This is a genomic window from Selenomonas sp. ND2010 (assembly GCF_000702005.1).
In the GTDB taxonomy this organism is placed as follows: domain Bacteria; phylum Bacillota; class Negativicutes; order Selenomonadales; family Selenomonadaceae; genus Selenomonas_A.
The window spans coordinates 57,672-102,744 of the sequence record NZ_JNKI01000009.1 but is presented as its reverse complement, the minus strand read 5'-3'; the positions used below and the strand labels follow the sequence as shown (position 1 = coordinate 102,744).

Below are 45,073 nucleotides of genomic sequence, written 5' to 3'. Positions count from 1 at the left end.
TTGCGGCAGGTTGTCTACGCGTTACTCACCCGTTTGCCACTCGGTTCTCAAAAGCAAGCTTTCAATCACCTCGTTCGACTTGCATGTGTTAAGCACGCCGCCAGCGTTCGTCCTGAGCCAGGATCAAACTCTCCAATAAATTATATTGAAGAACTCAATCAAGCTCTCAATTATCTTTAAAAGAAATTGCCGATTGCTATGTTGTTCATACCAATCGATGTTTATTTATGAAACCGAAGTTTCATCTTAACATCTGGCTTAAATCATGTTGCATGATTTCATTTTACATTGTTTAGTTTTCAGAGAACAATCTCTGTCGCTCATTTCAGCGACTCATTTATTGTATCGCATCGATTTGTTTTTGTCAAGAACTTTTTTTAATTCTTTTTTGAAGCATTTTCGTGAAAACAGCCACAACCACTTGCCAGTCAAGGCTTGGTTTTGTTTTTGTTTCCGCCGTATCTCTCAGCGACTTGTATTATGATACACGCTTTTTTATATATTGTCAACACTATTTTTTAAAAAAGCATAAATTTTATTTTTTATAAGAACAAAAAAGCGCACCACACAAATGGTACGCTTACAATTACTAATGGTGGCGGCGAAGAGATTTGAACTCCTGACACTGCGGGTATGAACCGCATGCTCTAGCCAACTGAGCTACGCCGCCATGATGGTGGGCAGGGATGGATTCGAACCATCGTAATCCGAAGATGACAGATTTACAGTCTGTTCCCTTTAACCACTCGGGCACCTACCCATATGCAATTAACAAGTGTTAAGAACAAGATATATTATATCTGCTCTTAACATCTTTGTCAACTGTTTTTTTATATTATTTCCGACGCATCCAAACGGGAATGTCAATAAAGTCTGGAGCTGGCGCAGCTGGCTGTGCTTCTGCCGTTTTATCTGTCGTGTCAGCAACACCAGAAACGGTGCCTGCAGCTGGCTGTACCGGGGTCTGTACTCCAATTTCTTCCGGTGCATCGAAACCAGTAGCGATAACCGTAACACGTACAGTATCGCCCATAGTATTATCCACTGCAGCACCCCAGATAATATTTGCCTGGCTGTCAGCAGCTTCCTCAATAGAATTCGATGCTTCCGTAACCTCAAACATGCTGAGATTTTCCTCTGCACCCGTGACATTGAGCAAGATTCCACGGGCACCATCGATACTGGTCTCCAAGAGCGGTGACGCAATAGCCGCTTTAGCTGCCTCTACCGCTGCATTTTCGCCCGATGCTTCACCAATACCCATCAATGCAGAACCAGCATTGCTCATGATGTTCTTCACATCGGCAAAATCAAGATTAATAAGACCTGGCAACGCGATGAGATCTGCAATACCTTTTACGCCCTGGCGTAACACATCATCCGCAATGCTAAAGGCCTGCGTAATCGGTGTCTTTTTATCCACCACCTGCATCAGACGGTCATTGGGAATCGTAATAATCGTATCAACATGTTTCTTGAGATTGGCAATACCAAACTCTGCATTGCGGCGGCGCTTCATTCCTTCAAACGAGAAGGGACGCGTAACAACGCCTACTGTCAAAGCACCAATTTCACGCGCACATTCCGCTACTACTGGAGCAGCACCAGTACCCGTTCCACCACCCATACCTGCGGTTACGAATACCATATCAGCCCCACGAAGTGCCTCCAGAATATCGTCGCGGCTTTCTTCCGCAGCTTTCTGCCCAATTTCCGGCTGAGCACCTGCACCAAGGCCACGCGTGAGTTTTTCACCAATCTGCATCCGCTTGGGAGCCAAAGATTTCATTAAAGCCTGCGCATCCGTATTCACGGCAATAAATTCTACGCCCTGAAGGCCGAGATTAATCATGCGGTTGACCGCATTGCTACCGCCACCGCCAACACCTATTACTTTAATTGTAGCCAATTGATCCAGGCCATTATCATCCAATTCAAACACTGCATTAACCCCCATGACGATTATATTCTATAATGTGGTTTTCTTACCACATTTGCCAATCTGCACAATTATACTGTTTTATTTTATCATCATTTTGCATTGAATTCCATAGCTTTTCCGAAAAAACTTCCAGAATTCCCGTGAAACAAGTTTTATTTATTGTGCATTCGCATTGACGACCGTCTCTTTTTCCCTTGGCATGTGCTTCAGCCGAATAAAGGGGGCAGTGTAACTGAAATCAACATATTCGATCGAATGCCGGCTATTGGGAAGATTATCGAGAAAATCCTGCGTGAGTTTTGCCTTTTCATCCATTCGCTCCATATTCCCCAAGCGTATCTGAACCGAGTTCGTCGTATAGGCTGTTATCTGTTCCGGGTTAGTCATATTAATTTCTGAGATCTGATTGAGCGCATCAGTATTTAATTTTTGCAAAAACATAAGAATTTGCGCAATCCGTTCATCTTTATTGTCATCACCAATATATAGATCATGCAGGGTCGTTCCTGTTATCAAAGGAATTGGCATTTTATGCAGCGAACGGTAACTATGAATAACTTTGCCCTGACGGTCAAAATCAACATAGCCATAATCACATATCGCGGTTGCTACTGGCACCCGTTCGGTAATATCAATTTCTATTGTATCCGGCAGGCGTCTGCGAACCACGGCTGATTCAATACGCAAATCATGCATGAGATTTTGCGTAATTTCATCCGTCTTTAACTGAAAGAGCGGATTTCCCTTTTGGATTCTGCCAATCTCCATAACATCATCACTATTCAAATAGGTATTGCCATTGAGCAACAAACGCTGAAACGTAAACAAAGGCGAATAGACAATAATGCCCATAATGCTTCCACATATCAGCAGGAATAAAAAACCTTTGATGATACGCCGAGGACTACGGCGCACCTTTCGATTAAGTTTCACGGGCTGATTTTCCCGTTGTTCTTGTTCCTTTTCTTCCACGACATTCACTTCCTTCCCCTATTAGTAATAAACCGGACAGGTAACATCCTGTCCGGCATTTTCCCGCAAGCGGCTTATTTTTCGAAACCGGCCATTTCCAAAATACGTTCACAAAGCTCTGGGAATTCCACCCCCATTGCTCGTGCTGCATCCGGGACCAGCGAAAGTTCCGTCATGCCCGGAACGGAATTGACTTCGATTACATACGGTTTCTCATCACTCCCCAGCATCATGTCGACACGTGCTACGCCTCGGCATCCACAGGCCGTAAAGGTCTTGATGGCCAATTCCTGAATCTCTTTGGTCTTGGCATCCGATACCGGCATGGGAATAATATGCGTCGATGCGCCCTTGGTGTATTTGCTTGCATAATCATAGCGGCCCGAAGTAGTTGTAATCTCAATGATAGGGAATGCTTCTTTTGCTTCATCATTCCCCCAAACAGCTACCGTCAATTCACGCCCCTTGATAAATTCCTCTACCAATACTTCATCGTTGTAGGTGAATGCTTCCTGCAGTGATTTTTCTAGCTCTTCATGATTCTGGACGATATAAACGCCAATGCTCGATCCCTGAGAAGCGGCCTTAACCACTACCGGCCATGAAAAGTTTTTCTCGATTTTTTCTACTAGACTGTGCTTCATCTCGAAAGCATGAAACGTCTGCGAACGTGGCGTCGATATGCCTTCCGCCAAAAATACGCGCTTTGACGCCGCCTTATCCATGGTTACTGCCGAAGCCAAAACGCCAGATCCCGTGTAAGGAATTCCCAGCATATCCAACGTCCCCTGAATCATGCCATCTTCGCCGTACTTACCATGGATTGCATTGAATACCATGGCACACCCACTCTTGCGGATATCTTCCGCAAAAGTCGTCGGATTGAGTTCCATGCCTTCAGCATTATATCCTTTCGACTGAAGTGCTTTCAAGATAGCCGTACCTGTCTGACGGGAAATCTCTGCCTCCGTGGAAGTACCACCCATAACAACAACAATTTTATCCTGATTCATTTGAATGTATTCTCCTTTATCCGCGATTACTTTTCCAGCATCTCCACGAGTTCTTCTCCGGTTTTGTAAATGTCGCCCGCTCCCATCGTGATGACCAAATCACCGTCTCTTACTTCCTCTTTGAGATGAGCCGCCACTTTTTCGCGCTGGGGCAGATAGATTACATCCTGGCCTGACTGCCGGCGTACTTCCTTCAGAATCGTCTCGCCATCCACACCTTCAATCGGACTCTCTCCAGCGGCATAGATATCTGTGAGAATCAAAAGATCGGCTGAAACAAACGCCTTACCAAACTCTTCATGTAAAAGTTGCGTGCGGGAATAGCGATGCGGCTGAAAAGCACAAATCAGACGCCCCGGCTTCGTTTCCTTGGCAGCCTTGAGCGTTGCCGCAATTTCCGTTGGATGATGCGCATAATCATCCACGACCCAAACACCATTGACGCGGCCCTTCGTTTGGAAGCGGCGCTTGGCACCATGGAAAGCCGCCAACCCTGCTGCCATCTGCTCAAAGGGAACCCCCATCGTAAGACCGGTTACAATGCAGGCCATCGCATCCAACACATTATGTCGTCCTGGAATATTGAGAGAAACATGGCCCAATTCCTTTTCCCCATGAACGACATCAAAACATATTCCCTTTCCACCGGTTTTAATATTGACCGCACGATAATCCGCTTCATGATCGATCGCGTAGGTATAAAACTTGCGATCTACCGTCTTGGCGATATTGCGCAAATTTTCATTATCAAAGCAGAGTACTGCATACCCTGTCTCTTTGTCTACGTTCTGAATAAACTGCCGGAATGCCTTGATGATGTTTTCCATCGTACCATAGTGGTCCATATGGTCATCTTCTACATTGGTTACCACAGCAATATGCGGATGAAGTTTCAAGAAGGATCCATCACTTTCATCAGCCTCTGACGCCAGATATTCGCTCGCACCGAGTTTTGCATTCGTACCCAAATCAGGGACCTCACCACCAACAATAACCGTTGGCGAAACACCTGCATGCGTAAGCGCTACGCCTAACATCGAAGTTGTAGTAGTCTTGCCATGTGCACCAGCGACAGCAATGCCCTTGTATTCATTTACCAAGGCTGCATTGATATCCGAACGATGAAGCTTCGTGATGCCTAAATCACGAGCTGCCAACACCTCTGGATTGTCATAAGGAATAGCCGTCGATACCACAATCGCATCAGCCCCTCTGACATTTTCCCCTTTCTGGCCGCCCAGCATGATTTTGACGCCAAGTTTACGCAGATTCTCAATCACCTGAGAGTCTTCCCGATCAGAACCTGACACCTCGTAGCCAAGTTCTGCCATAATCTTTGCCAAGGGGCTCATACCAGCCCCACCGATACCAACAAAATGAATCTTCTTGATATCTTTAAGCTCTTTCAGCTGTTTCATCAATCTTTCTCCCCTCATGAACGATTCGCAAGTTCCAGTACAAGATCGGCAATATCCGCTGCCGCCTGGGGACGCCCCATTTGTCGGCTTGCTTCAGCCATCGCTGTTAATTTATCCTCTTCACTCAATAGCTCTGCTAAAACGGAGCTCAGCCGTTCGCTGGTTAAATCTTTATTGAGAATCATCCTTGCTGCCCCAGCTTCTTCCAATGCTCTCGCGTTGTGCTCCTGATGGTTCTCAGCCGCATAAGGATAAGGCACTAGGATTGATGGGATGCCTCGAGCAGTGAGCTCAGCTAAACCAGTAGCACCAGCTCGGAATACTGCCAGATCTGCCATCGCCATAGCCTTTGGCATGTCATAAAGATATGGCCGAACCTTGATATGTTTCACGGTTGCAAGTTCAAGGCCTGCCTGCTTCAAACGCTGAACCATATCTTCATACTCATTCTTTCCCGTGACATGTAAGTACTGTACCTCGGGATGCGCGGCAGCCTGCACCAATACATCAATCATAGCGCGATTGATTGCCCGTGCACCACGGCTGCCACCAGATACCAATACCGTCTTGCGCTTTGGATCGAAACCAAATTCCGCTGCCCCTTCTTCGCGCAGTGCTGTCATGACCTCTCTACGAATGGGATTGCCCGTACAAAGAACCTTATCCGCAGGGAAATGTTTCATCGCTTCCTCTGTTCCCGCTGCAATCTTCGAAACGAATTTCGATAGAATCTTATTGGTAATTCCTGGAACGACATTCTGCTCCTGAATCAGCGTTGGTACATGCATAAGGCTCGCCGCCAGCAAGATGGGACCACAAACATATCCACCAGTCCCCACTACCACATCTGGGCGGAAATCACGAACAATTTTCGCTGCTTTTGCCACCCCTGCTATGGCTTTGCCGGCACGAATCAGATTCGCTGGCGTTAAATGACGCTCAAATCCCTGAATATCCACCGTTGCAAAAGGCAAACCTTCCTTCGGAATGATATCTGCCTCTAACCCACGGGTCGTTCCTACATAGAGGAAATTCGCCTCCGGATATTTCTGCTGTATCGTGCGGATGATTGTGATAGCCGGATAGATATGTCCCCCCGTTCCGCCACCAGATACAATAATATTCAAACTAAGAACCCCTTTTATAAATTATTTACTAAGCGCTTGAAATCGCGGCCACGCTGTGCCATTCCATCATACATATCAAAGCTTGCACACGCTGGCGATAACAATACCACCTGCGGTGCCTTCGCCAAGGCATGTGCTTTTTCCACTGCCTTTTCCATCGAGAAGCCTACCCGATGAATGTGTTCCGCGGGATAACCATTTTTAAGCGCTTCCTGTTCAAAGCGCTCAGCTGCCGCACCGAGCAGCACCAAATCGGAGACACGCTTTTTGCAAAGCTGCATGAAATCGGTAAGATCTGTAAGTTTATCATCGCCGCCAGCCAAAAGAACAATACCATTTTCAAAAGTCTCCAAGGCCTTGATCGCAGAATCTGTATTGGTTGCCTTGGAATCATTATAATATGCCACACCATCAAGATCGCGAACATATTCGATGCGGTGTTCAACCCCCCGGAATTCCCGGAGGACATGAATCATCTTCTCCGGTTCACACCCAGCCAAGAATGCCGAAGCCACTGCAGCCAAAGCATTCTCAACATTATGACCACCCTTGATGCCCAATTCCTTGACGGAGCAAAGCTGATGTTCCTGCCCAGCCCAGCGGATTACCAACCGATCCTCCCGGACAAAAGCACCTTCCTCCAACTCCTCCCGGCGACTGAAATAGCAAACTTTTGCCTTAGCTCTTGCCTTCATGCCACGAGTCTGTTCATCATCGTAATTGAGCACCAAAAAATCTTCTTCCGTCTGCTCTGCGAACATTTTCTCTTTCATCTGCTGGTATACTTCCATGGAGCCATGGCGCACAATATGGTCCGGTGTAACATTTAGCACTGCTGCTACATGCGGATGAAACTTTTTCGTAATTTCCATCTGATAGCTCGATATCTCAGCAGCAATGCAGCCGCCTCTACCGACACGAAGCACTTCCTCGGAAAGCGGTACTCCGATATTGCCACCAACTCCCACTGGATTGTAATGCGTTGCCAGCAGCAATCCCAAAAGCGTAACCGTGGTAGTCTTGCCATTTGTTCCCGTTACCGCACAAATGGGGGACTCGGCCAATTCATAGGCCAACTCTACTTCCGTGAGTACACGGATTTTACGGGCATAAGCTGCCTGAATGAGTGGGATTCGCTCTGGAACGGCTGGTGATACCATCACCCAATCAACATCATCCAGCAAACTCTCCTGTTGCGGACCAAATACCAGCTCAATCCCTTTATCCCGAAGCTCCTGGAAATCGTATTGAATATCTTTTTCTGCTTTGGCATCGCTTAACACGACCTCAGCGCCAAAAGACTTAACCAATTTTGCTGAAGCAAAACCGCTGATACCAGCACCGATGACCAGTATTTTCTTTCCCGAAAGATCCATAACCACGAAGAAATCCCCCTCAATGAATTCTTATGAACTCGAATGAAAAATTATAGCATGCAAAGGCCAGCAATACCTGCTAAGAGCCCTACCGCCCAAAATACGAATACCACTTTCCACTCAGACCATCCGCCCAGTTCGAAGTGATGATGAATCGGACTCATGCGGAATACACGCTTGCCCGTAGACTTGAAGGAGATAACCTGGATGATTACCGAAAGTGCCTCACAAACAAAAATCAAACCGACAACAGCCAGCAAAACTTCCGTATGCGTAAGAATGCCGACAGCAGCCAAAGCGCCACCTAATGCCAGCGATCCCGTATCGCCCATGAACACCTTTGCCGGATGTGCATTGAACCGCAAAAACGCCAAGCAAGCTGCTACGACAGCTGCGCAGAAAATTGCCAGATCCGTATGTCCCATGTTCAAACAGATAACCGCATAAACACTAGCCGCGATAGCCATCGTACCAGAAGCCAAGCCATCGAGTCCATCGGTAAGATTGACAGCGTTCGACGTCCCAACCATAACGAAGAGCAACAGGAAGTAGTACCCTGCCCCAATGTTGATGGAAGTATTCGCAATCGGAAGCCACACACTCGTATCAATTCCGAGCATACGAGTGCCGATAATCATCGTAACCACCGCAATAACAATCTGCCCCAGCATCTTTTGCTTAGCCTTGAGCCCTAAATTGCGTTTTTTTACCACCTTGATATAATCATCGAGGAATCCAAGTACGAAATGCCCCAAAGTAATGAAAAGTGCCAGCAGGATTTCCGTAGAAAGCGGCGCTGCTACAGCCGTACCAATCGTAATGCCCAGGATAATCATGATTCCGCCCATAGTCGGCGTACCACTTTTTGCTTGATGGCTTTTCGGGCCTTCCTCACGAATGCTCTGGCCAAATTTCAATTTATGAAGTTCCGGGATAAAAAAAGGTCCCGTCACCAATACAAAACCGGCAGCTACCACTGCCGCAATGAGTAAACTCGTTTCCACTTTGTGATTCCTCTTTCTATTTCATTTTTCTTAAAGCAGGTCAATTATTTTTTCCATCTGCATTCCGCGGGAGCCTTTGAACAAAATCGTATCTTCTGGCTGCAAAATCTCATGAAGGCGTGCTGCCGCTTCTTCATGAGAATCGCAGCGGCATACGATCTCAACTCCGCCTTCTTCTGCCCCATCGGCAATGTGATTTCCCATCTCACCGCGGGTGATGACGGCAGCAAAATGATGCTCTGCCAATTCCTTCCCCACATGACGATGTGCTTCCACCGACACACTGCCCAATTCCAACATATCGCCCATTACCGCAATCTTACGCCCTTTCGTCAATTCCGAAAGCGTATTGATGGCCGCCGTCATCGACATGGGGCTGGCATTGTAGGCATCATTTACCACATTCCAGGATTTAACTTTCTTGCACTCAAAACGCATTTTCGTCGCTTCAAGATTCTGCAATCCCTGACTGATTTCTGCCGCTGTGAGCCCCAGCGCAAATCCTGCGGCAATAGCCGCCAACGCATTATAGACATTATGACGTCCCACCATCGCAATAGTATATTCATGGCGTTCCTTTTGATAGGTTACCGCAAATCTCGTCGTCTGCCCTTCTGTCTCAATCGAATCGCCACGCACATCGGCATCCTGTTCAAGACCAAAGGTCAGGACACGAACCCCGGGTTGGGCTTTATCCCGCATACCGGCAACATATTTATTATCCGCATTGAGGATAACCGTCCCCCCAGCAGGAATCGCTTCTACCAGCTCAGCCTTTGCCTTGGCGATATTCTCCAAAGATCCCAAAAGCTCCATATGGGTCTCCCCAACATTAGTCACAATGCCAATCTGCGGTTCTGCAATGGGCGCCATAGCCTCAATCTGATGGAATCCTCTCATTCCGATTTCCACCACAGCCGCCGTATGCTCCTCCCGAATTCCCAGCAGCGTCATCGGCAAACCAATTTCATTGTTAAAGTTTGCCTGAGTTTTCAACACGGAACCGCGAGCGGAAAGGACCGCTGCCGTAAGGTCCTTGGTTGTCGTCTTTCCATTGGAACCTGTGATGGCAATCACAGGAAGGCTTGAAAAACGCATACGCCAATTATGAGCCAGCTGCTGATAAGCGGCCAACGTATCCTCAACCTGTAAAACCGTCCCCTTGCACGCCGCCAAAATCTCCGGCGCACAGGTGCGGCTTACCATCACACCAGCCGCACCTTTTTGCAGAGCCTCAGCCGCAAAATCCTCTCCATTAAATCGCTCTCCTTTGAAAGCCAGGAAAAGGACCCCTTCTGAAATCTTGCGGGTATCACTAACCAAGTCCCCGAAGGTTTCTTTCTTTTTGGCATATACGGTAGCATTGGTAATCGCCCGTACTTCTTCAAGATTAAATGCTGGCATCAGTTCTCCTCCTTGCGGGCAGCGACTGCTTCTTTCGCTACTTCCTTGTCGTCGAAGTGAATGGTTTCATCCTTCAAAATCTGATAGTTTTCGTGCCCCTTGCCCAAGATGATGACGATATCGTCTGTCTCTGCAAGTTCCACCGCCCGGAAAATTGCCTCACGGCGGTCCGTAATCTTTTCATGATGCTTGCTGCCAATTGCTTCTTTCACCCCGGCTTCTACTTCGCTGAGGATAAACTCTGGATCTTCTGAGCGAGGATTATCCGAAGTAGCAATGACCACGTCTGCCAGCTGCGCTGCCAGCCGTCCCATAATCGGGCGCTTGGTTCGATCACGATCGCCACCGCAGCCAAAGACGGCAATGATTTTCTTCTTGGCAATTTCCCGAGCCGTACGCAGCACATTTTCCACACCATCCGGCGTGTGGGCATAATCAACAATAATCGAGAAATCCTGGCCAGCCTTTACCAATTCAAAACGTCCTGGTACACTAGTAAATCCCTGCAAAACTTTTGCAATGACTTCCGGTTTGATATTTTCGGCTAAAGCAGCTCCTACAGCCGACATGACATTGTAGACATTAAAAATACCCGTGATATGCAGCTTGAGGGCCATTTGACCAAACGACTCATGATTCAGCGTAAAATTGGCGCCACTTGCCAAGACATCGACATCCGTAGCCCGCAAATCCGCCTCGCTATTGATCGCATAGGTCAAATGACGGCAAGAGGCATGCTCCAGCATCGTCTTGCCGGCTTCATCATCGATATTGACAACTGCTGTCTTTCCCTGCTTAACTCCCTCTCGGGATACCAACTCGAATAATTTGGCCTTTGCCAACATATAGTTTTCCAACGTTTTGTGATAATCCAGATGATCCTGGGTAAGATTTGTAAATACCGCCGTATCAAATTCAATCCCCGCCACCCGGTTTTGATCCAATGCATGGGAAGACACTTCCATAACGACATAGTCCATGCCCTTGTCACGCATGATGGCCAACGTATGCTGAAGTTCCACTACATCCGGCGTCGTATTGTGGATGGGGAATACTTCATCCTCCATCATAATCTGTATGGTTCCAATGAGCCCTACCTTATATCCAGCTTCACGCAAAATAGCTCTGGTGATATAGCTGGTTGTCGTCTTGCCGTTGGTGCCCGTTATGCCGATCACACGCATGCTGCGAGCTGGATAATCGTGGAAAAACGGTACCATCGCATCCAGTGCAGCCGTAAGGTCCTTAACTAAAAGCACGGCTATCCCTTCTGGCACTTCTACCTCGGCCCGTGTCGTAAGGATGGCCGCAGCTCCAGCAGCAACTGCCTGGGGAATGAATTTATGTCCATCTACATGGATACCGGGAATGCAAACGAAAAGTGTTCCCTTTTCCACCTTGCGGGAATCATGTTCAATCCCCGTAATAACCGTTTCTTTATTGCCAATAACTTCAGCGCCCTTAACGAGTTCTGCCAGCTGATTGATAGTTTTCATCGATTTTCCTCCTCAGATTCCGCCATTCATAATTGCGGACCGTACACTATTATAAACCGTCTGGAAAAAAAATAGTAGTATTTTTTATTTCTGTATAAATGCGAAAGAAGCTGTTCACGTTGCATGACAGCCTCTTTTCTTGCCAGCCGCCTGTTATGCGGCCATGTATTTACTTTTCCTGACTGAAATACGTATGCTTGGGAACTTCCATCCCCAGCTGATCTTTTGCAATATTCTTAATGCGTTCCGGCGATTTGAGTTTTGCGATATCAATCTTCAGGCGCTCATTCTCCTGTTCCAACGCATCCGCCTTCTGCTGCACAGCCACCAGTGCATACCCACGGCTTGCACTTACTCCACTGCCGACTGTAACCAGCATCGCCAAAACTGCCATTGTCAAAAAAAGGATCTGGCAGTGGGATCGGGTACTCGTATCCAAAACCGTCTTAAAAAGCGGCTCTTTCGGTGCTTGTCTTAACCGTCTGTTTTCTTCCTCCACCGAAAGAATTTCTTCCACATGTTCTTCTTCCTGTCTTGCGAGCATCAGCAATCCCCTCCTTCCTCTTGTTGCGGTAATTTCTCTGCGATTCTTAGCTTGGCGCTCTTAGAGCGGGAATTGTTGGCCAATTCTTCACTCGTTGCCTGTATTGGTTTGCCAATCATGCGAATTTCCGGCTTATGGTTACACATACAAACCGGAAGCTCTGGTGGGCAAATACAGCCACGGGCCATTTCCTTCAGCGTCATCTTGGCAATGCGGTCTTCCAAGGAATGGAAGGTAATGATGGCAATACGACCACCTGGTTTTAAATGTCGGACCGCCGTGCGAAAAGCATTCTCCAATATACCCAATTCGTCGTTGACTTCAATGCGAATTGCCTGGAAAATACGCTTAGCTGGATGACCGTTGGCTGCTTGACGAACCGCTTTGGGCACAGCCTTGCAGATGATATCCACCAACTCGCCAGTCGTCTCAATCGGTTTTATCATCCGTTCTTTGACGATAAACTGCGCGATGCGGCGTCCCCAGCGTTCCTCGCCATAATCATGGAAAATACGGTCAAGGTCTTTCTCACTATAGGTATTGACCACATCGTAGGCGGAAAAATCCGCCTCTGAGTCCATCCGCATATCGAGCGGCGCATCCTGCATATACGAAAAACCACGTTCTGCCGTATCAATCTGATGTGACGAAACGCCAAGATCGAAGACCACGCCATCCACCAGAGGAGCATTCTCTTCCTCGAGAATCGACTCCAGGTTGCGGAAGTTGCTATGAACAATATCCACCCGACAGGCTGCATCCTTCAAACGTTCCGTTGCCGCTGCGATTGCCTCTTCATCCTGGTCAATGCCAATGAGCCGGCCTTCCGGCTCCAACATTTCGGTAATCCGATGGGAATGACCAGCTCCACCCAGGGTACAATCCACATAGGTTCCCTTTTTATTTGTCACGAGACCCCTTACTGTCTCTTCCAGCATTACACTGATATGATGAAACTCCATGTTTCCTGCTCCTGACTCATGTTTTTTGCTTCAAAAAGTGGGTTATATTCCCAATTCTGAAAGGGAATCGGCAATTGCCGTCACATCCGGCTCCACTTCTTTATTATATTTCTCCCATTGCTCCTGGCTCCATACTTCGATGCGGTTATCGACACCTGTAAGCACTACATCCTGTTTCAAGGCAATCCCTGCATGGGAACGAAGATTAGCCGGAACCAGAAAACGGCCCTGCTTATCACATTCCAAGGTTCTGGCACCAGCAAAGAAGAATCGATTGAGGGCACGAGCAGCCGGCTTCGCCATTGGCAGTGCACGAAGTTTTGCCGCCCACTCTTCCCAAGCCTGCTGTCCATATAAGAATAAGCAATTATCAAGGCCACGGGTGATCACAAAGGTAACGCCAAGTTCCTGACGGAAATCAGCGGGCAGAATGATACGTCCTTTGGCATCGATGGAATGTACATATTCCCCCATAAACATTCTGCCTCACCACCTTTCTGGCTTTTTAAACCACTTTCCCCCACAATTCACCACTTTTACTCCTCTCTTTTATATCAAAAATCGGCTGCTTTTGCAAGCCCTAGTTAGCTGTCCCCATTATTTTTCCACATTTTTTTCCACAATTATGCAAAAAAACCTGTGAGTAACCACTTTTTCCTTGTTTACTCACAGGTTTTTCGCGAATCCGGCAGCTCTGTGCCAATCCCTATTAATTTTTCGTCCAGCCAAAGCGTTCAAATATCGGAGTATAACGAATTCTCTCCAAAAAATCCTTGCGCGTATCTTCCGTGTGGAAAATCGGCACCCGCTCTAACGCATAGATATTGCTGGCTTTATCCACATTGCCATACTTGATGGTAAATGCCGCTTTATACCCTGCCTCTTTCACCATCTCAGCAATGTGTAGATTATAAGTTCCCGTCGGATACGCCATATAATCTACCGAATGACCCAGCTCCTTTTCGGCTTTTTTCTTCGAATCCACCAATTCCATCCGTAGCTGCTCATCCGTAAGATCTGTCATCGATTTGTGGTCAACGGTATGTGATTCAATGCTAATGCCATGGGCATCCATTTCCCTCGCCTGATCCCAGGTCAGATAGTTCTTATCCTTTCCCAGAAAACTTGTAATAACAAAAATCGTTGCCTTGAACCCGTATTTTTTCAAAATAGGATATGCATTGGTATAATTATCTTCATAGCCATCGTCAAAGGTGATCAGCACGGGATTGTCTGGAAGTTCACCATTTCCCGCAATGCTGTCATACAGCTCATCCGGAGAAATCGTATGATAGCCATTATCCCGAAGGTAACGCATCTGATCCTCAAAGTCATCCGGGCGAACAGCCAATGAGATAAACGTGTTGTCGATTTTATGATAATTAAGCACCATCACCTTGGTGCCAGTCTCACTATCTGCCACCATAGTTGCCGTCATCGGCTTCTGCCCAGATATCAACACGGGAACTAGTAATAGCAATAAGATCGCCACAGCCCGCAACCACCATTTTCCAGCAACTTTTCTTCTATATTTTAACGACATCTTTCGATTCCTCACTTTCACAATCCTATTCATTTTACCCCGATTCCGAAGAAAATTCCAGTCCCGTTTCTTTTTTTGATGAATGTGGTTCATTATTCCTTGTATCTAAGAACCCTTCTGTGCTATAATTCGGGTAATGGAAATTTCCCATCCTTAATGGGTTTTTACTAGGCTATATATAGGAGGTTATATATTATGGCAATTACTAAAGACATGAGCATTCTCGAAGTCGTTCAGAAGTATCCGGACACGGTTGATGTATTCGTCAACGCCGGCATGGGCTGCCTTGGCTGCGCTGCCGCTCATTTTGAAAATATCGAGCAGGGTGCTATGGCTCACGGCATTGATGTCGACACTCTGATCGAAGGCCTCAACGAAGCAGTAGGCTCCGCTGAGTAATCCACGATAACAAAAAAAGCTCCATCAAACGATGGAGCTTTTTTTTATGCCCATATTAAACTCAAAGCGTCTGTAAAAGTTCTTGAACTTTTGCCAGGTACTCCTCACGGCTAAAGGTAAAGACCTCTCCCGTCTTGCGGACCTTGACTTCAATCAAGCCTTCTTCCAAAGCTTTCGGACCGACGACGACACGAACCGGATAACCGATCAAATCGCAGTCTTTGAATTTGACGCCAGCGCGCTCTTTGCGATCATCGAGCAGCGTATCCATGCCAGCTTTACGGCATTCCGCATAAATTTCCTCGGCATAAGCCAACTGATCCTCTTTTTTCGCATTGACAGCAACGACAACCACCTCAAAGGGGGCAATTGCTCTCGGCCAGATGATTCCCTGTTCATCGTTATTCTGCTCAATTGCCGCAGCCATCGTACGACCGACGCCAATACCATAACACCCCATGTAAAGCGGCTGGGATTTTCCCTGCTCATCGAGGAACGTTGCTCCCATTGCCTGCGAATACTTCGTTCCCAGCGTAAACACCTGACCAGCTTCGATGCCACGAGTCATGGTCATGGGAGCACCACAGCGCGGACACAAATCCCCTTCTTTGACCATGCGCAAATCCGTAATGACAATGCTCTGCTGGTTAAAATCCCGCTTCGGATTAACATTTTTATAATGGTAATCCACTTCATTAGCTCCAGCCACTGCATTGTGCATGTTCATAACCGTGGGATCTACCAAAATCAGCGTACCTTCTTTGATGCCAATCGGGCTCATGAATCCAGGACAGCCACCTACAGCCTTAATGGCTTCATCTTCCGCCATGCGGAGTTCCAGCGCACCTTCCACCTGATTGATTACCTTGACCTCGTTGACTTCATGATCCCCACGAACGAATGCCAAAACAAGCTGATCCGTGTCCGTCTGATAGGCTACGGCTTTGATGGTTTTCTCCACCGGAACATTCAGATACTCTGCGACACGCTCAATCGTAGCAGCTGCCGGCGTCTCAACTTTTTCAAGTTCCAGCGCCTCCTCAGCCTCTGCTTCAATCGGAGCCAATTCGGCCTTTTCATCACTGGCTGCATAGTCACATTTCGTGCAATAGGCAATGTTGGACTCACCAGCCTCAGCCAATACCGTAAATTCATGCGAGTGACCGCCACCGATGGCACCGTTATCCGCTTCAACCGGACGGAATTTGAGCCCCATGCGGTTATAAATATTCGTATAGGCATCATACATCTTCTGATATGACACATTCATGCCCTCTACGTCCTTATCAAAGGAATACAAATCCTTCATGATAAATTCGCGGCTGCGCATCAGTCCAAAACGCGGACGGCGTTCATCGCGGAATTTATCCTGAATCTGATAGAGCAGAAGCGGCAGCTGTTTATAACTGCTCACCTCGTCACGGACGAGGTCGGTAATCATTTCCTCGTGCGTCGGTCCGAGACAGAAATTACGGCCATGACGGTCTTTGATGCGCATCATCTCATCGCCATACGCTGCCCAGCGACCACTTTCTTCCCAAAGCTCCGAAGGCTGCAAAATCGGCATAGCCACTTCCTGACCGCCAGCTTCATCCATCTCCTCGCGGATAATTTCCTCTATCTTGCGGATAACCCGCCACCCCAGTGGCAGGAAAGTGTACATACCGCCGGCAACCTTGCGGATCATTCCCGCACGGTACATCAACTGATGACTGACGATTTCAGCCTCGGCTGGTGTATTGCGAAGTGTTGGTGCATATAAATTACTTGCTCTCATTTTTGTTTACGTTCCTCCAATATTGCATCGATTTCCTTGAACAGTTCCTCGACCAGTATTTCCTCTGGTACTTTGCGAATGATTTCCCCCTTACGGAAAATCAAACCTTCTCCATTGCCTCCGGCAATCCCCACGTCAGCCCCACGGGCTTCTCCAGGACCATTGACTACGCATCCCATAACGGCTACATCAATCGGGTCCTTAATCGTTTCCAACTTCTTTTCCACCTGAGCTGCAATAGCCGGCAAATCGATGCTGGTCCGCCCGCAAGTCGGGCAGGCTACCAAGGTGGGGCCGTATTCTTTTAGCCCAAGGGATTTCAAAATCTCGTTAGCGACCTTCACCTCGACCACTGGATCGCCTGTCAACGAAATCCGGAAAGTATCTCCGATGCCTTCGGCCAACAACGCACCAATTCCTACCGCCGACTTGATGATGCCCGTATTGACGGTTCCTGCTTCCGTAATACCAAGATGCAACGGATAATCAACCGTCTCACTCATCAAACGGTATGCCGCAAGGGTAAGTGGAACATCATGCGCCTTGAGGGATATTTTCATATCGTGAAAATCCAGCTCCTCAAGGATGCGGATATGCTGCATCGCGGATTCTACCAGGGCTTCTGGTGTAATGGCACCATACTTAGCCAGGATTTTCTTATCCAGAGACCCCGCGTTAACGCCAATGCGAATAGGAATTTGCTTTGCCTTAGCCGCCTGCACCACGGCTTTTACCTTCTCTTCTCCGCCAATGTTGCCTGGATTCAGGCGCAAAGCCGAAATGCCCTGATTGATGGCCTCCAATGCCAGTTTGTAATCAAAATGGATATCGGCTACCAGTGGCACATCGACCTGGGCAATAATATTTCCCAGGTTCTTAGCCGCTTCCATATCTGGAACTGCCAGCCGAACAATATCACAACCGGCAGCCTGCAGTGCTTTAATCTGCGCAACCGTTGCCTCTGTATCGGTAGTCTTCGTATTGCACATAGATTGCACCGAAATCGGTGCCCCCCCGCCAATGGCTACCGGGCCAATATGAATCTGACGGGTCTTTTTTCGTTTTATCATTTTTTAGCCTCCTGTAAAGACGCGTACGATGTCGTTCTTCGTCGCTAACACCATGAGCAGAATCAACAGGAAGATGCCAATCTTCTGCGTGTATTCGAGCGCCTTGGGACTCATTGGTTTTCCCCGCACTGCCTCGACGACAAGGCCGGCAAAATGACCGCCATCGAGCGCCGGAATCGGGAATAAATTTACGATACCAAGATTGAGACTCAAAAAAGCAGCAAAATTCAGCAGCGGAACAAATCCCATCTGCGCGACTTCACCAGCCATCTGAGCTACCCCAATTGGCCCAGCAAGCTCTGCGCCGGAAAGTTCCAGGATAATCTTATAAAGGGCATCAAGCATCATCAGAATAATCGCCACCGTCTTATTTACAGCCAGCTGAGCTGCTTCAAAGATCCCCGGATGATGCGTCTTTACCGAACTCATTACGCCAACTACTGCTTTTTTCGCCTGGTTGTCATAAACCGGCGTCATGACCGTACGAATCGTCTCATCGCCTCGTTGAACCACAACCGTAATCGGCTCTCCTGAATTGTCTTTCACCCCATTGACAAAATCGGTCCACGTTTTCGTCTCGACCCCATCCAGACTGATAACACGGTCGCCATTTCGAAGACCTGCTTCAGCTGCTGGTTTTCCTTCCATAACGGTACCAAGTATGGGATCCGGATTAGGCGTGCTGACACCAGCAAAGAAAAAGATTCCAAAGAACAAGATTACTGGCAGGATAAAATTCATGATTGAACCTGCTAGAATGACTACCATCCGGGAAAGGACCGGTTTGGCACAATAACCGCGCTCACCAGCATCATTATCACCAGGGTCCATACCGGCAATGTCATTAAACCCGCCTAGCGGTATAGCACGAATCGAATAAACGGTTTCGCCCCACCGATGACTTATAAGCTTGGGTCCAAAGCCAATGGCAAATTCATCCACGCGCATTCCCGTGAGTTTTGCGGTGATAAAATGTCCCAATTCATGGACCAGCACCAAAAGACCAAAAACAAAAATAGCCGCTGCTATCGTCAAAACCATAAAAACACCTGCCTGTTATTTTGTCAGCAGGGACGCCGCAAAGTCGCGGGCCCAGCGATCCTCCTCAAACAATTCTTCCAGCGTCGGTTCCATGATACATTCACGTTTTAGCATCGTCTGCTCGATGATGTCATAAATATCAAGGAACTTGATGCCTCCCTTCAAGAACGCTCCCACAGCAATCTCATTGGCCGCATTGAATATGCAAGGCATACTGCCTCCCATCTCACCAGCTTCATAGGCAAATTTGAGTCCTTTGAATGTATCTGTATCTGGCTTATCAAAGGTCAAGTTCTTCATGTTCCAGAAGTCCAATCGCTCAAACTCTGAGTCCGTACGATCCGGATAGGTAAGCGCATACTGAATGGGCAGTTTCATATCCGTAGACCCCAATTGTGCAATAACAGCACCATCATGGAACTGCACCATGGAATGAACAATGCTCTGTGGATGAACCACAACCTGAATCTGATCATAGCGAACGCCATAAAGCCATTTGGCTTCGATAACTTCCAGTCCCTTATTGACCAGTGACGCCGAATCCACAGTAATCTTTTTCCCCATGTTCCAAGTGGGATGGGCCAATACCTGCTCTACCGTCGCATCTTTTAACTCGTCACGTTTCTTTCCACGGAAAGGGCCTCCCGAACAAGTCAACAGGAGCTTTTCAATGCTGGCCAGCTTTTCTCCCTGCAGACACTGAAAAAAAGCACAATGCTCACTATCGACTGGTAAAATCGATACGCCCTGTTCCTTGGCACGCTGCGTAACGAGCTCACCAGCGACCACCAAGGTTTCCTTATTCGCCAACGCAATGTCTTTTTTGGCCTCCAAAGCCTTCATGGTAGGCTCCAATCCAGCGAAGCCCATCATGGAAGTGACCACGGTATCGACATCACTCACCGCTGCTGCATCAATAAAAGCCTGGCGCCCTCCCGCAAGTTTTGTGGGGCCACTATACCGGCTTTTCAGTCGGTTATAAGCAGCCTCATCCGAAAGGACTGCCAATTCCGGTTCAAACTCGCGAATCTGCTGTTCCAAAAGTTCATCACTGGCATTGGCTGCCAACACCGAAATATGAAAGAGTTCCGGATGACTGCGTACTACCGCTAAAGTCTGCGTTCCGATTGACCCTGTCGAGCCCAATACCGCTATGTTTTTCATCGCCGCCTCACCTTACTTCCTTTTACATCGTCAATCCGACGAATTTCACAAAATAATACACCAAGGGTGCTGTAAACAGGACACTGTCAAAACGATCCCAAATGCCACCATGACCCGGAATAATATTTCCCGAATCTTTGATACCAGTATAACGCTTTGCCACCGACTCAACCAAATCCCCCAGCGTTGCCAGAATGGATATTGCCAAGCCCAGCAAGGCCAGCTCTTTAACCGGCAGCGAAAAGAAAACACCCAGACCTGCGACCGATGCTGTCGTTCCCACCACCGACCCCAAGAAGCCCTCTACGGTCTTATTGGGACTTATACTGGGGCAAAGTTTATGCCGGCCAAAAGCCGAACCCGTAAAATACGCGAACGTATCACTTGCCCAAGTACCGATAAACATAATCCAAATCAAAGCGGCGCCAAACGGTAAGTCCCCTAGTGACGTGGAAAGCATCACTTCTGGCTGCATGTCTCGCAACATTGCCATATAGGCAAACGGAAAGCCAAAATAAAGAACTCCAGCAATCGATGTCACCGCATCCATAATGCTTGTCGTGCTATGGAAAAGTACCGTCTCCAACAGGATTACCAATACGATAAGCGTGCTGAAAGCGATCATCCATTCTGCATTACCCACTTGGCCTGCATACCATAGCAGCGCAATGCCAGCCAATCCCGTAACAAAGGTCAACCCCATGCCACGCTCCGAAAAGGCTCGCACATACTCAAACCAAGCCAGTAGCGCCAGCACCAAGGCAAAACCAGCAAACAACATACCGCCAGTCTGGATCACCCAGGCAGCCAAGGCAATACCGATAATCCCTGTAATAATTCTTGTAATCAATGAAAACGCCCCTATTATTTTTTTTCGTCCTTCGTGAGTCCGCCAAAGCGGCGATCACGGCCGGCATAATCTATCATTGCATCGACAAAACACTCTGGCGTAAAATCCGGCCAGTTCGTGTCCGTAAACCAAAATTCCGCATAAGCTGACTGCCAGAGCAAGAAATTTGACAGACGCTGATCGCCACTTGTACGAATCACCAAATCAACCGGCAGATTCCCTTTCGTGTCCAAGGCATCCTCAATGACGGCAGAATCAATGTCCGACACCGACATTTCCCCAGCATGTACCCGTCCAGCCACTTGTTGCACGGCACGAATCAATTCATCCTGTCCCCCATAGTTTGCCGCCACATTGAACTTAACTCCAGTATTATCCTTCATAAGTTCTTCGGCATCATGAATCTGGTTTTGCAACGATTCCGGCAAGCCATCAATTCGCCCAATGAAGTGAATTTGCACATTGTCCTCATGCATCTCTTGCACTTCTTTTTTTAGATATTCGGAAAAAAGGTTCATCAGGAAATCCACTTCTGCATGCGGACGCTTCCAGTTCTCCGTTGAAAACGCATAAACCGTAAGCGCATCAAGTTTTAAACCAATTGCAGTCTTTAAAATATTCTTAAGCGTCTTGACGCCAGCAGTATGTCCAGCCGTGCGGATCATTCCCTGGCCCTTCGCCCAACGCCCATTGCCATCCATAATGATTGCTACATGCCGCGGCAGTTTCTCCCAATCAATTTTGGCGAAAAGTGGCGAATCATGTTCCGGAATCTCAAAATTCCCACCCGACACCATCGATTTGCCAATGCTGCCTAAAATCTTCTTAATCATATCGAAATCCCTCGTTTACAGGATATTGTATGCTTCAATAATACAAGAACAAGCCCCTCTTCCGTCAAGCCGTAAGAGGGGCCTGTTCCCAAAGGAATCTTAAGATTCCCTCATGCGTCAGGGAGCCTCGATAGCGGATACCGGGCAGCCAGCAGCGCAAGCGCCGCACTCTACGCATTTGTCTGCATCAATCTCATAATGCTCAGCACCTTCGCTGATTGCCTCAACCGGGCAAGTAGCAGCACAGGAACCGCAGGAAATGCAGTCATTATTGATTTTATAAGCCATGTCAGAACACCTCCTTCTCGAGTTTCTTCTGCTTTGCAACAAGCGTAATCAGCAGAGTGTCGTCGGCGATGCTACGCTCGCGAACGACATAAAGACAGTTCTTATCTGTCTTGAAAAAATCACGCGAAGGGCGCGATATTTCCGTCTGAAATCCAATCCCTGCCGATTCCAGCATAATCTTTGCTTCCTCCCAGGGACGGCCGACTAAATCATGAGCCATATCAGACTTCCATGACTTCTTTCTCTTTGGCTTCTTTCGTCGTGTCAACCAGCTTGATATACTTATCTACCAGTTTCTGAACGCTTTCCTGACCGCGTTTGGACTCGTCCTCCGTGATCTCCTTAGCCTTTTCCAATTTCTTTACCGCATCATTGCCATCACGGCGAACGTTGCGGATTGCCACCTTTGCCTCTTCCGCCTTCTTATTGACCTGTTTTACGATTTCCTGGCGACGCTCCTGCGTCAGTGCCGGAATAGCCAGGCGAATTGCCGTACCATCTGAGTTCGGAGAAAGTCCAAGATCCGATTTCATGATGGCAACTTCAATCTCATGAAGCATGGTCTTCTCATAGGGCTGAATCAAAATCATGCGCGGTTCTGGAACGGCAACTTTGGCAATCTGGTTAACCGGTGTCGGCGAACCATAGTAATCAACCATCACCTTGTCCAGCAGAGCCGGCGTAGCACGTCCGGCACGCAGAGATGCGAACTCACGCTTCAGTGCCTCAATGGATTTTTGCATGCGTTCCTCATGGGAAGCAAGGATGTCTTTAATCATTATTCTTTACCTCCTACCGTCGTACCAATCTCTTCACCGAGAGCAGCCTTGACGATGTTTTTGTGATCATCGATATTGAATACCACCAAGGGAATCTTGTTGTCCATGCAAAGGCTCGTTGCCGTAGTATCCATGACCTGCAAGCCCTTGTTGAGGATTTCAATATACGTCAGCGTATCGAACTTCTTAGCATCCGGATTTTTATTCGGGTCCGAATCATAGATGCCATCCGTTCCCTTCTTGGCCATGAGAATAACATCGGCTTCCGTCTCAGCGGCGCGAAGTGCTGCCGTCGTATCCGTCGAGAAATAAGGATTGCCCGTACCAGCACCAAAGATGACGACACGACCTTTTTCCATATGACGAATGGCCTTGCGGCGGATGTAAGGTTCAGCAACCTGGCGCATTTCGATAGCCGTCTGTACGCGAGTATCCACATCGAGCTTTTCCAGTGCGTCCTGAAGAGCCAACGCATTCATAACCGTAGCCATCATGCCCATGTAGTCCGCAGTAGCCCGCTCCATGCCCTTTGCCGACCCCGAAAGTCCACGCCAGATATTGCCACCGCCAACAACAACGGCAACATCAACGCCATGCTCACGGACTTTTTTAATCTGAGCAGCAATATCCTCGACAACGGCTGGGTTAATACCAAATCCCTGGTCACCAGCCAGCGACTCACCGCTAAGTTTAAGGACTACACGTTTATACTTTGCTGTTTCCAAAACTATTACCCTCCATCCAGGCATCACTGTACCCGATTCAAACTCATACTTAGTATATTATACCTTAAAACGCAACGCGAAACAACGTTTCTACGCTATTTCCTCGTTTCCTTGGTAAGTTCGTAAAATATGCGTAAAAAAGGTCCGTTAACTCAAAATGAGTCAACGGACCTTTTGGCTGCCTGCGTTCTGTCATTTCAGATCCGCTAGCGTATACTTCCCGTAGGAAAATCTTATTTCATCTGGGCAGCAACTTCAGCAGCGAAGTTTTCTTCTTTCTTCTCGATACCTTCGCCGAGCTGGAAGCGCGTGAATGCCGTAACCTTGACATCGCCGAGAACGTCAGCAACCGTCTTTTCGGAATCCTTAACAAAGATCTGCTCGTTGAGGCAAACTTCCTTGTAGAATTTGTTGATACGGCCTTCTACCATGCGCTCGATAATGTTAGCCGGTTTACCCTCTTCCTCAGCCTGCTTGCGAAGAACTTCCTTCTCATGCTCGAGATCAGCAGCATCAACGCCAGCACGATCAATAGCCGTCGGAGCAGCAGCAGCAATCTGCATAGCAACGTCCTTGCCCAGAGCTTCATCACCAGCCGTCATGTCAACGAGGACACCGATTTTGCCGCCCATGTGGATGTAGGTAGCAACGCGGCCAGCAGACTCATAGCAAGCAAAACGGCGCAGGGAGATTTTCTCACCGATCGTAGCCGTAGCTTCCGTAATGAGTTCGGAAACTTTTTTGCCATCGATAACGCTGTCGTTCAGAGCATCGAGATCAGCCGGTTTCGTGTCCGCAATATGCTTAGCGATTTTAGCCGTCAGCTCTTTGAACTGGTCATTGCCAGCAGCGAAGTCGGTCTCACAGTTAATCTCAACAACGACACCAACTTTTGCATCGTCACTAACGTAAGCAGCAACTGCACCCTCAGCAGCAACACGGCCAGCTTTTTTCTCAGCCTTAGCAATGCCCTTCTCACGCAGGAAGTCGATTGCCTTTTCCATATCGCCATCGACAGCCGTAAGTGCTTTTTTGCAGTCCATCATGCCTGCGCCCGTTTTTTCGCGCAGCTCTTTTACCAGTGCAGCAGTAATTGCCATTTACTTCTTCCTCCTAAAAATCGTTTTTAGATTTTCATAATAAATAACGGGGTAAGGGATAATTATTCCCTTACCCCGTCATGACTTCATGTGTGAGTACTATTACTCAGCAGCTTTCGTATCAGCTGCTTCGCCATCCTGGCCCTGACGGCCTTCGAGGACAGCATCAGCCATACGGCCCGTCAGCAGTTTGACGGCACGGATAGCATCGTCGTTGCCTGGGATGACATAATCGATCTCATCCGGATCGCAGTTCGTGTCAACAATAGCAACGATAGGAATGTTGAGTTTACGTGCCTCAGCAACAGCAATGCGCTCTTTGCGCGGATCAACAATGAACAGTGCGCCCGGAAGCTTGTTCATTTCTTTGATACCGCCGAGGTACTTCTCGAGTTTCTCCATCTCATGACGGAGCCCCTGAACCTCTTTCTTCGTGAGGACTTCGAACGTGCCATCAGCTTCCATAGCCTCGAGCTCTTTCAGGCGAGCAACGCGCTTCTGGATCGTCTGGAAGTTCGTCATCATACCACCGAGCCAACGCTCGTTGATGTAGAACATGTTAGCACGCAGAGCTTCTTCTTTGATAGCTTCCTGTGCCTGTTTCTTCGTACCAACGAAGAGAATGTTCTTGCCTTCTTCAGCAACGCTGCGAAGGAATGCATAAGCCTCGTCAACTTTCTTGACGGTCTTCTGCAGATCGATGATGTAGATACCATTGCGCTCCGTGAAGATGTACTTAGCCATCTTCGGGTTCCAACGGCGGGTCTGATGTCCGAAGTGGACACCTGCTTCAAGTAACTGTTTCATGGAAATAACTGCCATGTTGGTGCACCTCCTGTTTTTTCTTCTGAGCTCCTCATCTTCTGCACCACCCCATACCAGGGCACAGGGCAGATATCGGATACTCATGCTTTTTATTACACCGTCAAGTATTATAGCATAGAAATACCGGGAAACGCAATCCATAAATTGCAATTTCCCGGTAAATTTTTTCGTTAAGATTCAGCCTTTAGGCTGCCGCATGTTTTTTCTCTTCCTGATCCATCACAATGGTCACAGCACCATCACCGGTGATATTCAAGCAGGTACGGAACATATCGAGGACACGGTCGATACCAGCTACCAGTGCGAGGCCCTCAATCGGAAGCCCGACAGCCTGGAGTACCATAGCCAACATAATAAGGCCCGCGCCCGGTACACCTGCTGTACCGATCGATGCCAGCGTACCGGTCAGGATGACCATCATCATCTGTCCCATGGTCAAATCGACGCCAAATACATTGGCGATAAACAACGTGCAAACGCCCATGTAAAGTGCCGTGCCATCCATGTTGATCGTCGCACCAAGCGGCAGAACGAAGGAGGAAACCTCACGGGATACGCCGAGTTTCTCCTGACAGTTCTTCATGTTGACCGGCAGGGAAGCTGCACTCGAGCAAGTCGTGAAAGCGATGAGCATCTGCTCACTCATGCCGCGGAAGAACTGCATCGGCGTATGCCCGCCCCACAGTTTTGCCAGCGTCGAATAAACGGCCACCGCATGGATCGCACAGCCAACCGCAACGCAGGCAATAACCGACATCAGCGGCAGCAGCACTTTCGGACCGTTCTTAGCAACGACCGGCAGCAGGAGTGCAAATACGCCATAGGGTGCAAAGCTCATGACAATGCCGATAATTTTATAGGATACTTCCGCAGCAGCATCAAAGAATTTGACCAGCAGTTCCGCCCGCTCGCCACCTACCTGAAGGATGCCGACACCTACAAATAACGAAAAAATGATGACCGGTAAAATCTGTGCCTTAGCCATGGCTTCAATCGGATTAGCCGGAACCATTGCTACAAATACCTGCATGATGGAAGGTGCTTCTTTTACTTTCACCGCTGCATCACTAGCGATCTGCAACCCAACACCCGGATGGATAAGGCCAGCAATGCCAAAGCCGATAACGATAGCAATTGCCGTGGTAAAGAGATACAAAACGATGGTTTTTAAACCAATACGGCCCAGTTTCTTCGTATCGCCAAGACTTGTCATACCAACTACGAGGGAGAAAAATACTACTGGTACGATCATCATCTTGATGAGATTGATGAATATGGTGCCAATCGGGGCAATCCACCAGTTGATGAACGGCAGAGCCGGTTCACCAGCGATAAGCCCAACAACCACCGAGAGAATGAGTGCAATAAAGATCTTGATTGAGAGGTTCACAACAATCACTCCTTTTGGATAAATATAGATAATAATTACGGTATCCCTCGTTTACACATATTATACTTTAAATTTTCAGACATGTCTACAATCTGTATACAAGACTCCGCAATGTGTACTGTATACATAAATAAAGCGCCCTCATGACAGACATTTGTCCTCATGAAGACGCTTTATTCCCTATCCACCCATTAGTTTTGCTGCAAAATAGAATAATTCTCCGGATGCATTCCCGGCTTCACCGTCACTTTGATATCCGTACCAAATTCAGCAGCCAAATTCATCATGAGCTGGTTCTGCCGCAGCTCCTCAGCTACCGTTTCATGGACCTCTATCTCATAGCCTTCACTGGCATGGGATGAATGTTCCATCCGGCGTATCGCTGTAGCGATGCGAATGCTGACGGTTTCTGGAGATTCTACCCGTCCGCGTCCATGACAGACTGGACACTCACTGTAGATAATACTGTCGAGATTCTGACGGGATTTTTTACGGGTGATTTCCACCAACCCCAAACTGGTAATGTCTACGATATTCGTCTTGGTGCGGTCGTGTTTAACATTTTCCCGCATGAAGGTCAAAAGGTGTTCCTTCTGTTCCTCCTTTTCCATATCGATGAAATCGACGACAATTATCCCGCCGATATCACGCAGACGTATCTGGCGCAGGATTTCCTTGGCCGCCTCCAGATTGGTCTGATACACGGTATCGCCAAGATTTGATTTGCCAACATATTTTCCCGTATTGACATCAATGACGGTCAAAGCCTCGGTCTTATCGATGACGAGGAACCCGCCGGATTTTAAGTCGACCTGCCGGGCACCTAGCTTTTCCAATTCTTCTTCAATCCCGTATTTGCGGAATAACGGCTCGCGACCCTCATAGAATTTCACACGATCCACCAACTGTGGCGATAGGAACTGCACCAGTTCCCTAACCCGCTGCCAAACCTCATGATTATCGATGACCATCTCATCGATTTCGTCAGTCAGCGAATCCCGGACCATTCGGATAATGAGATCGGCATCGCGGAACAAGAGATTTGTCCCCTTGCTCTTGAGCTTGAAGCGCGCCATGATGGACTGCCAGAGCTTTACCAGGTAATCCACATCAGCCTTGAGCGTCTCTTCGCTCTGTCCGGCAGCTGCCGTCCGGATAATAAGCCCCATTTCCTCTGGGCATATCCGACTGGCAATCTCGTGAAGACGATTCCGTTCGTCCTCATCTTCAATCCGTCTGGACATGCCGATATAGGCGGCAGTAGGCATCAAAACCACATTGCGTCCCGGCAAGGAGATATGGGTAGTAGCCCTCGGTCCCTTCGTACCAATCGCATCTTTTATGATTTGCACCGGCAGACGCTGGCCAATATGGATATGCTGCGCTTTTGGCAAAGCCTTTACCATATCCTGAGGCATACCATCGCCAATATAGAGGAACGCGTTTTTGTCCGTTCCAATATCGACAAAAGCTGCCTGCATTCCCGGCAGGACGTTTTGTATCTGTCCCTTGTAGATATTGCCCACCAGATGTGAGTGGGATGAGCGCTCCATCTCTATGGTCTCAAGCACACCATCCTCTATCATCGCCACACGATTTTCTTCGGGCGTACTGGTTACCAATATGGATTTCATAAGCTCCCCCCTTCCCTATCTTAATTCTAATAGCTATTATACCAGTTCAATCAGACGCTTGCCATGCCCGAAAAGCCCGTTGCGGGTGATCAAAGCCTGTCCAGCATCTACTGGCAGCTCAAACTGCTCGGCGATTGCCCGCAGTACTTCCACCGGCTTAACACTGCCCGACTGAGTAATGACAATATCCATAACCAATTTTAAGCCATCCGCTGTCAGTTCCGCCGTTACGGGCTGCTTCATGTACTGCTTCGTTTCGATTTCTCGTTTTTTCTTTGGCGTAACCCGATGGAAGATAACCTCTGACGCATCATTATAGGCCTTCACCGCTTGCTTGGCCACCGCCTCGTCTCCGTCATAAGGAACGAAAAGCGTATATCGCGCTTCATCTGCCTGCGCCATCAATGCCGGCTGCTTGCCCCTAACTTCACGCAGCTCTTTGATCTTTGCTCCTGGTGGCAGCTGCGCATTCACACGATCGAAAACTTCCGGCTGACAAACTGGCTTTACAAGTTCAAAATCCATATACTCCGCATCGCTGGTAACGCCTAAGGATAGCGCCGAGGCAAATGCGACTTTCATATGCGGATTGAACCCTTCGGAGTAGGCCATCGGCAGCTTTGCCCGGTCAAAAGCTCGCAAGAACAGATTCGCATAATCCAGATGGGATACATAGCGAAGTTCCTCTCCCTTGGTAATTTCGGCACGATATTTATACAGCGTACGCGGTTTCCCTGGCCCCTTCGGATCTCTTTCGGGATTTTTCGGAGCAGAAACCTTGGCGATTTGCTCCGCGACTGTCGGGTTTTCCTTGGCATAATCAATGACATGAACCCCAAGGTTCGGACAAATTCCGCAAGCACTGCATTTGTCGCGCCGACAATCTTCCGTCAGGGCTCCTTCCATGGCTTTTTTCCACTCGCGAAGCAAGAACTCTTTATTTACGCCTGGAGATGTGATATCCCAAGGAAGCGGCTCATTGAAATCACGCTGGCGCTCGTTGTAAGCCTTCATATCAACGCCGCACGTTTCAAAAGCCTTGAGCCAGGTATCGTGCTGATAAAGGTCGGACCACCCATCAAATTTCGCACCATCCTGCCAAGCCTGATACAAAACATTTCCCAGCCGGCGGTCGCCACGGGCAAAAACACCCTCGATGACCGAGAGACGTGCATCGTGATAATTAAAGGTAATCGCACGGTCGGTAATATTTTCCTTCAACAAACGCTGGCGGCGTTCGAATTCGGCAATCGGCAGCTGCCCAAACCACTGGAACGGTGTATACGGTTTCGGCACAAAACAAGCAACCGAAATCGTTACCTTAACGCCACGGCGCCCTTTGATTTCCGTGTATAGATCCACGACTTTTTTCGCTAACTTGGCAATGCCGATGATATCTTCATCCGTTTCCGTCGGCAGGCCCATCATAAAATACAGTTTGACCTGTTTCCACCCTTGACGGAACGCCGAACCACAGGCATTCATAAGATTTTCTTCGGTAACGCCCTTATTGATGACATCACGGAGACGCTGGGTACCAGCTTCCGGGGCAAAGGTCAAACCAGATTTTCTCACCTGTTGCATTTTATGTGCTAATTCGATGGAAAAACTGTCTATACGCAACGAAGGTAAGGAGAAACTTACCTTTTCATTCTTGAACTCGTCCATCAAATCATTGACCAAATTCCCCAGGCAGGAATAATCGGCTGACGACAAGGAGGTAAGACTCATTTCATCGTATCCAGATTTATCCACCAAGCTTCGTGCCATAGCCTTGAGTTTTTTCTCCGTGCGCTCACGAGCCGGTCGATAGCAGATACCAGCCTGACAGAAGCGGCAGCCTCGCGAACAGCCCCGGAACAATTCGAGCATGATGCGGTTATGAACGATATCCATGAACGGAACGATTGGATTTTCCACGGAAGGAATTTCATCCATATCACGGCAGACGCGTTTAAAAATAAGCGGTTTTGCTTTTTCATCCAAAGCCTTTAAACTCAGATAATTGCCGGCAGCATCATACTGCGGTTCATAAAACGACGGTACGTAGATTCCCTCCAAGGTTAGCAGCCGTTTCAAGAAGCCGCGGCGTCCGCCCTGACGGCCGCCTTTTTTCCACGCCGCCATCGCCTGGGCGACTTCAACTACAGCTTCCTCGGCTTCGCCTACAATGAAGAAGTCAAAGAAATCCGCAATAGGTTCCACGTTGTAAACACAAGGACCGCCACCAATGATAAACGGCATCGTATCATCACGGTCTTTTGCCCAAAGCGGAATACCAGCCAAGTCCAACATGTTCAGAACGTTGGAATAAATCATCTCATACTGCAGCGAAAAGCCCCATAGATCAAAGGCCGAAAGTTCCGTATGCGTTTCCAGCGAAAACAGCGGTATTTTCCGCTCACGCATTTCCTTTTCCATATCCGTCCAAGGAGCATAAACACGTTCCGCCGCAACATTTTCCTGGCGATTCAGCGCATCATAAAGGATAGCCAAGCCCAAATTGCTCATTCCTACTTCATAGACATCCGGCAAGGACAAAGCAAAGGTACAATCTACAGTATCCCAATCTTTTTTCACGGCATTCCACTCACCGCCAGTATAGCGGGACGGCTTCAAGACGTTCTGAAGCACTTCGTGGTCCAGTCGTATCATTTGTTCATTCCTCCATCATTTCATTCCGAATCAAGTTCTGTACAGATAGAAATAGCCCTCCCCATAAATGGGGAGGAGCCACTTCAATTTCGCGTAAAAAACTGCTAAAACAACAGCTTCTGCTTTCGTAATTGGATGTTCATCAATATCGTAATCGACAGGATATTGGTCGTCAGTGAGCTGACACCATAACTCATCAGTGGCAGCGGTATACCTGTAACCGGCATAATACCAAGCGTCATACCAACATTGACCAGCACATGGAAAGCCAACATCGAAGTAATACCTACTGCCAGCAGCCGGCCGAATGTATCACTGGCATCCCGGGCAATGCACATTCCGCGCCAAAGTACCACCAGGTAAAGAAGCAGCAGGAAAGTGACACCGATAAAGCCCAGTTCCTCGCCCACCACGGCGAAGATAAAGTCCGTATGATTCTCCGGCAAAAAATTCAACTGGCTTTGCGTACCTTCAAACAGCCCCTTGCCAAACAACAGCCCCGAACCAATAGCAATTTTCGACTGGATGATATGATACCCAGATCCCAGCGGATCCACATTCGGGTCCATAAAGACCATGATGCGCATCTTCTGGTAATCCTTGAGCACATGCCATAAAATTGGCATCATCGCAATTCCCGTGGCAAAAATGCCCCCAAGTATCTTCAAGTTGATGCCACAGGCAAAAATCATGCCGAAAAAGATGGCCATAAATACCAGCGATGTTCCCAAATCCGGCTGCTTCATGACCAGTAGAAATGGCAGGCCCACATAAGCAGCCACCGGTAACAAATCATGAAGCGTATTCAACTTGCCCACGCGGTCTTCGAGCATAGTTGCCAGCGACACAATCATGATAATTTTTGAAAACTCCGATGGCTGAATACTGATTGGCCCAATAGAAATCCAACGCTGCGCCCCCAATGCCGATTGTCCAACAAACATGACGGCCAACAGCATGATGAGATTAAACACATAGAGCTTATTTCCATACCCCTGCAGCAATTTATAATCAAAATTCAACAGAAAGGCGGCAAATCCAACATTCACCAGAGCAAAGATTCCCTGCCGGGCAACAAACCAATAACGGTCATCGCTTGGCGTATTGATATGGGTAGCACTACCGATGATGACCAAGCTCATGAGAATAATTCCCACCGTTGCCGCCAGCAACGACAAATCCATACGCCGTAATATACTTTTTGTCATTTCTTTTTGTTCATCTCTCAGTGATTTCCCTTGTCATGCTTCATGCGTGCGACGGGAATATTGGCAACCAAAGCAACCGAATCATCATCGTTAGCCAACGAAATTTCCATATCCGTCTGGTTGATTTCCATGTAATTGGAAATCACTTTGATGATATCGTTCTTGAGATTATCCATGACTTCAGGAGAAATGTTGGCACGGTCATGGATGAGCACGACCTTCAGGCGGTCGCGGGCAATCTTGCCAGACTGCTCTTTCTTGCCGAAAATCTTCATCAATGCGTCTAACATAAAACTCCTCCTTACTTACGGAAAACATGCTTCAAACGAGTCCAGAAGCCCTCTTTTTCAAACGTCATGAATGGAATATCTTCGCCGCACATACGCCCAACGATATTGCGATAAGCCGTACCAGCCTGAGAGTCATCCATCGTAATGCAAGGCTCACCCTTATTGGTGCTGGTAACGACTTTGATGTCATCCGGGACCTGTCCAATGCATTCCAAGGAAAGAATGTCGTCGATATCGTCCATATCAAGCATGTCCCCATTTTCCACCATCTGCGGACGAATGCGGTTTACAATCAGCTTGATGTTTTCCTTATCCGCGCGTCCAAGCTCACCGATAATCTTATCGGCATCGCGGACGGCCGAAATCTCTGGCATCGTCACGACTAAGGCCGTATCCGCAGCTGCGATTGCCGTCTTGAAGCCCTGCTCAATACCTGCTGGGCAGTCAATCAGGATGTAGTCAAATTCTTTGCGGAGTTCGTTGCACAAGGCGATGAGCTGCTCCGGGTTAACCGCCATCTTGTCCTTTACCTGTGAAGTCGGCAGCAGGAAAAGCGAATCGTATTTCTTATGGCGAACCAACGCCTTCTTGTAAGGAACGCGACCTTCAGTAACGTCAATCAAATCATACATGATACGATTCTCAAGGCCCAGCAAAAGGTCCAGATTCCGAAGCCCTGTATCCGTATCCACCAATACGACTTTCTTGCCACGCATAGCAAGGCCAACACCAAGATTTGCCGTCGTTGTGGTCTTACCAACGCCGCCTTTACCGGAGGTAATTACATAGATTTCACTCATGTTTTCAGTTCCTACCTTTCTATTGGTTCAATCACAATACGACCTTCTTTTATGGAAGCTCGTTCTGCCCGTTCAGTTTTTTCCATCTCATCCGGTGACCGGGCAATGAGATTGGAGATGCGAATCTGCGTCGGCATCAGATGATCCGCAATGATAAAAGCTGTACTGTCTCCAAATGCCCCCGCATGCACCATGCCGCGGCAAGTACCACGGATATCAATGCTGCCTCCCGCAATAATCTGCGCGCCGGGATTTACATTGCCACAAACCATGACCGAGCTTTCCGTCCGGATTTCCTGTCCTCCCCGCAGGGTGCGGTTGACGACGACCATTTCCTGAACTTTCTCTTTCTCGGCCTTTGCCTTTTTTACCGCTTCCTGATGCTGCTTGCTTTCCTCCCGCACCTTTTCCGACGGAGTCTGCTGCTCCGCCGCTTTCATGGTCCGGCAAATCAAGCCATGCTCGTGGAATAACTTCTGTAAGTTTCCACGCTCCTCTTCGGTAAACGCATCATTGGGAAGAAGTACCAACGTTCCACGCAGGAAAAAACCTGTCCCAGAGACAAGTTTGTCTTCAATATCCTGGCGAACATCATCAAAGGTAGCACCATCTGCGAAACTAAGCTGCAGACCGGACTTACTGCCCTTGATCTTTACAATTTCTTCACTCATGGCTGCCCTCACTTCTAAAAAATTTTATCTTCATCTGCCAATACCAATATTGCGACAGAATCGATTACGGATTTTGCTGCTGTGCAGGCTTCTGCTGGTTGATACCAAATGCCGCTTCCAGAATCTTGCGGCCAATCGGTACGGCGGATTGGGCACCAAAACCACCCTGCTCTACAATAACGGCTACGACGATATTCGGGTTGTCGAAAGGTCCATAGGCAACGAACCAGCCATGGTCTCTGCCATGGGAATTCTCCGCCGTACCCGTCTTACCAGCAATATCGATAGTAAAGCCTTGGAACGACGAAGCCGCCGTACCATACTTCGTAACATCGTGGAGACCATCCTGAACCAGCTTGATGACATTGGGATCAACGTCCAGCGTCGACAGAAGTTCCGGTTGGAATTCTTTGATGACCTTGCCATCCGGCCCCACAATGCGCTTGACGACATGCGGACGATACCGCTTCCCATCGGCAGCGATCTCTCCCATAACCATAGCGGCCTGCAAAGGCGTTACCAGATTGAAGCCCTGACCGATTGCCGCATCAAACGTCTCGGACAAATACCATTCGCCGTCTTCAAAGTTCAATTCCTTATAACGGCGATTAGCCACCAGCCCCGAGGCTTCATAAGGAAGGTCGACCCCTGTCGTTTTGCCCAAGCCAAACATTCGCGCGTATTTTTCCAGTCGATCAATGCCTAGACGATTTCCCATCTCATAGAAATAGACATTATCCGAATGAGCCATTGCCTGCCGGAAGTTGATAAGGCCCAAGGCCTCACCTTCCGAGTTTCCCTTGGGGATAATCCAATGACGGCCAGTATCGTTGATGAGCTCTTCCGGTGATACTACCCCTTCCGTAAGCGCCGCAGTACCGGTAACAATTTTAAAAGTCGACCCTGGCGGATATTCACCGGAAATCGCCTTATTGTCCATCGGATGGTAGGGATTATTGTTCAGCGCATTCCAATCCTTGTTGGAAATACCATGCGCAAACAGATTCGGATCAAAAGCCGGCCGGCTTACGATGGCCAAAATCTCGCCCGTCTGTGGATTTAGCGCAACAGCAGCTGCCGCATGAGCATTGATCGCCTTGAGCTGCTCATCGACGGCTTTTTCCGCAGCTGCCTGCAAGTTTTTATCGATAGTAAGATAGAGATCATCACCAGGAATCGGATCCTTTTTGCCCAGGATCTCTACAGGACGGCCGGATACATCCACTTCGACCTGCTGGCCACCATTTTCTCCACGAAGTTCCTTGTCGTAGACTTTTTCCAAGCCGAACTTGCCTATGATGTCGCCGGTCTTATACCCGTCGTCTTTCATCTTCTCTAGTTCCGTATCATTGATTTCACTGACATACCCGTAAGTATGTGCTGCCTCCTGCTTATTCATGTAGTCACGAATCGGCAGAACTTCGATGACAACTCCCGGATAATTTTCTTTCTGCTCTTCAATGATGGTAACGATATCCGGTGTGACATCTGCTTTGATGCGAATCGGATCAAAACCACTATGCATTGCGATTTTTTTCTTAATGTCCGCCACCGGTACCTTTATGAGTTCTGACAAACGCTCAATGACATCCTCAGAAATCGGTGCCGTAAGCGGCAGCAAGGAGACCGTAAAGCCCGGACGATTCTGTACCAAAAGTTCTCCATTGCAATCATAAAAAGTTCCTCGCGGAGCCATCGAGGGGATAATACGGATGCGATTGCCTTCGGCAAGCTCCGAATAATATTCTCCCTGATAAATCTGCAGGTAACCTGCCCGCCCGATGAGTACGGCAATGACCAGCACGCAAAGCCAGCCCAGGACTTTTAATCTGCCGCCAAATTCATCATTTTCGACCAAGAATTATCTCTCCCATAACGAAAGGCACCCCGCAAGGTGCCTTAATCAGTGTTTTTCTTTTTTGCTGAGCTTCTTATCCAAGGCATAGGCAAGACGATGCACAGGATAGGCAAAAGCCAGCTGATAGATGAGCATCGGAACCAGCATAGATTCCATATTGCCCACCAGATTAAAGCGATACCCTAATAATACCATAAGCAACGCCAAAATAAAATAGTTTGCCACAATTGCTGCTACCGATGCAAATACCGGCAGGAAAAACTGCTCCTTGAATACCCGGTCAGAAAATCGTCCAAAGAACATGCCAATCAAGAGCTGCGAAAAAGCATGAACGCCCAAAAACGTTCCCATCGCCAAGTCTTGTAATAACCCCGTAGCGAATCCCATCAGTCCTCCATACCGCATCCCACGCAAGAACGCGTAGGAAACCGTAAGTAGCAGCATGAGATCTGGTCCAATTCCACGGTAGGCAATAAGCGTCAGTAGAGACGATTGCACCACATAAAGCAGAACGACAAAAATCGCTAGTCTTCCAAACTTATTCATTTCTGACTCTCCCCAGCTGCCGCAGCCTTTGCCTCAGCAGCCTGTGCAGCCGGATCCGTCTCCGTCCCGGGCGTCTGTGCCGGTGGTTTCATTGGTTCCGGAGGAGCTTCACGGGAAGCTGTGATTACCATGACGTCTTCCAATTTTTGGAAATCTACCGCGGTCTCCAATAGACCGATTTTCAGCAGTCCGCCAGCATCATTTTCAATGGAAGAAATTCGTCCGACAACGATTCCCTTGGGATAGATGCCACCGAATCCTGACGTTACAATGACATCGCCTTCTGCTACATCTGCATTCTTTGCAATATTCACCATTTGCGGCATCATCGGGTTATTCGTGTCACCTTGAACGATTCCGGCTACCCGTGATTCAGCCCGCTGTACGATGGTTCCCACCGAAGAACGCGGATCCAAAATCAGCTGGACCTTCGACGTATTCCAATCGGCCTCGACAATATGCCCCACCAAGCCATCCGAAGTCACGACAACCATATCGACAGCAATGCCATCCTTCTGGCCCCGATTGATTACAATCATCCGTGACCAGGTTGCCGACTCACGGCCGATAACCCTGGCAGCGACCAAGTCAAATTGAGTGGTCATCTGACGATAGCCCAACAGCGTCCGCAATCGCTCATTTTCGGCCATCGCTTCGCTTGCCTCAAGGTTCTGTATGCGAAGCTGCTCCACTTCATTGCGCAACAGTTTATTCTGTTCATGCGCCGTAGCAATATCCCAGACCGTGCTGGTCACGTAGTCCAACTGTCCGCCGATCCATGACACCGCCTGCTGAAACGGCGACAGCACCAACGCCACTGCCTGGCTGTTTGCTGTTGCCTGAAAGCGCCCCTTAGCAGCAAAGAAAATGATGCAGAACAAGCTCACAATGACAAACAGCACAGCCCATGTCTTGCGATGCGGATTCTTATCTTTTCTTACTCTACTGCTCATTGTCTCAACTTCTTCGAGGTCATTACTACACGTTTCAAGAGCTCAATATTCTCCAAGGATTTACCCGTACCTTCACCGACACAGGAGAGCGCATCTTCCGATACCAGAACCGGCATTCCCGTTTCCTGGGACAGGAGCTTATCAAGGTTCGTCAGCAGTGCACCACCGCCCGTCATCATGATGCCATGATCCATGACGTCTGCAGCAAGTTCAGGCGGAGTTTTCTCCAGCGTTCCCTTGACGGCATCGATAATCTTGTAAATCGGCTCATTGAGCGCATCACGAATCTCCCGAGCCTGAATCGTCAGGGTTTTCGGCAGGCCACTAACCAAATCGCGGCCACGGATATCCATTGTCTTGTCCGTATCCGGCGTAACGATAGCCGTGCCGATGCTGATTTTGATTTCCTCAGCCGTACGCTCACCAATCATGAGATTGTACATGCGCTTGATATATTGCACAATCGCAGAATCCATCTCATCGCCACCGATGCGGATGGAACGACTCGTAACAATACCGCCCAGCGAGATAACAGCAATCTCTGTCGTACCGCCGCCGATATCGACCACCATGCTTCCCGTCGCTTCCTCAACCGGAAGGCCTGCACCAATTGCCGCTGCCATCGGCTCCTCAATCAGGTAGGCTTCGCGAGCGCCTGCCTGCTGGGCGGCATCGATAACCGCACGCTTCTCCACTTCCGTAACACCGGAAGGAACACCAACGACAACGCGCGGACGAACAAAGGATTTCGAATTCATTGCCTTGCGGATGAAGTATTTCAGCATGGCCTGCGTTACATCAAAATCGGCAATAACGCCGTCTTTCATCGGGCGAATTGCAATGATGTTGCCCGGCGTACGGCCAATCATCTGCTTAGCTTCCTCACCGACAGCCAACACATCGCCCGTATCACTCTTAATGGCAACAACCGACGGCTCACGCAGGACAATACCTCTGCCTTTTACATGCACCAAGGTATTTGCCGTACCAAGGTCAATGCCCATATCGTGAGATAAACCACCAAAAAGACTCCACATTTTACCGAAAAACTCCCTTCGAAATAAAAACAAGCCAATACGATATCGCACCGGCGAAATTTACAACATAAAATAAAAAAACAGCACTCTTATTGTAGCACAAATCATAGGAGTTTGTAACGGAAAAATTCCAGAAATAACAATTTTCTCCTACGACATTAACCCCTTGTCTTTCAGGCTGACATACCGGTTGCGCCCAATGATAACATGATCCAGGACAGGGATATCCATGATTTTCCCCGCTTTGACTAACCGCGCTGTCACAGCGATATCTTCATGACTGGGCGTAGGATCGCCACTCGGGTGATTGTGCAGCAATATCATGGAAGCTGCGGCGTAGTCTACCGCCGTTCGGAACACTTCACGCGGATGCACCACCGAAGCCTGCAAGCTTCCCACGGAAACATCATGCAGTCCCAAAATATGATTTTTGGTATTCAGCAGCATAACCGCAAAATGCTCCCGTTGTTCAAACCGGAACCTGGGCATGGCAAAATGCGCCACATCCTCGGGGCCATTTACCACTTCTACGCATTCAGCCTCCAGCATCGACAAGCGCCGGCCAAGCTCCACCGCCGCCAGGATAGTAGCGGCTTTCGCCTGCCCTACGCCATGAATTGCCGCTAGCTCTGCCGCAGGAATATGGGCAATGGCCAATAGTCCCCGCTCTTTGTAATACGCCAAGACTTCCTCGGCAATCCGAAGGACTGACTTCTCCCTCGTCCCCGTGCGAAGCAGTACTGCCAATAGCTCTGTATTGCTAAGGCCCGCTGCTCCAGCCGCCAATAGTTTTTCCCGAGGACGTTCTTTAACGGGTAAATCCCTCACCATGATTGTCATACAAATCAACGCCTGCCTTTCTAGCAAGCTGTGTGACTGCATGTAACGGCAAGCCAACCACATTGGAGTATGAGCCCTCGATTTTCTCGATAAAACGCGCCGCTATTCCCTGAACCGCATAAGCCCCTGCCTTATCCAGTGGCTCACCGGTCTCGACATAACGGGAAATCTCCTCTTGGGACATCGCACCGAAAGTGACTTTCGTGGTCACTACATCCGTATAGATCTCACCCTTTACCACCATGGCTATACCGGTAGATACCTGATGAGTCCGTCCCGAAAAGTTCTCCAACATGCGGCAAGCCTCATTCTTATCACACGGCTTCCCATACGTATGCCCGTCAAGCGAAACCACCGTATCTGCCCCCAATACCGGCTTTTCCGGATATTCGGCAGCCACAGCCTTCGCCTTCGCCACGGCATTAATTCTCACCAGTTCTTCCGGCTCGAGCCGATCACTGCTTTCCTCCGCAGCATCACTTACCGAGACCACAAAACTGGCTCCCACTTGTTCCAGAAGTTCCTTTCTACGCGGTGAACCAGACGCCAAAATAATCATGACTTTCCCCTCTCAATAGCGGCGAAATAGTACAATTGCCAGAACAATTCCGAAAATACTCATGAGATTCGGGGCAAATGCCAACCCCAGTGTTAACTGAATCACATAGAGATTAATGGTAAAGGGCTTCACATCGAAAACAGGATACGTCGCCACCAAATACGGCATTAATCCCGAAAGTGCATCCACATTCATCAACAGCTGGCCAATAATTCCTCCCAGAATCGCACCTACCACTACAAATAGGAAGCATATTCCCGAACTGCGTCCACTAAACTTTGCCAAAAGGACCCCTCCAAACCATTATCATCCTTACTATTCTTGTCCTACTCCCGGATTCCTGCCCGCCAAGGCAAAATCCAAACAAAAAAAGTTGCGGAATTTGATTCCGCAACTTTCATCAGCAGATTAAATCAAGTACCGGATATAAACATACACCGTTGACAGTACAATCGTCAAGAGCATGATAGGAAATCCGATTTTAAAATAATTGATAAAGGTAATTTTTACCCCGCGTTCCGCCGCTAAACCAGCCACAATGAGGTTAGCAGAAGCGCCTACCAATGTTCCATTGCCGCCCAGGCAGGCTCCCAGCGCCAAGCTCCACCAAATAGGTTCGAGGTTGCTAACCCCCATATTTCCCATATCCTGAATAAGCGGAATCATGGTAGCGACAAACGGGATATTATCCAATACAGAGGACACCAGCGCACTGAGCCACAAAACCAGCAACGAAGTTTTCGTTACATCGCCGCCCGTAAGCTCTACGGCCTGTTTGGCCAAACTGCCGATAATACCCGTTTCGATGAGGCCGCCAACAGCGATAAACAGACCGATGAAGAAGAAGATGGTAGCCCACTCTACCGACTTCATCGTCTTTTCGACCAGATGATGGCTCCCACCCGCCAAAAGGAGCAGCAGGAAACCGCCAGCCAGCGCAATCATCGAAGATTCGATATGGGTAATCGAATGGGTAAAGAAGCCCAGAATGACCAGCGTCAGCACAAACAACGAACGAACCAAAAGGCCACGGTCTTTAAGGGATTTTTTCTCATCCATCTGCATGAGTTCAGCCTGCAGTTCCGGTTTCGTATTCATCTTGTTGCGATAAATGACCTCCACCAGGAAAATTACCACCACCAGATTGATAAGGGCAATCGGTGCCAAATTCTCAATAAACGCCATAAAGGTCAATTCTTTTATCGCACTGCCAATCATAATATTCGGCGGATCACCAATAAGCGTTGCTGTACCACCAACATTCGATGCAATGATCTGCGTCAGCAGAAACGGAATCGGATTGATGTGCAGCTTCTGCGTGATGCTAAAGGTAACTGGCACCATCAGCAAAACGGTCGTAACATTATCAAGGAACGCCGAAAAAACAGCCGTAATGAGACCAAGATATACCAAAATGCGTTTTGGTTCCGCCTTCGCTACTTTTGCCGCCTTGATAGCAACGTAGTCAAACAATCCCGTATGGCTTGTCACCCCGACCAACACCATCATACCGACCAGCAAGCCCAGCGTGTTGAAATCCACATGATGCAAAGCAGTTTCCTGGCTCATGATGCCTAACAAAACCATCAGTGTTGCACCAAGCATAGCGGCAACCGTACGGTGTATCTTTTCCGATACAATCACCACATACATCAAAATAAAAATAATACCTGCTAAAACTTCCATTTTATGCCTCCTTTTTGCCTTGACAATTCCACAGGCTTCCGAAAAAAATAGACGGAGCCCGTGGTGACCAGACTCCGCCAAGATTCAAATTCAATTGCAGGAATATCTTACCATACCAAAGACAAAAATAGCAAGACCATCCCCACGATTTATAGCATGACCACGGTATTTTTCCCTACGGTGCGCTTCGCCTCATACAAAGCCCGGTCTACTCGACGGCAAAGGCTGTCTACGGTATCTTCCGGGTGCGCCGTAACCACCCCAATGCTAGTCGTTACCTTCCCACCATCCGTCAAGATATCCAAGTCAGCAACTTTCCGACGGATGCGTTCCGCGACCTCCCGCAAGTTTTCTTGATCCATATCATAGAACACCACAAAGAATTCGTCACCGCCCCATCTCCCTGGAGCATCATCATCCTTGCGGGTCGAAGCACGCAGGATATCCGCAATCGCCTTGATGGTCGCATCTCCCGCCGCATGGCCATACGTGTCGTTGATTCCCTTGAAATCATCGACATCCATCATGAGTATCGAGAGCGGATGGGCATTGAGCGCTGCAGCCTTCATCATGCGTCGCAGCCGCAATTCCGTCTCCCCGCGGTTGTATAGACCTGTCAAGCGATCAAGCTGTGCCAAGCGCTTCAACTTAGAATTCGACGCCTCCAGTTCCTGCGTAGTCGTCTCGATAAAATGCACCAAATGCGCCATAATGGATCGATGTTTCTTGAGTTTTGGCGGCGTCACCACCAACGGCGGATTCACACCAGTCTTGAGTCCCTCACGCATCCCAATCGTTACCAGCGTCATGTTGGATACCATGATTTCGCCATTCTGAATGCGCATGAACTCTCCATAGGCATAAAATCCAGAGGACGGGGCCAAATCCCGCGTAATGGATAATTCCTGTTCCGTATCGCTGCCTAATAGCATCCAGCGCGCTACACAGCTTACAACAAAAATTGCTTCCGGCTGAAACGACGCCAGCTTCCCCTGCAATACCAGGGCGTTCTCGATAATATCCCCCGGATCGCCATAAGCCAGGCGCACTTCCTCTCCTTGACGAATATCTGCGCCAAACATGATGCCGCCATCTTCGCGGCACCGGCGTGGGTGACGCGCCAAAACCACGCCATGACGCTCAAAATAAAACGGGAAAGTCAGCGCTTCGACCAAGAATTTTTCATCGTTTGCGATCCCCAAATATCGGTTGAAGATATCCAATGCCGGCTGTCCATCCAATTCCTGCAGGCAATATTCTCCATCCATCTTGGTAACCGTCATGCTGCGCCCCAACGGTTTCCAGCCAAAACTCGAGCTAGCTTCCACATGAAGCTTATCCCCACTGAAAACCGCTACTGCTACGCCATGGCGAAGATTCGTATTCTGAGCAAAAACCATTCCATTTTGCCCCAAGCTTCCATCATCAGCCAAACCACCAAAGAAAACAATCTCTTCCCTTGATTTTGAAGCTTCTCGGAAGAACGGATTGATATCGAGATGGAACCCCGCCGAAATTACCTCAACCGCTGCCACGTTTTTGTCCGCATTTAATATCGCCAACAAATCCTTACCAGCCTGTTCACTGGACATCTGCCGGAAATCGTAAGACATGACTCGAACTTCCGAGCATTCAAACAAGGTAAAATTGACTACAATATTATGCTCGATTAAACGTCCATTTACAATTTCTCCTGTAGATACGGCACCAACAATCTGCGCTTCTGGAAACGAGGCCGAAATTGTCCGCTGCATCTCCATCAACATTCGCTCATTTGCCGTATCCATGAAAATAGAGACCATCACACAGGATACCCGGCGCATGGACCGGGCTTCTTGTTTTACTTTTTCAATACAGTCCTGAAGTTCCTGACGCTTTTGAATCGAAAAAGGAATCTGTTTCATTTTATTTCAACCCTTAACCAGTAACAAAAACACTTACTTTATTTACTCGCAAATATATGATACGTCACTATCATATTACCGTTTAAAGTCTGGATTAGCAAGCTGTTTTTCCCCATTCCCTCATCGATAGTTCCTTCTGTGCCTATGGAAAAAGCTCGAATACAACGAGGCATCCGGGCTTCTGAAAACACTTGCTGACTTTAACACTTATAATACAAAAAACTCCGAGGACCCCTCGGAGCAATAATCCTTTGGTGCGTCAGGAGGGATTCGAACCCCCGACCCACGGCTTAGAAGGCCGTTGCTCTATCCAACTGAGCTACTGACGCAATAAAATAATGGTCGGGATGACAGGATTCGAACCTGCGACATCCTGCTCCCAAAGCAGGCGCGCTACCAAACTGCGCTACATCCCGTAGACCACTTGTATAGTATATCCAAAACTGCCCTTCTTGTCAACGATTATTTAAATTTTATTTCCTTTTCCCAGAACCAAGTTGACAATATTACAGTTAAATGATACTGTTTAATTTAATAATGTAATAAATTTGTTTTTGAGGTGAGTACGCATGATTAAAGAAGCCATTGAAAAAATAGTCAGTAAAAAAGATCTTTCCTATCAGGAAGCCTATACCGTCATGAACGAAATCATGAATGGGGAAACGTCTCAAATTCAAAATGCTGCCTATCTTTCCGCACTCTCAACGAAAAGCACCAAAGCAGAAACCATTGAAGAAATATCCGGATCTGCAGCAGCTATGCGTGACCATGCCCTAAAGGTTCCCCACGATATGGATGTCCTGGATATTGTCGGCACTGGTGGGGATCATGCGCACAGCATCAATATCTCCACTACAGCAGCGATGATTATCGCTGCCGCTGGTATCAAAGTTGCCAAGCATGGCAACCGGGCTGCCTCTTCCCAATGTGGTGCCGCAGATTGCCTTGAAGCACTAGGCATCAATCTAGACCAACCACCAGAAAAAGCTGTGCAGGAATTAAAGGAAATCGGTCTCTGCTTCATGTTCGCCCAGAAATATCACAGCTCCATGAAATACGTCGGAGCCATTCGCAAAGAATTGGGCATCCGCACGGTTTTTAACATTTTGGGTCCCCTGACCAATCCAGCCCATCCGACTCATATGATTTTAGGCGTTTATGACGAATACCTTCTCGAACCACTCGCCAAAGTCATGTTATCCTTGGGCGTAAAAACTGGCATGGTTATCTACGGTCAAGATTGCCTGGATGAATTTTCCTTAAGTGCTCCCACCAGCGTCTGTGAATTCCGCAATGGCTGGTTCCGCCGCTACGAAGTTACACCAGAAGAATTCGGCTTTGCCCGTTGCCAAAAAACCGACATTCGCGGTGGTTCCCCAGCTGAAAACGC

Annotated in this window: 43 protein-coding genes, 4 tRNA genes and 1 rRNA gene (1 of these 48 running past the window's edge); 2 read left to right on the top strand and 46 right to left on the bottom strand. The window is 48.3% G+C overall.

The genetic code is table 11. The features are described 5' to 3' along the window. The 16 genes from T504_RS0104855 to T504_RS0104780 all read right to left on the bottom strand — a co-directional run. Positions 1-139, bottom strand: a 16S ribosomal RNA gene (locus T504_RS0104855); the annotation flags it as partial. A gap of 454 nt (positions 140-593) precedes the next feature. Continuing rightward, positions 594-670: transfer RNA gene (locus tag T504_RS0104850), tRNA-Met, on the bottom strand. A gap of 4 nt (positions 671-674) precedes the next feature. Then, positions 675-760 (bottom strand) — tRNA-Tyr (locus T504_RS0104845). 75 nt (positions 761-835) lie between these two features. Continuing rightward, complete coding sequence (ftsZ, locus tag T504_RS0104840) at positions 836-1,942, bottom strand: cell division protein FtsZ (protein WP_033169932.1); 1,107 nt, start codon at positions 1,940-1,942, stop codon at positions 836-838. A 156-nt stretch (positions 1,943-2,098) separates the two neighbouring features. Beyond that, positions 2,099-2,794, bottom strand: coding sequence for a cell division protein FtsQ/DivIB (locus T504_RS0104835; RefSeq protein ID WP_051635213.1), 696 nt, complete (start codon positions 2,792-2,794; stop codon positions 2,099-2,101). A 194-nt stretch (positions 2,795-2,988) separates the two neighbouring features. Beyond that, the gene (locus T504_RS0104830; RefSeq protein WP_033169931.1) at positions 2,989-3,927 is read right to left on the bottom strand and encodes a D-alanine--D-alanine ligase family protein; all 939 of its coding nucleotides are present in this window, start codon (positions 3,925-3,927) and stop codon (positions 2,989-2,991) included. Between the two features lie 26 nt (positions 3,928-3,953). Further along, complete coding sequence (murC, locus tag T504_RS0104825) at positions 3,954-5,345, bottom strand: UDP-N-acetylmuramate--L-alanine ligase (protein WP_033169930.1); 1,392 nt, start codon at positions 5,343-5,345, stop codon at positions 3,954-3,956. A 14-nt stretch (positions 5,346-5,359) separates the two neighbouring features. Continuing rightward, the gene (gene murG, locus T504_RS0104820) at positions 5,360-6,472 is read right to left on the bottom strand and encodes an undecaprenyldiphospho-muramoylpentapeptide beta-N-acetylglucosaminyltransferase (protein ID WP_033169929.1); all 1,113 of its coding nucleotides are present in this window, start codon (positions 6,470-6,472) and stop codon (positions 5,360-5,362) included. A 14-nt stretch (positions 6,473-6,486) separates the two neighbouring features. After that, complete coding sequence (gene murD / locus T504_RS0104815; RefSeq protein ID WP_033169944.1) at positions 6,487-7,848, bottom strand: UDP-N-acetylmuramoyl-L-alanine--D-glutamate ligase; 1,362 nt, start codon at positions 7,846-7,848, stop codon at positions 6,487-6,489. A 50-nt stretch (positions 7,849-7,898) separates the two neighbouring features. Beyond that, complete coding sequence (gene mraY, locus T504_RS0104810; protein WP_033169928.1) at positions 7,899-8,852, bottom strand: phospho-N-acetylmuramoyl-pentapeptide-transferase; 954 nt, start codon at positions 8,850-8,852, stop codon at positions 7,899-7,901. Positions 8,853-8,882: 30 nt separating this feature from the next. Next, a complete protein-coding gene (gene murF / locus T504_RS0104805) occupies positions 8,883-10,256 on the bottom strand; it encodes a UDP-N-acetylmuramoyl-tripeptide--D-alanyl-D-alanine ligase (protein WP_033169927.1) in 1,374 nt (457 codons plus the stop codon). Continuing rightward, positions 10,256-11,752: a UDP-N-acetylmuramoyl-L-alanyl-D-glutamate--2,6-diaminopimelate ligase gene (locus tag T504_RS0104800; RefSeq protein ID WP_033169926.1), complete on the bottom strand. Its 1,497-nt coding sequence runs from the start codon at positions 11,750-11,752 to the stop codon at positions 10,256-10,258. The genes murF and T504_RS0104800 overlap by 1 nt, the downstream gene beginning before the upstream one ends. 169 nt (positions 11,753-11,921) lie before the next feature. Then, positions 11,922-12,296: a cell division protein FtsL gene (locus T504_RS0104795; RefSeq protein ID WP_033169925.1), complete on the bottom strand. Its 375-nt coding sequence runs from the start codon at positions 12,294-12,296 to the stop codon at positions 11,922-11,924. Continuing rightward, a complete protein-coding gene (gene rsmH / locus T504_RS0104790) occupies positions 12,296-13,258 on the bottom strand; it encodes a 16S rRNA (cytosine(1402)-N(4))-methyltransferase RsmH (protein ID WP_033169924.1) in 963 nt (320 codons plus the stop codon). The genes T504_RS0104795 and rsmH overlap by 1 nt, the downstream gene beginning before the upstream one ends. Before the next feature lie 42 nt (positions 13,259-13,300). After that, entirely contained in the window at positions 13,301-13,738 is a 438-nt protein-coding gene (mraZ, locus tag T504_RS0104785) for a division/cell wall cluster transcriptional repressor MraZ (protein ID WP_033169923.1), read from the bottom strand. 229 nt (positions 13,739-13,967) lie between these two features. Continuing rightward, a complete protein-coding gene (locus T504_RS0104780; RefSeq protein ID WP_033169922.1) occupies positions 13,968-14,801 on the bottom strand; it encodes a polysaccharide deacetylase family protein in 834 nt (277 codons plus the stop codon). Positions 14,802-14,996: 195 nt separating this feature from the next. Between T504_RS0104780 and T504_RS0104775 the strand changes: the two genes are divergently transcribed. After that, positions 14,997-15,200: a DUF1858 domain-containing protein gene (locus T504_RS0104775; RefSeq protein ID WP_033169921.1), complete on the top strand. Its 204-nt coding sequence runs from the start codon at positions 14,997-14,999 to the stop codon at positions 15,198-15,200. 61 nt (positions 15,201-15,261) lie between these two features. On the opposite strand, the gene T504_RS0104770 is transcribed toward T504_RS0104775, so the two are convergent. The 30 genes from T504_RS0104770 to T504_RS0104625 all read right to left on the bottom strand — a co-directional run bounded on the left by T504_RS0104770 (position 15,262) and on the right by T504_RS0104625 (position 44,099). Next, the gene (locus T504_RS0104770; RefSeq protein WP_033169920.1) at positions 15,262-16,977 is read right to left on the bottom strand and encodes a proline--tRNA ligase; all 1,716 of its coding nucleotides are present in this window, start codon (positions 16,975-16,977) and stop codon (positions 15,262-15,264) included. Beyond that, entirely contained in the window at positions 16,974-18,047 is a 1,074-nt protein-coding gene (gene ispG / locus T504_RS0104765) for a flavodoxin-dependent (E)-4-hydroxy-3-methylbut-2-enyl-diphosphate synthase (protein ID WP_033169919.1), read from the bottom strand. Before ispG ends, T504_RS0104770 begins: the two co-directional genes overlap by 4 nt. A gap of 3 nt (positions 18,048-18,050) precedes the next feature. Beyond that, a complete protein-coding gene (rseP, locus tag T504_RS0104760; RefSeq protein WP_033169918.1) occupies positions 18,051-19,088 on the bottom strand; it encodes an RIP metalloprotease RseP in 1,038 nt (345 codons plus the stop codon). A 15-nt stretch (positions 19,089-19,103) separates the two neighbouring features. Continuing rightward, entirely contained in the window at positions 19,104-20,252 is a 1,149-nt protein-coding gene (locus T504_RS0104755) for a 1-deoxy-D-xylulose-5-phosphate reductoisomerase (RefSeq protein WP_033169917.1), read from the bottom strand. Between the two features lie 22 nt (positions 20,253-20,274). Continuing rightward, positions 20,275-21,102, bottom strand: coding sequence for a phosphatidate cytidylyltransferase (locus tag T504_RS0104750; protein WP_033169916.1), 828 nt, complete (start codon positions 21,100-21,102; stop codon positions 20,275-20,277). A gap of 14 nt (positions 21,103-21,116) precedes the next feature. Beyond that, complete coding sequence (locus tag T504_RS0104745; RefSeq protein ID WP_072022705.1) at positions 21,117-21,935, bottom strand: isoprenyl transferase; 819 nt, start codon at positions 21,933-21,935, stop codon at positions 21,117-21,119. Positions 21,936-22,052: 117 nt separating this feature from the next. Continuing rightward, a complete protein-coding gene (locus T504_RS0104740; protein ID WP_033169915.1) occupies positions 22,053-22,223 on the bottom strand; it encodes a DUF362 domain-containing protein in 171 nt (56 codons plus the stop codon). 1 nt (position 22,224) lies between these two features. Beyond that, positions 22,225-22,443 carry a PASTA domain-containing protein gene (locus T504_RS0104735; RefSeq protein WP_033169914.1) on the bottom strand — a complete coding sequence of 73 codons (219 nt, stop codon included), beginning with the start codon at positions 22,441-22,443 and terminating at the stop codon, positions 22,225-22,227. Between the two features lies 1 nt (position 22,444). Further along, positions 22,445-23,002, bottom strand: coding sequence for a ribosome recycling factor (frr, locus tag T504_RS0104730; protein ID WP_033169913.1), 558 nt, complete (start codon positions 23,000-23,002; stop codon positions 22,445-22,447). Beyond that, a complete protein-coding gene (pyrH, locus tag T504_RS0104725) occupies positions 23,002-23,751 on the bottom strand; it encodes a UMP kinase (protein WP_051635209.1) in 750 nt (249 codons plus the stop codon). Before pyrH ends, frr begins: the two co-directional genes overlap by 1 nt. A gap of 209 nt (positions 23,752-23,960) precedes the next feature. Continuing rightward, positions 23,961-24,827, bottom strand: a complete 867-nt coding sequence (gene tsf, locus T504_RS0104720) for a translation elongation factor Ts (RefSeq protein ID WP_033169911.1) — start codon at positions 24,825-24,827, stop codon at positions 23,961-23,963. Between the two features lie 102 nt (positions 24,828-24,929). Continuing rightward, positions 24,930-25,649 (bottom strand): 30S ribosomal protein S2, encoded by a 720-nt coding sequence (gene rpsB, locus T504_RS0104715; RefSeq protein ID WP_033169910.1) that lies wholly within the window; start codon positions 25,647-25,649, stop codon positions 24,930-24,932. Positions 25,650-25,836: 187 nt separating this feature from the next. Further along, positions 25,837-27,042: a dicarboxylate/amino acid:cation symporter gene (locus T504_RS0104710; RefSeq protein ID WP_033169909.1), complete on the bottom strand. Its 1,206-nt coding sequence runs from the start codon at positions 27,040-27,042 to the stop codon at positions 25,837-25,839. 191 nt (positions 27,043-27,233) lie between these two features. After that, positions 27,234-28,676: an Rne/Rng family ribonuclease gene (locus T504_RS0104705; RefSeq protein WP_033169908.1), complete on the bottom strand. Its 1,443-nt coding sequence runs from the start codon at positions 28,674-28,676 to the stop codon at positions 27,234-27,236. A gap of 36 nt (positions 28,677-28,712) precedes the next feature. Continuing rightward, a complete protein-coding gene (locus tag T504_RS0104700) occupies positions 28,713-31,331 on the bottom strand; it encodes a TIGR03960 family B12-binding radical SAM protein (protein WP_033169907.1) in 2,619 nt (872 codons plus the stop codon). 104 nt (positions 31,332-31,435) lie between these two features. Then, positions 31,436-32,539, bottom strand: coding sequence for a rod shape-determining protein RodA (rodA, locus tag T504_RS0104695; protein ID WP_033169906.1), 1,104 nt, complete (start codon positions 32,537-32,539; stop codon positions 31,436-31,438). Between the two features lie 17 nt (positions 32,540-32,556). Next, positions 32,557-32,829 carry a cell division topological specificity factor MinE gene (gene minE / locus T504_RS0104690; RefSeq protein WP_033169905.1) on the bottom strand — a complete coding sequence of 91 codons (273 nt, stop codon included), beginning with the start codon at positions 32,827-32,829 and terminating at the stop codon, positions 32,557-32,559. Positions 32,830-32,840: 11 nt separating this feature from the next. Further along, a complete protein-coding gene (gene minD / locus T504_RS0104685) occupies positions 32,841-33,629 on the bottom strand; it encodes a septum site-determining protein MinD (protein ID WP_033169904.1) in 789 nt (262 codons plus the stop codon). An 11-nt stretch (positions 33,630-33,640) separates the two neighbouring features. Beyond that, positions 33,641-34,300 carry a septum site-determining protein MinC gene (minC, locus tag T504_RS0104680; RefSeq protein WP_033169903.1) on the bottom strand — a complete coding sequence of 220 codons (660 nt, stop codon included), beginning with the start codon at positions 34,298-34,300 and terminating at the stop codon, positions 33,641-33,643. 64 nt (positions 34,301-34,364) lie between these two features. Further along, a complete protein-coding gene (gene mrdA, locus T504_RS0104675; RefSeq protein ID WP_033169902.1) occupies positions 34,365-36,158 on the bottom strand; it encodes a penicillin-binding protein 2 in 1,794 nt (597 codons plus the stop codon). 45 nt (positions 36,159-36,203) lie between these two features. Beyond that, complete coding sequence (mreD, locus tag T504_RS0104670; protein ID WP_033169901.1) at positions 36,204-36,704, bottom strand: rod shape-determining protein MreD; 501 nt, start codon at positions 36,702-36,704, stop codon at positions 36,204-36,206. Beyond that, positions 36,701-37,657, bottom strand: coding sequence for a rod shape-determining protein MreC (mreC, locus tag T504_RS0104665; protein ID WP_033169900.1), 957 nt, complete (start codon positions 37,655-37,657; stop codon positions 36,701-36,703). Before mreC ends, mreD begins: the two co-directional genes overlap by 4 nt. Next, positions 37,654-38,694, bottom strand: coding sequence for a rod shape-determining protein (locus tag T504_RS0104660; RefSeq protein ID WP_033169899.1), 1,041 nt, complete (start codon positions 38,692-38,694; stop codon positions 37,654-37,656). Before T504_RS0104660 ends, mreC begins: the two co-directional genes overlap by 4 nt. A gap of 150 nt (positions 38,695-38,844) precedes the next feature. Next, positions 38,845-39,534 (bottom strand): RadC family protein, encoded by a 690-nt coding sequence (radC, locus tag T504_RS0104655; protein WP_033169898.1) that lies wholly within the window; start codon positions 39,532-39,534, stop codon positions 38,845-38,847. After that, positions 39,503-40,093 carry a Maf family protein gene (locus T504_RS0104650; protein ID WP_033169897.1) on the bottom strand — a complete coding sequence of 197 codons (591 nt, stop codon included), beginning with the start codon at positions 40,091-40,093 and terminating at the stop codon, positions 39,503-39,505. The genes radC and T504_RS0104650 overlap by 32 nt, the downstream gene beginning before the upstream one ends. A gap of 12 nt (positions 40,094-40,105) precedes the next feature. Beyond that, entirely contained in the window at positions 40,106-40,378 is a 273-nt protein-coding gene (locus T504_RS0104645) for a DUF4321 domain-containing protein (protein ID WP_033169896.1), read from the bottom strand. Between the two features lie 123 nt (positions 40,379-40,501). After that, on the bottom strand, positions 40,502-41,779 hold the full coding sequence (locus tag T504_RS0104640) for an ArsB/NhaD family transporter (RefSeq protein ID WP_033169895.1): 1,278 nt from the start codon (positions 41,777-41,779) through the stop codon (positions 40,502-40,504). A 149-nt stretch (positions 41,780-41,928) separates the two neighbouring features. After that, positions 41,929-43,683 (bottom strand): sensor domain-containing diguanylate cyclase, encoded by a 1,755-nt coding sequence (locus T504_RS0104635; protein ID WP_051635208.1) that lies wholly within the window; start codon positions 43,681-43,683, stop codon positions 41,929-41,931. Between the two features lie 252 nt (positions 43,684-43,935). Beyond that, positions 43,936-44,012: transfer RNA gene (locus tag T504_RS0104630), tRNA-Arg, on the bottom strand. A 10-nt stretch (positions 44,013-44,022) separates the two neighbouring features. Beyond that, positions 44,023-44,099, bottom strand: a tRNA-Pro gene (locus tag T504_RS0104625). A gap of 153 nt (positions 44,100-44,252) precedes the next feature. Between T504_RS0104625 and trpD the strand changes: the two genes are divergently transcribed. Next, a protein-coding gene (gene trpD / locus T504_RS0104620) for an anthranilate phosphoribosyltransferase (protein WP_033169894.1) crosses the window boundary here: on the top strand, positions 44,253-45,073 show its 5' portion. It continues 196 nt past the right edge of the window; only the first 821 of its 1,017 coding nucleotides appear in the window; it begins with the start codon at positions 44,253-44,255; its stop codon lies off the right edge, out of view.

Coding starts and splice junctions, on each gene's coding strand:
- T504_RS0104835 (WP_051635213.1), bottom strand. CDS start 2,794: ATGGGCATTATTGTCTATTCGCCTTTGTTTACGTTTCAGCGTTTGTTG.
- T504_RS0104830 (WP_033169931.1), bottom strand. CDS start 3,927: ATGAATCAGGATAAAATTGTTGTTGTTATGGGTGGTACTTCCACGGAG.
- murC (WP_033169930.1), bottom strand. CDS start 5,345: ATGAAACAGCTGAAAGAGCTTAAAGATATCAAGAAGATTCATTTTGTT.
- murD (WP_033169944.1), bottom strand. CDS start 7,848: ATGGATCTTTCGGGAAAGAAAATACTGGTCATCGGTGCTGGTATCAGC.
- murF (WP_033169927.1), bottom strand. CDS start 10,256: ATGCCAGCATTTAATCTTGAAGAAGTACGGGCGATTACCAATGCTACC.
- T504_RS0104800 (WP_033169926.1), bottom strand. CDS start 11,752: ATGAAAACTATCAATCAGCTGGCAGAACTCGTTAAGGGCGCTGAAGTT.
- T504_RS0104795 (WP_033169925.1), bottom strand. CDS start 12,296: ATGCTCGCAAGACAGGAAGAAGAACATGTGGAAGAAATTCTTTCGGTG.
- rsmH (WP_033169924.1), bottom strand. CDS start 13,258: ATGGAGTTTCATCATATCAGTGTAATGCTGGAAGAGACAGTAAGGGGT.
- mraZ (WP_033169923.1), bottom strand. CDS start 13,738: ATGTTTATGGGGGAATATGTACATTCCATCGATGCCAAAGGACGTATC.
- T504_RS0104780 (WP_033169922.1), bottom strand. CDS start 14,801: ATGTCGTTAAAATATAGAAGAAAAGTTGCTGGAAAATGGTGGTTGCGG.
- T504_RS0104775 (WP_033169921.1), top strand. CDS start 14,997: ATGGCAATTACTAAAGACATGAGCATTCTCGAAGTCGTTCAGAAGTAT.
- T504_RS0104770 (WP_033169920.1), bottom strand. CDS start 16,977: ATGAGAGCAAGTAATTTATATGCACCAACACTTCGCAATACACCAGCC.
- ispG (WP_033169919.1), bottom strand. CDS start 18,047: ATGATAAAACGAAAAAAGACCCGTCAGATTCATATTGGCCCGGTAGCC.
- rseP (WP_033169918.1), bottom strand. CDS start 19,088: ATGGTTTTGACGATAGCAGCGGCTATTTTTGTTTTTGGTCTTTTGGTG.
- T504_RS0104755 (WP_033169917.1), bottom strand. CDS start 20,252: ATGAAAAACATAGCGGTATTGGGCTCGACAGGGTCAATCGGAACGCAG.
- T504_RS0104745 (WP_072022705.1), bottom strand. CDS start 21,935: ATGATTAAGAAGATTTTAGGCAGCATTGGCAAATCGATGGTGTCGGGT.
- T504_RS0104740 (WP_033169915.1), bottom strand. CDS start 22,223: ATGGCTTATAAAATCAATAATGACTGCATTTCCTGCGGTTCCTGTGCT.
- T504_RS0104735 (WP_033169914.1), bottom strand. CDS start 22,443: ATGGCTCATGATTTAGTCGGCCGTCCCTGGGAGGAAGCAAAGATTATG.
- frr (WP_033169913.1), bottom strand. CDS start 23,002: ATGATTAAAGACATCCTTGCTTCCCATGAGGAACGCATGCAAAAATCC.
- pyrH (WP_051635209.1), bottom strand. CDS start 23,751: ATGCCTGGATGGAGGGTAATAGTTTTGGAAACAGCAAAGTATAAACGT.
- tsf (WP_033169911.1), bottom strand. CDS start 24,827: ATGGCAATTACTGCTGCACTGGTAAAAGAGCTGCGCGAAAAAACGGGC.
- rpsB (WP_033169910.1), bottom strand. CDS start 25,649: ATGGCAGTTATTTCCATGAAACAGTTACTTGAAGCAGGTGTCCACTTC.
- T504_RS0104705 (WP_033169908.1), bottom strand. CDS start 28,676: ATGAAATCCATATTGGTAACCAGTACGCCCGAAGAAAATCGTGTGGCG.
- T504_RS0104700 (WP_033169907.1), bottom strand. CDS start 31,331: ATGATACGACTGGACCACGAAGTGCTTCAGAACGTCTTGAAGCCGTCC.
- rodA (WP_033169906.1), bottom strand. CDS start 32,539: ATGACAAAAAGTATATTACGGCGTATGGATTTGTCGTTGCTGGCGGCA.
- minE (WP_033169905.1), bottom strand. CDS start 32,829: ATGTTAGACGCATTGATGAAGATTTTCGGCAAGAAAGAGCAGTCTGGC.
- minD (WP_033169904.1), bottom strand. CDS start 33,629: ATGAGTGAAATCTATGTAATTACCTCCGGTAAAGGCGGCGTTGGTAAG.
- minC (WP_033169903.1), bottom strand. CDS start 34,300: ATGAGTGAAGAAATTGTAAAGATCAAGGGCAGTAAGTCCGGTCTGCAG.
- mreD (WP_033169901.1), bottom strand. CDS start 36,704: ATGAATAAGTTTGGAAGACTAGCGATTTTTGTCGTTCTGCTTTATGTG.
- mreC (WP_033169900.1), bottom strand. CDS start 37,657: ATGAGCAGTAGAGTAAGAAAAGATAAGAATCCGCATCGCAAGACATGG.
- T504_RS0104660 (WP_033169899.1), bottom strand. CDS start 38,694: ATGTGGAGTCTTTTTGGTGGTTTATCTCACGATATGGGCATTGACCTT.
- radC (WP_033169898.1), bottom strand. CDS start 39,534: ATGACAATCATGGTGAGGGATTTACCCGTTAAAGAACGTCCTCGGGAA.
- T504_RS0104650 (WP_033169897.1), bottom strand. CDS start 40,093: ATGATTATTTTGGCGTCTGGTTCACCGCGTAGAAAGGAACTTCTGGAA.
- T504_RS0104640 (WP_033169895.1), bottom strand. CDS start 41,779: ATGGAAGTTTTAGCAGGTATTATTTTTATTTTGATGTATGTGGTGATT.
- T504_RS0104635 (WP_051635208.1), bottom strand. CDS start 43,683: ATGAAACAGATTCCTTTTTCGATTCAAAAGCGTCAGGAACTTCAGGAC.